Raw genomic sequence first — 41,145 nt, 5'->3', positions numbered from 1 at the left:
GGGCGAGGCGCTGCGCTGCGGGCTGGAAAGCCGCCTCGTGGCCGGCTTCCGCCGCGGCGACGACCCCGCCCAGGCTGGCCGTCCGCGCCCGGCCGAGGCCTGGCTCGCGGTGCTGGGCCCGGGCTTGCCGCCCTTGCCGCTGCGCGTCGAATTCCCCTCGACCTTCCTCGGCGCCTTCCGGCTGGACCTGGTGCGCGCCGGGGCGGTGGTGCCCGTGCCGGTGCCCGACCGGGTCAGCGCGCCAGCGCGGCCATGAGGGCGGGCAGGTCGGCGGGCGCGGCCGCGACGGGCGCGCCTTCGGCCATGTGGACCGGGCCATAGCCCCAGCCGGCGAAGATGCAGGGCACGCCGCAGCCTGCCGCGGCCCGCACGTCGTTGTGGTGGTCGCCGATCATCACCGCGCGCTCTGGCGTGCTGCCGGCGGCCGACAGGGTGGCGCGCAGGTGGCCGGGATCGGGCTTGCGGACGGGGAAGGAATCGCCGCCGCCAAGGGCGGTGAAGCGCCCCGACAGGCCGAGCGCCTCCAGCAGCCGGCGCGCCGCCACCTCGGGCTTGTTGGTGCAGACCGCCATGCGCCAGCCATCCGCCGCCAGGGTGTCGAGCACGGCGGGAATGCCCTCGAAGGGGCGGGTCAGGACGGCGGCCTTGGTTTCGTAATCGGCCATGAAGGCGTCGAGCGCGGCCTCCTCGAAGGGCAGGCCGCGCGCGGCCAGGGCGCGGGTGACCAGTACCCGCACCCCGTCGCCGACCATGCCAATCACCTCGGGCCGGGCGAAGCCGGGCAGGCCGCGCCCGGCCATCAGCCGGTCCAGCGCGGCGTGGATGTCGGCGGCGCTGTCCACCAGCGTGCCATCGAGGTCGAACACGGCGATCTTCGTCATGGCCCGGGCGTAGCGCCAAATCGGGCCCGGGGGAACCGCCCCGACACATCCGGCAAAGCATGGTGAGCGCCGTCGCGCTGGACGCGGCGCGGTCCGACGCGTTACGGCAGGGGCATGTCCGCCGCCGCCATCATCCTCGCCGCGGGTCTCGGGACCCGGATGCGCTCCAGCAAGCCCAAGGTCATGCACCCGCTGGGCGGACGGCCGATGATCCGCCACCTGCTTGCGGCGGTGGAGGCGCGCTTCGGGCGCGTCGTGGTCGTCGTCGGCCCCGACATGCCCGAGCTCGAGGCCGCGGTGGCGCCCCATGCCGTGGCAGTGCAGCGCGAGCGCCTGGGCACCGGGCATGCCGCGTTGCAGGCCATGCCGCAGCTTGGCGGGCATGATGGCGACGTCGCCGTGCTCTACGGCGACAACCCGCTCGTCAGCGAAGCCACGCTCGGCCGCCTGCTGGCGGCGCGGGCGGAGGCCGACCTGGTGCTGCTGGCGATGCGCCCGGCCGATCCGGGGCGCTATGGCCGCGTCGTCACCGCCGCGGACGGCATGGTGGAACGCATCGTCGAATGGGCCGATGCGACCGAGGCCGAGCGCGCCATCGGGCTTTGCAATGCCGGCGTGGTCTGCGCGGCCTCGGCCGACCTCGCGCGGTGGCTGGCGGCGGTCGGCAACGCCAATGCCAAGGGCGAATACTACCTGACCGACGTGGTGGCGCTGGCCCGCGCCGAGGGCAGGCGCGTGCGCGCGGTCGAAGCCCCCGAGGCCGAGCTGCGCGGCATCAACAGCCGCGCCGAACTCGCCGCCGCCGAGGCGACGCTGCAGGCCGGGCTTCGCGCCGCGGCGATGGAGGCCGGCGTGACCATGCTGGCGCCCGAGACCGTGTTCCTTGCGCACGACACCCGCTTCGGCCCGGACGTGACGCTCGAACCGCATATCGTCTTCGGCCCTGGCGTGAGCATCGAGGAAGGGGCGGTGATCCGCGCCTTCAGCCACCTGGAAGGCTGCACGGTAAAGCGCCACGCCATCATCGGCCCCTATGCGCGTCTGCGCCCGGGCACGGTGGTCGAAGCCCGCGCGCATGTCGGCAATTTCGTGGAACTCAAGGCGACGACGCTGGGCGAGGGGGCAAAGGCGAACCACCTGGCCTATCTGGGCGATGCGACGATCGGCGCGGGAGCGAACATCGGCGCCGGCACCATCACCTGCAACTACGACGGCGTGAACAAGCACCGCACCGAAATCGGCGAGGGCGCCTTCATCGGATCCGACACCGCGCTGGTGGCTCCCGTGAAGGTCGGCGCGCGGGCGCTGGTCGGTGCAGGCAGCGTCATCACCGCGAACGTGCCCGACGATGCGCTGGCGATCGCGCGCGGGCGGCAGACGGTCTTCGCCGGGCGCGGCTTCAAGGGCAAGGGGACATAGGGCAATGTGCGGTATCGTCGGCGTCGTCGGGCGCGAGGCAGCGGCACCGCGCATCCTGGAGGCATTGCGGCGGCTGGAATACCGCGGCTATGACAGCGCCGGCATCGCCACGCTGGTGAACGGCCACATCGATCGCCGCCGCGCCGAAGGCAAGCTCACCAACCTCGCCGCCGTGCTGGAGGCGAAGCCGTTGGCGGGGACGACCGGCATCGGCCACACGCGCTGGGCGACGCATGGCGCGCCGGTCGAGCGCAATGCGCACCCCCACGGCACCGCGCGCGTGAGCGTGGTGCACAACGGCATCATCGAGAACCACGCCGAACTGCGCGACGAGCTGGAAGCCAAGGGCCAGGTCTTCGAGACCGAGACCGACACCGAGACCTTCGCCCGCCTGGTGGACTGGCACCTCCAGCAGGGTGCCGGCCCCGAGGAAGCCGCCGCCGCAGCGCTGGCGCGCGTGCACGGGGCCTTCGCGCTCGCCATGGTCTTCGCCGGGCATCCGCGCAAGCTGATCTGCGCGCGCCAGGGTGCGCCGCTCGCGGTCGGCTTCGGCGAGGGGGAGATGTTCGTCGGATCGGATGCGCTGGCCCTCGCGCCGCTCACGCGCCGCATCGCCTATCTCGAGGAAGGCGACTGGGCGGTGGTGAGCGACACCGACGCGGTGTTCCACGATGCCGGCGGCGCGGTGGTGCAGCGCGAGGTGAAGCTCACCGCGGTCTCGGGGGCCGCGGTCGGCAAGGGCAACTATCGCCACTTCATGGAGAAGGAGCTGCACGAGCACCCCGTCGTGCTCGGTGACACGCTGCAACAGTATCTCGAGCCCGCCACGCGATCCGTCACGCTGCCGGCGCTGCCCTTCGACGCGGCGCGCGTGCCGCGCCTGACCATCACCGCCTGTGGCAGCGCCTTCCTGGCCGGCATGGTCGGGCGCTACTGGATCGAGCAGGTGGCGCGCATTCCGGTCGACGCCGATGTCGCGAGCGAGTTGCGCTACCGCGACCCGCCGCTGCCCGAGGGTGGTGCGGCCATCCTGATCAGCCAGAGCGGCGAGACCGCCGACAACCTGGCGGCGATGAAGATGCTGCGCGAGCGCGGGCAGAAGATCCTGTCCATCGTGAACGTCCCCGAGAGCAGCATGGCGCGCGAGAGCGACGCCACGGTGCTGACGGTCGCGGGGCCGGAGATCTCGGTCGCCTCGACCAAGGCGATCACGGCGCAGCTCGCGGTGCTGGCCTGCCTCGCGATCGGGCTGGGGCGCGCGCGCGGGACGCTATCCGCTACGGTCGAGGCCGAGCTCACGGCCGAATTGCTGGAAGTCCCAGGCAAGGCGGCTGCGGTGCTGGAGCGCGACGCCGAGATCCGCGCCATGGCGGTGGAGGTGGCGAAGGCGCGCGACGTGCTGTTCCTCGGGCGCGGGCCGCTGTTTCCGATCGCCCTGGAAGGTGCGCTGAAGCTCAAGGAGATCAGCTATATCCACGCCGAGGGCTATGCCGCCGGCGAGATGAAGCACGGCCCCATCGCGTTGATCGACAAGGACGTGCCGGTGATCGCGCTGTGCCCCTCCGGTCCGCTGTTCGAGAAGACCGCATCGAACCTGCAGGAAGCCGCCGCCCGCGGCGGGCGCGTGATGGCCTTCACCGACGAGGCCGGCGCGCCTGCGCTGGCGCGCTTCGCCGAGCGCGTGGTGACGCTGCCCCATGCCGGCACCTTTGCCGCGCCGATCCTGCACGCCATCCCGGTGCAGCTGCTGGCCTATCACGTGGCGGTGCTGAAGGGCACCGACGTGGACCAGCCGCGCAACCTGGCCAAGAGCGTGACGGTGGAATAGCGGCGCGCGCTATTCCGGCTGCACGCCGAGCTCGCGCAGGATGCGGCCATAGGCCTCGTATTCGCTGCGGACCATGGCGGTGAATTCGGCGCGCGACATGAAGTTCACCGGTACGCGACGCGCGGCGGCGATTCGGCGGAAGCCTTCGTCCTCGGTGCCGGTGCGGCAGGACTCCTCGAGCCGGGCGAGCACGGGCTCCGGCGTGCCGGCGGGGGCGTAGAGGCCCACCTGGCTGAGCTGCTGCGCGTCGATTCCCTGTTCGCGTGCAGTCGGCACGTTCGGGTAGTCCGGGTGGCGCCGCGCGGAGAAGACCGCGACGAGCCGCAGCCGGTCGCCGTCGATCAGGCCGCTCGCCGAGGCGACGACCGTGGCCGAGAAGTCGAGCCGCCCGGCCAGCACCTCGTTCAGGTGGGGCGGGTCGCCGCGGAAGGGGATGTGGCTGAACTCGACGCCGGTGGCGCGCGTGACGCGCACCATGGCGAGCTGCGGCAGGGAATTCGGCCCCGGGCTGCCGAAGGTGAGCATCCGCCGCCGGCCTTCCGCGACCAGGCCGGGCAGGTCCCGGATCGGGCTGTCGGCGCGCACCACCGCGCCGATGACGTTCTCGTTGGTGCCGCAGACCGGCGCGAAGCTGTCCGGCCCGATGCCGAGGTTGCGCACCATGTGCGGCTGCACGACCACCGGCGTGACCGGCGTGAGGCCGAGCGTATGGCCATCTGGCGTCGATTGCGCGACGAAGCGCATGCCCACCACGCCCGAGGCGCCGTCGCGGTTGGTCAGCACGACCGGCTGGCCCATGAGGCGCGTGAAATGCTCGCCGAGCGCGCGGCCATAGGCGTCCGACGCGCTGCCCGGCGCATAGGGCAGCACGATGGTGATCGGCCGGTCGGGGAAGCCCTGCGCCGTCGCCGCGACCGGCGCGAGCAGCGCGAGGGCGAGAAGCGCGCGGCGCATCGCGCTCACGCCTCGAAGATCGCGACGGCGCGCGTCCAGCCGGCCGAGCCGCGATGCACCTTCACCGGGAAGCAGGCGATCATGAAGCCGTCGGCGGGCAGCGATTCGAGATTGCTGAGCTTCTCCATGTGGCAATAGCCGATCTCGCGTCCCGCGCGGTGGCCCTCCCAGATCAGGGACGCATCGCCGGTCTCGGCCACCTTCTTCTTCGTCAGCGAGAAGGGGGCATCCCAGGACCAGCCATCCGTGCCGGTCACGCGCACGCCCTGTTCCAGCAGCCACAGCGTCGCGGCCTTGCCGACACCGCAGCCCGAATGGATGTAGTCGTCCTGCCCGTAGCGGCTGCCCGCGCGGGTGTTCACCACCACGATCTCGAGCGGCTTGAGCACATGCCCGATGCGCGCGAGTTCCTTCTGCACGTCCTCGGGTGTGGCCACGTAGCCATCGGGCAGGTGACGAAAGTCGAGCTTCACGCCGGGCTGGAAGCACCAGTCGAGCGGCACCTCGTCGATGCGCCAGGACGGCTCGCCGCTGGGCACCGTGCGTTCGTTCATGCGCGAGAAGAAGTGGTAGGGCGCATCCAGGTGCGTGCCGTTGTGGGTGCTGATCGCCACGCGTTCCACCGCGGCATACTGCCCTTCGGGCAGCGCATCGACCGGGATGTCGAATTCCTTCGCCATGGCCGGCGCGCTCATGTGGTGGTCGATGTAGTCGATCTGCGGGAGCATATGCGGCGGGTCGGATGCGATGCCGGCCTTGAGTGCGACGGAGATGTCGACGATGCGACGGGGCATGGGCGTTTCCTTGTTTCCTTGAATCAGGCGGGCCAGGCGATGGAGGGGTCCAGCACGCCGCGGCATTCGCCGAAGCCGATCGGCACGGCGCCGGGCGCCTCGGCGCGGGCGCGGAAGACGATCTCGTCGCCATCCTGGATCCAGCGGCGCGTCTCGCCGTTCGGCAGCGTGACCGGGCCGGTCAGGCCGATCTCGGCGAGGCAGGCGCGCGCACTCTCCTCGGGGCCGGAGACGGTGCCGCTGCCGAGCAGGTCGCCCGCCATCAGGTTGCAGCCGTTCGAGGCGTGATGCGCGACCATGGTCGCGGCGGTCCAGTACATGCCGGCGAATTGCGTGTCGGTCAGGATGAAGGGCGCGGCGCCCTCCGCGCGCATCCGCGGCGTCAGGATCGCGGCCGTCATGCGCACGGAAAGCGCGCCGTTCGTGCGGTTCCAGGCGCTGTCGAGATAGGGCAGGGCGGGCGGGTCCTGCACCGGTGCGGGCACCTCGAAGGGCACCAAGGCCTCGGCGGTCACGATCCAGGGCGAGACGGATGTCGACACGCTCTTGCCCAGGAAGGGGCCGAGCGGTGGCATCTCCCAGCGCTGCACGTCGCGCACCGACCAGTCGTTGAGCAGCCCGTAGCCGAAGATGCGATCGGGCGCGCGGGACATCGGCACCGGTTCGCCGATCGCGTTGTCCCCGGCGATCCAGATGGCCATTTCCAATTCGTAGTCCATCGCCTCGGTCGGGCCGAAATGCATCGTCCCGTCCTGGCGCTGCCACTGGCCGTGCGGGCGGATCACCGCCTCGCCGCTGACGCGTACGGAGGAGGCGCGCGAGTGGTAGGCGACCGGCAGCTGCCGGAAGGCCTGCGGCAGCGGGTTCTTTGGGTCGCGGCGCACGCCGAGCCGGGCGCAATGGTCGTAGGAGGCCATGAAGTCGGAGAAGTTCCGCACCGTCGTGGGCAGGTGCATCCGCGCGGCAGCCATCGGCACCAGCAGGTCGGGGCGCGGAGGCGCGCCCTCGCTCAGCAGGGCCGATACCTCGGCGCGCAGCGCGGCGGAGGCGCCGCGCCCGGCCGCCATCAGCGGCGCAAGGCTGTCCGACGCCGCGGCTGCCTCCCGCACCACCCCTGCCGCATGCGCCGCGCGCAGGTCGAGCACCATGTCCCCGATCGCCACCCCGCAGCGCGGGCCGGCGCCGGCCGTGCTGAACACGCCGAGCGGCAGGTTCTGGATCGGGAAATCGGTCCCCGGCGCCTGCGCCGAGGCCACCCAGCTGCGCAGCAAGGGATCATGTGTCGCGTCGCGACCTGCCATGGGCGTTTCCTCCTGACCTCCGGGGATCATGCCCGCGCCGCCGCATGGCGCAAGGCGCCGAGGCTGACAGGCGCCGCCCCCGGGCGTATCGTCCGGGCCAACACAAGGAGGGCCAGCCATGCTCGACGCCGTCGCCAAGATCCCGCTGAAGGACTCCGACCTTTTCCGTCAGGCGAACCACATCGCCGGCGCCTGGGTGCAGGCCGACAGCGGCAAGACCATCGCCGTGCGCAACCCGGCCTCGGGCGAGGTGATCGGCAATGTTCCCGCCATGGGCCGGGCCGAGACGCACCGCGCCATCGAGGCCGCGAACGCCGCCTACCCCGCGTGGCGCGCCATGCTGGCGAAGGACCGCGCCGTCATCCTGCACCGCCTCGCGCGGCTGATGCACGAGAACGCCGACGACCTGGCCGCCATCATGACGGCCGAGCAGGGCAAGCCGCTCGCGGAGGCGAAGGGCGAGGTCGTCTACTCGGCCTCCTTCATCGAATGGTTCGCCGATGAGGGCCGGCGCGTCTATGGCGAGACCATCCCGCAGAACGCCAAGGGGCGCCGTATCCTCGTCACCAAGGAACCGATCGGAGTCTTCGCCGCCATCACGCCGTGGAACTTCCCTTCCGCCATGATCACCCGCAAGGCCGGCCCGGGCTGGGCCGCGGGCTGCACGGGCGTGATCCGCCCGGCCTCGCAGACGCCCTTCTCCGCGCTGGCGATCGCCGTGCTGGCCGAACGCGCGGGCATGCCGGCCGGCGTGTGCAACGTGATCACCGGGCCGTCAGGCGAGACGGGCCGCGAGCTCACCGCCAACCCGATCGTGCGCAAGCTCTCCTTCACCGGGTCCACGGAAGTCGGCCGCGCGCTGCTCGCGCAATGCGCCGAGACGGTCAAGAAGACGTCCATGGAGCTTGGCGGCAATGCGCCCTTCATCGTCTTCGACGACGCCGACCTCGACGCCGCGGTGCAGGGCGCGATGGCCTCGAAGTACCGCAACACCGGGCAGACCTGTGTGTGCGCCAACCGGCTGCTGGTGCAGGATGGCGTCTACGACGCCTTCGCGGCGAAGCTGAAGGAGGCGGTGGAAGGGCTGAAGGTTGGGCCCGGGATGGAGCCGGGCGTGACGCAGGGCCCGCTTATCAACGCCGACGCGGTGGCGAAGGTCGAGGAGCACATCGCCGATGCGCTGGCGCTGGGGGCGAGCATCGTCACCGGCGGCAAGCGCCACGCCCGCGGCGGGAATTTCTTCGAACCCACCGTGCTGGCCAACGTGCCGCGCGGGGCGAAGATCTTCGGTGAGGAGACCTTCGGCCCCGTCGCGCCGCTGTTCCGCTTCAAGACCGAGGACGAAGCCATCCAGCTCGCCAACGACACCGAGTTCGGCCTGGCGGCGTATTTCTACGCGCGCGACGTGGGGCGGATCTTCCGCGTCGCGGAGGCGCTGGAATACGGCATCATCGGCATCAACGAGGGCATCATCTCGACCGCGGAGGCGCCCTTCGGCGGCTTCAAGCAGTCGGGCCTGGGGCGCGAGGGCAGCAGCCACGGCATCGAGGAATACCTCGAGATGAAGTACCTCGCGCTGGGCGGCATCGGCACGTGAAGGAACCCCTCTTCCTCGAGGACCTGACCCCGGGCCGGCGCTTCGCCGCCGGCCCGGTGACGGTCACCGAGGAGGAGATCGTCGCCTTCGCCAGCCGCTACGATCCGCAGCCCTTCCATACCGACCCGGTCGCGGCGGCCGGGCACCCGCTGTTCAAGGGCCTGGCCGCGAGCGGCTGGCACACCGCGGCGTTGACCATGCGCATGATCGTCGACGCCGTGGGCCATATCCATGGCGGCGCGATCGGCGGCGGCGGCGAGTTGCAGTGGCCGCGGCCGACGCGGCCCGGCGATGTGCTGCGCCTCGAGGTCGAGGTGCTGGAAGCGACGCCGTCGCGCTCCCGCCCGGAGCGCGGGTCGGCGCTGATCCGCTACCGCACGCTGAACCAGGCAGGAGAGGAGGTGCAGGTCTTCACCGCCCGGGCGGTCGTGCCGCGCAGGCCGGGGGGCTGACCGGCGCCGCGGCGCCCCATATCCTGCGCCGGACCGAACGGAACAATCCCATGCCCTACGACTTCGACCTGTTTGTCATCGGCGGCGGCTCGGCCGGCGTGCGCTGCGGGCGCATCGCCGCGGGGCACGGGGCGCGCGTGGCCGTGGCGGAGGAGCGCTTCTGGGGCGGCACCTGCGTCAATGTCGGCTGCGTGCCCAAGAAGATCATGGTCAATGCCGCCGAATACGGCGCCTGGATGGAGGATGCCGCGGCCTTCGGCTGGCCCCATCACCGCCACCAGCATCATGACTGGGCGAAGCTCGCCGCCGCGCGGGACGCCGAGGTCACGCGCCTGTCGGGCATCTACGGCAAGCTGCTGGCCGGCGCCGGCGTCACCTCCTTCGATGCGCGCGCGACCTTCCTCGATCCGCATACGCTCGATGTCGGCGGCCAGCGCGTCACGGCGGAGCGCATCGTCATCGCCACCGGCGGCACGCCCATGCGGCTCGACATTCCCGGTGCCGAACTCGGCCTGGTCTCGGACGACCTCTTCACGCTGAAGGCGTTGCCGAGGCGCGCGGTGGTGATCGGCGGGGGCTACATCGCGGTGGAATTCGCCACCATCCTGCAGGGCCTGGGGGCGGAGGTGGACCTGATGTACCGCGCACCCCTGCCGCTGCGCGGCTTCGACGAGGATATCCGCGGCGCCGCGGCCGAGGCGCTGGCCGCGCAGGGCATCCGCCTCAACCCTGATGTCCGCCCGACCCGCATCACCGCCCTGCCGGACGGGCTGATGGTGGCGATGTCGAACAACTTCATGCGCGAGGCGGATGCGGTGTTCTTCTGCACCGGCCGGGCGCCGAACACCGCGGGACTCGGGCTCGAGAAGGCGGGCATCGCGCCGCTCGCCGGCGGCGCCATCCCGGTGAACGACGACCACCAGACGGTGCAGCCGCACATCTACGCCTTAGGCGACGTGATCGACCGGGTGAACCTGACCCCGATGGCGACCGCCGTCGGACACGCGCTGGCGGACACGCTGTTCGGCAGCAATCCGCGCCGCGCCTCCTACGACAACGTCGCGACCGCGGTCTTCATGTCGCCCCCCATCGCGACCGTCGGCCTGACGGAGACCGAGGCCGCCGCGCGCGGCCCTGTCGATGTCTACGTCACGCGCTTCACGCCCATGCGCCACACCATCAGCAAGCGGGAAGGGCGCAAGACCCTCATGAAGCTCGTGGTCTGCCAGGCGACGCAGAAGGTGCTCGGCGCGCACATGCTGGGCGAGGATGCGGCCGAGATCATGCAGGGCATCGGCATCGCCATCGGCATGGGTGCCACCAAGCAGGATTTCGACCGCACCATCGGCATCCACCCCACGGCCGCCGAGGAATTCGTCACGCTGCGCACGCGCACCCGCGTGGCCGGCGTCGCGGCCGCGGCGCAGTAGCGCGTGCCGCCCGCCGCGCGCCTGCCGGTCCTCTTCGCCGCGGCGGGGCATTTCCTGCATCACGTGCTGGCCGGGCTGTTCCTCACGCTCGCCGTCGTGCTCGAGCGCGTGTGGGAGAAGCCCTATGCCGAGATCATCGCGCTTTGGACCATCGGCGCGGCGCTGATCGGGCTCGGCGCGCCGGCGGCGGGCTGGCTCGCAGACCGCTTCGGCCGTGCGCGGATGATGGCGGTCTTCTTCCTGGGCATCGGCGCGGCCTCGGTGGTGGCGGGGCTGGTCACGGGCCCGGCCGGTATGGCGGCGGCGCTGGCTGGGATCGGGCTGTTCGGCGCGCTGTATCATCCGGTGGCGCTGGCCTGGGTCTCGATGGCCGCACCGGCCGCGATCCGGGGGCGGGTGATGGGCTGGGTGGGCATCGCGGGGTCGATCGGCGTGGCGCTCTCGGCGGTGATCGCGGGCGGGCTCGCGGCGGTCGCGGGCTGGCGCACGGCGATGATCCTGCCGGGCGTGGTGACCATGGCCGGCGGGATCGCGCTGGTGATGGCGATACTGGCCGGGCGGATCGCGCCGGTCGCACCCGCGGTGCCGGCCGCAGGCGTGGCGCCGAGGGAAACCCGCGCGCCCTTCGGCGTGCTGGTGGTGCTGGTCGTGACCTTCACCCTCGGCTCGGTCGCCTATACCGCCTTCAGCACGGCGCTGCCGAAATGGCTCAGCGAATCCCTCGCCCTCGACGCGAGCGACGCGGCGCGCCTCGGCCTGGTGGTGGGCGCGACGCTGCTGATGGGCAGCGTCGGGCAGCTCATCGGCGGGCGCCTGGCCGACCGGCTGCCGTTCAAGTGGCTCTATGTCGCGACCTTCACGCTGAAATTCGTGCCGCTGGCGTTGGCGGCGCTGCTTGGCGGACCGGTCGCGGTGCTGCTGGCGGCGGTGATCGGCCTGACCTTCGACATGTCGGCGCCGGTCGAGAACCTGCTGCTCGCGCGCTATTCCTCGGGTCGCCGGCGGGGCCTGGCCTTCGGGATGAAGTTCGCGATCGGCTTTGCCGCCGCACCGATCGGGGTGAACATGGTGGCCTGGGCCTATGGCGAGGGCGCCGGCGGCGCCCCCGCGTTGTTTGCGATCCTGGCGGCGATGACGGCGGTGATGGTCGCCGCCGCCTTGCTGCTGCCATGCGAGGCCGCGCCGCCGCCGCGCATCCTGGCCCCGGCGGAGTAGCGACTCACGCCACGCCGTTCATCCGAGCCTCGAAGCCGCGGAACAGGGAGACGGCCTTCGCGTCGAAGAAGGGCAGGATCTGGGTCAGGAACACCCCCGCCGTGCCCCGCCCGTGATCGATCCAGTAGTAGGTGTTGCCCAGCCCCGCCCAGGCCAGCCCGCCGGCCGAACGCCCCTGCGGCGTGGGCGCGCGGTTGACCAGGAAGGACAGGCCCCAGCCGCAGGACAGGCCGGGGAAGAGATCGGCGTCGTTGGTGGCGGCGGGCACGGCGCTGATCATGGGGCGCACCGAGAGCGGCGCGATCTGGTCGCGCGCCATCTCGGCGACGGTCGTGGCCTTGAGCAGCCGCTCGCGCCCATGCCGCCCGCCGTTCAGGATCATGCGGGCGAAGGCCATGTAGTCGGCCGCGGTGGAATAGAGGCCGCCGCCGCCCATCTCGAATTCCGGGTCCTGCTCGACCTCGAAGGGAATTGCGGCCAGCGCGCCATCGGCGCCGCGCGCATGCATCCCCGCGAGCCGCGCGCGCATGTCCGGGCGCAGCCGGAAGGCGGTGTCCGCCATGCCGAGCGGGCCGAAGATGGTCTCGGCCAGGTGCGCGCCGAGGCGCCGGCCGGTGACGGCCTCCACCATCTTGCCGGCCCAGTCGATGCCGATGCCGTAGGACCAGCCCTCGCCGGGGTCGAACAGCAGGGGCAGGTCTAGCGCGGCGTTGCGGCAGGTGGTGATCGCCGGGGTGCCGGTCACGCGGCGGTACTGCGCAATGGCAGGGCTCCACATGTCGTAGGCGAAGCCGGAGGTATGCGTCAGCAGGTGCCGCAGCGTGACCGGCCGTTTCGGCGCGCGCAGCCTCGGCTGGCCGGCGTCGTCGAACCCCACCAGCACCTGCACCCGGCCCAGGGCGGGCAGCACCTCGGCCGCGGGGGCATAGAGCGAGAGCCGCCCCGCCTCGACCAGGCGCATCGCTGCCGTGGCGGTGATCGCCTTGGTCATGGAGGCGATCCAGACCACCGTGTCCGGCGCCATGGGCTCGGGCGCGCCAAGGCGGCGCACCCCGTAGCCGGCGACGAAGCCGGCCTCCTCGCGCCCGCCGGCGGCCACCACCAGGCCCGGCACCTCGCCGGCCTGGACCGCGCCCTGCATCAGGATCGCGACGTCGTCATTCAGGTCCATGGCGTCCTCTCATGTCGGCCCTGCGAGCCTCGCACGGAAGCCGCCCTTCCCCCATCCCCGGCCGCGCGGCTAAGGTGGCCGACTTTCCAGTGGGAGAATGCCAGACAATGACCGCGCGTGGCTGGAGCCCCGATTCATGGCGGGCGATGCCGATCCGGCAGGTGCCGGACTACCCTGACCAGGCGGCGCTTGCCGCGATGGAAGGGAAGATCGCGCGATTTCCCCCGCTGGTTTTTGCAGGCGAGGCCCGGCGCCTCCGGTCAGCACTCGCACGCGCCGGCGATGGCCAGGCCTTCGTGCTGCAGGGCGGGGACTGCGCCGAGAGCTTCGGCGACTTCACCGCCAACGTCATCCGCGACACCTTCCGCGTGCTGCTGCAGATGGCGGTGGTGCTGACCTTCGGCGGGTCGGTGCCGGTGGTGAAGCTCGGGCGCATGGCGGGGCAGTTCGCCAAGCCGCGGTCGTCGGACAGCGAGACGGTCAATGGCGTGACGCTGCCATCCTATCGCGGGGACATCATCAACGGCCCGGACTTCACGCCCGAGGCGCGCATCCCCGATCCGGCGCGCATGGAATTCGCCTACATGCAGTCGGCCGGGACGATGAACCTGCTGCGCGCCTTCGCCACCGGTGGCTATGCGGACCTGCACCATGTCCATCGCTGGAACCTCGGCTTCGTCGAGCGCAGCCCGCTCGCCAGCCGCTATACCGACCTGGCCACGCGCATCGACCAGACGCTGAGCTTCATGCAGGCCTGCGGCATGTCCGACCTGCCCCAGGTGCGCGAGACGGATTTCTACACCAGCCACGAAAGCCTGCTGCTGCCCTATGAGCAGGCGCTGACGCGCATCGATTCCACCACCGGCGATGCCTATGCCTGCTCGGCGCACTTCCTGTGGATCGGCGACCGCACGCGCCAGCCCGACGGCGCGCATGTGGAGTTCCTGCGCGGGGTGAAGAACCCGATCGGCATGAAGGTCGGCCCGTCGATGGATGCGGACGAGCTCGTGCGCCTGACCGAGATCCTTAACCCGGCGAACGAGAAGGGGCGTCTCACCCTCATCTCCCGCATGGGGGCCGACAAGGTGGGCGCGAAGCTGCCGCCGCTGCTGCGCGCCGTGCAGAGGGCCGGGCGCAACGTGGTCTGGCTGTGCGACCCGATGCACGGCAACACCACCACCGTCGCTGGCTACAAGACCCGCGCCTTTGACGCCATCCTGGCCGAGGTGCGCGCCTTCTTCGACGCGCACGAGGCGGAGGGCACCATCGCCGGCGGCGTGCATGTCGAGATGACGGGCTCGGACGTCACGGAATGCCTCGGCGGCGCGCATCGCCTGTCCGAGACGGACCTCTCGGCCAATTACGCGACCTCCTGCGACCCGCGGCTCAATGCCGAGCAGTCTCTGGAGCTGGCCTTCCTCATCGCTGAGGAGCTGAAGGCCCGCCGCGCCGCGGGACAGGCCGCGCCGGCCCAGGCGGCGCAGTGAACAAGCCGCCGCCCCTCGGCGGCACCACGCTTGGTGCCGCCCTGGCGACCGGGGTTCCGCGGCGGGCGGCGCCGGAGGCTCCGGCTGCCGATACCTCGGATGCGGTGATCGCCGCGCGCACCGATTCCTACTTCAACCGCACCAAGGCCATCGTGCAGCGCTTCGGCGATGCGCGCGTGACCTATGCGGTGTTCCTGCGCCGGCCGGTGGTCTCCGCGCCACGGCTGATGCTGGACTGGCTGCGCGCCGTGGCGACGGCGCGCGGTGTGGCGATCGACATCGAGCTGATGCACGAGGAAGGGCAGTGGGTGGGGGCGGGCGATCCGCTGCTCTACGTCACCGGGTCCTTCGTCGCGCTGGCGGACCTCGAGACCATCCTGCTGCAGAAGCTCGGCGCAGCCTGCGTCGCTGCGCACAACGCCTACCAGATGTGCCTCGAGCTGCCCGGCGTGGCCTTCCTGGCGATGGAGGCGCGGCACTGCGCCGGCGCCGAGATGCAGGAGATGATGGCCTATGCCGCCGCGGTCGGCAGTCGCGCCGCGCAGAAGGAAGGGGCGAGGGGCTTCATCGGCAACGCCAACGACGCGACCGCGCATTGGTTCGGCCAGGATGCCGGGCGCGGCACCATGCCGCATGCGCTGATCGGCTACGCCGGCAGCACCGTGCGTGCCGCCGAGATGTTCCACGAGGCCTTCCCCGCCGAGGCCCTGACCGTTCTGGTCGATTACTTCGGGCGGGAGGTGACGGACGGGCTGGCGGTCGCCCGCCGCTTCCCGGAACTCGCTGCAGAGGGCCGGCTCGCGATGCGGCTCGACACCCATGGCGGTCGCTTCCTCGAAGGGCTGGACCCCGCGGAATCCTATGCCGTGCTGGAACGCCACGCGCCGGGCGCGATCCGCCGCTATCGCAGCGAGACGGAGCTGCGCCACCTGGTCGGCACCGGCGTTTCCGCCGCCGCCGTGTGGCGCATGCGCGAAGCGCTCGACGAGGCCGGCTTCCCCAGGGTGCGAATCGTCGTCTCCTCCGGCTTCGGCGTGGGCAAGTGCCGCGTCATGCACGAGGCGAAGGCACCCATCGACGTGGTCGGCACCGGGTCCTTCATTCCCGATGTCTGGAGCGAGACCTACGCCACCGCAGACATCGTCGACTACGACGGAGCGGCGCGGGTGAAGGTCGGGCGCGAATTCCTGCTGCGGCATGGCGAGGCGCGCCGGAAGAACGGCGCCCCCGCATGAGGATCGCCCGACGCGTCGTGCTGGGGCTGCTCCCGGGCCTGGCCCTCGCGCAGGGGGCGCATCCGCTCGCCCCGGGTGGGCGCATGCGCGTGGGCGTGGGCATCGCCCCGGTGTCCTCCGCCTTCTGGGCCAGCCGCGACGCGGGCGGGGAACCGCGCGGCGTGACCGTCACGCTGGCACGTGCGCTCGCGGCGGATGCGGGCGCCACGCTCGACCTCGTGGCGCTGAACTCCTCTTCCGAAGTGGTCGACGGCATCGCCGAGAGCCGGCTCGATGTCTCCTTCGTGCCGATGGATGCCGAACGCGCGCGCCGGGTCGGCGTCGGGCCGAACTACTACCTTTCGGTCTCGACGCTGGCGGTGATGCCGGGTGTCGCGATCACCCGCGTGCAGGATGCCGACACGCCGGAGCTCACCATCGTAGGCGTGCGTGGCACCACCACGCTGCGCAGCGCCGAGCGCGCCTTCCCGCGTGCCCGCTTCATGGCGGCGGTAGGCGTGCCCGAGGCGCTGGGATGGATGCGCGAGGGCCGGGCGCAGGCCGTCGCCCTCGGCATGGAATCCCTGGTCACGCTGCTGCCGCAGGTGCCGGGGCTGCGCATCCTGGACGGGCATTTCCACGCGCTCGGTACCGCTATCATCGTCCCGCCCGGCCGGCCGGAGGCGCTCGCCGCGGCCTCCGCCTGGATGGAGCGCGCCAAGGCCGACGGCACCGTGCGCCGCGCGCTGGACGCCGCGGGCATCGACGGTGCCGTCGCGCCCGCCGGCTCCCGTTTCGAGGGCTGAGCCGTCGGCGCGCCGGCACCTGCGGCGACCAGCGCAGCGCGGACGCGCGAACGGCGCATCGGCTTCGCGTGCGCCTTCGGTGTGCTGTTCGTCTGGACCGGCTTCCTGCTGACCGCACGGCTCTCGCCGCACCAGGGCCTCGCACCCATCGACACGCTGATGCTGCGCCATGGCGGGGCCTTCGTCGCCGCGCTTGCGTTGGTGGCGGCCCGCGGCTGGCCGCGCCTGCCGCCGGGGCGCGGGCTGGTGCTCACGGTCTTCGCCGGCTTCGGCTTCCCCTATGCCGCCTACCTGGCCTTCACCTTCGCGCCCGCGGCGCATGGCGGGGTCATGCTGCCGGGGATGCTGCCCTTCCACATCGCGCTGGTCTGGTGGATCGCCTTCGGGGAAGGCTGGACGGCGCGGCGGCTCGTCTCGCTCGCCCTGGTCGCGACCGGCGTGGGCCTGCTCGCCTTCGACACCTTCCGCGACCATCCGGGGGCTTGGCGCGGCGACCTGATCTTCCTCGCCGGCGGCATGTCCTGGGCCGTCTACATGGCCTTCGTGCGCCGCTGGGGGGTCTCGGCGCTCGATGCGACGCTCGCGGTCGCGCTCTGCGCGGCGCCGGTCACTCTGGTGGTGTGGTGGAGCGTGGCGGGCCTGCAAGGCTTCGCGGGCGTCTCCGCCGGCGCGCTGGCCTTCCAGCTTGTGTACCAGGGCGTCTTTGCGGTGCTGGTGGCGGGCTTCCTGTTCACCCGCGCGATGAATGCGCTGGGGGCGGCGACGACCAGTACCATCACCTCCCTGGTGCCGGGCATGACGGCCCTGGCGGCGTGGCCGCTGCTGGGCGAGCCGCTGGGCGCGGCGGGCCTGGCCGGTGTCGCGGTGGTGACGGCGGGGATGGTCTTCGGCGTCGCGGCCTCGCGTTGACCCTGTGGCCCCCCATCCCTAGGTTCCGCCCATCATGGCCGACACGCTGAAGATCGCGCTTGCCCAGATCAACACCACGCATGTCGGCGCGCTGCGCGCCAATGCGGAGCGCATCCGCGCCGCACGGGCGGAGGGCGCGCGCCTTGGCGCCGACCTGGTGGTGACGCCGGAATTCTCGGTCGGCGGCTACCTGCCCGAGGACCTGGTGCGCAAGCCGGCCTATGTCGCCGCCTGCGCCGACGTGATCGCCGCACTCGCCGCCGAGACCGCCGATGGCGGGCCGGGGCTGATCGTGGGTGGCCCCTGGCAGGATGGCGACAAGCTCTACAACGCCGCCTTCCTGCTGGAAGGCGGACGCATCGCCGCCCGCCGCGCAAAGCACGAGTTGCCCAACTACGGCGTGTTTGACGAGAAGCGCGTCTTCGATGCCGGGCCGGTGCCCGGCCCCATCCCCTTCCGCGGCTTCCGCATCGGGCTGATGGTCTGCGAGGATTGGTGGCTGCCCACCGTCGCCGAGACGCTGTGCGAGACCGGCGCGGAGATGCTGCTCTCGATCAACGGCTCCCCCTTCGAGGCCGACAAGCACGAGAAGCAGCGCCTGCCGCTGGCGGTCGCGCGCGTGGTCGAGACCGGGCTGCCCTTCGTCTTCCTGGGCCAGGTGGGCGGGCAGGACGAGATCGTCTTCGACGGCGCCTCCTTCGTGCTGAACCCCGACCGGTCGCTCGCGCAGCTGCTGCCGATGTTCGAGGAACACGTCGTGCTGACCGAATGGCGGCGCGAGGGCGAGCGCCTGGTCTGCACGCCGGGCGAGGTGGCGCGCCTGCCCGATCGTCTCGGCCAGATCTATGGCGCGATGACGCTCGGCCTGCGCGACTACGTGGACAAGAACGGCTTCCCCGGCGTGGTGCTGGGGCTTTCGGGTGGGATCGATTCCGCCATCTCGGCCGCGGTCGCGGTGGATGCCTTGGGCGCAGACCGCGTCCATGCGGTGATGATGCCATCGCCCTACACCAGCGGCGAAAGCCTGGAGGACGCGGCGGCATGCGCGCGCCTGCTCGGCATCCGCTACGACACCATCGGCATCGGCCCGGCGATGGAGGCCTTCGGCGCGATGCTGGCGCCGGCCTTCGGCAACCGCCCGCCTGACATCACCGAGGAGAATATCCAGTCGCGCATCCGCGGCGTCACGCTGATGGCGCTGTCCAACAAGTTCGGCTCGATGCTGCTGACCACCGGCAACAAGTCGGAGATGAGCACCGGCTACGCCACCATCTATGGCGACATGGCCGGCGGCTATTCCGTGCTGAAGGATGTCTACAAGACCATGGTCTTCGCGCTGTGCCGCTGGCGCAACGCGCATCGCCCCGCGGATGCGAAGGGCCCCGATGGGCTGGTCATGCCCGAGCGCGTCATCACCAAGCCGCCGTCCGCCGAGCTGCGCCCCGACCAGAAGGACCAGGACAGCCTGCCGCCGTACGACGTGCTGGACGCCATCCTGGAAGGGCTGATCGAGGGCGAGAAGTCGGTCGATGCGCTGGTCGCCGAAGGCCATGACCGCGCGCTGGTCCTGCGCGTGTGGAAGCTGCTGGACCGCGCCGAATACAAGCGCCGCCAGGCGCCGCCGGGGGTAAAGATCACGCCACGCGCCTTTGGCCGCGACCGGCGCTACCCGATCACCAACGGCTTCACGGCGCTGGTGTCTTGAGCAGCAAAGCCTATACCTTGGAGCAGGCCGCCGCTGTTATCGAGACGGTGGATAGTGCCGGTCTCGCGAGGGTTCGAGATAACGTCCGTAGATATTTCGCCGACAGGCCCGACGAACTCGCTCGCCTAGAGGCCCTTGTCGACGAACGGGCAAGGCCGGCGCGGAAAAGTAAAGCCGGAGGGAGGCGGCGCGAGCGAGTTCATGGTACGGATTTGATGCCACGAAGTCTAGGTCGCACTGACATTCTTCTCGCCATCGACGAATACCTGAAGGATCCTAAAGCGTTCTTCGATCAGGCTAAGGCCAGGGAACCAAAGTGGGTCTACTTGGTTGATGAAGCCGACCAGCGCGAGACGCGTTATCCATTGAAAGCTATCGGTCTGCGTCTTCTTGGCTACGAGGCGCGCGATTGCACAACGAACGATATTGAGCGCCTTATCGATTTCGAGGGGCTTGGTTTCAGAGTGATCAGAACGCTCGCCCGTCCTGTAGAGGATGGAGAAAGCGCGTGAGTCAGGAATTCGAGGCGCAGGTCTTCCCGCAAGGCGACTTCGCCGTGCAGATCATGGACATGTCCGGTGCCAATGGCTCCGAACCGGTCGAGACGGTGACCGGCTTCGAAAGCATCGAGCACGCCAACGCCTTCGCCCGCCGCTACGTGCGCGATTCCGTCGAACGCTGCCGCGCCCCGGGCATGGACGCCAAGGCCGTGCTCGACGCCTGGTTCGCCTATGGTGAGGATGCCGAGGTGCTGGGTGCGGGCGACGATGGCTGGGTCAGCCGCTCGGAACTGAAGGACTTCGCCGATCAGCCTGTGCGCGACGCCGAAGACCGCAACTGGCGCGTGCTCGACCCCCGCCGCGACGCGGATGACGCGGACGAGGAGGAGGCGTGAGCGGCTTCCAGGTGCTTTGCGGCGACTTCGCGCATGACCAGGAACCGGACGAGGAATGGTCCGTGGACGGCTTCGCCAGCGCCGAGGCGGCGGCCGAATACGCCCGCCGCTTCGTGCGCGACCAGGTCGAGGCGCTGCGCGGCGAATACGCGACGTCCGAGGCGTTGCGCGAGGCCTACCTGTCCTTCGGCGAATACGCGATCGCGCCAGCCTTCGAACTGAAGCCCTGGCTCGACCACTGCATCGCCACCCCCGCCACGCGCCGTGCCGACACCGACTACCAGGCGATCGATCCGAACCGATGAAACTCCGCTTCGCCCCTTCGCCGACCGGGCTGCTGCATGTCGGCAATGCCCGCGTGGCGCTCGCCAACTGGCTGCATGCACGCCGGCATGGCGGCGAATTCCTGCTGCGGCTCGACGACACCGACCTCGAACGCTCCAAGCCCGAATTCGCCACGGCGATCGAGGAGGACCTGCGCTGGCTCGGCCTCGACTGGAGCGAGCGGGTCGCGCAGTCGGACCGTCTCGACCGCTACGCCGCCGCGGCCGAGGCGCTGAAGGCCGCGGGCCGGATCTACCCCTGCTTCGAGACCGAGGAGGAACTCGCCTACAAGCGCGAGCGCCGCCGGCGCGAGGGCAAGCCGCCCTTGTACGACCGGGAGGCGCTGCGCATGACGCAGGAGCAGATCGAGCGCGCCATCGCCAATGGCAAGCAGCCCTATTGGCGCTTCATGCTCTCCCCGCGCAGCGTCGCCTGGCACGATCTGGTGCTGGGGGAGCGCAGCGTGAAGCTCTCCGCCATCTCCGACCCCGTGCTGGTGCGCGCGGACGGATCGCCGCTCTACACCTTCACGAGCGTGGTCGACGACCTCGAGATGGGCATCACCCACGTGATCCGCGGCGAGGACCACGTCACCAACACGGGCATCCAGCTCGACCTTTATGCCGCGCTCGGCGGCAACCCGATGCACCTGAACTTCGCGCACCTGCCTCTGCTGACCGACCAGGAGGGTGGGGCGCTGTCCAAGCGCCTGGGCTCGATCTCGCTGCGCCACCTGCGCAAGGACGGCATCGAGCCGGCGGCGCTGGCGGGCTACCTGGCCGCGCTCGGCACCTCGGCCGATCCGGTGCCGGGGCTGCCGCGCGACCTCGCGCCCGCCTGGGACATCGGCCGCGTCTCGCATGCCAGCGCGCGCTTCGACACGCGGCAGATGCTGGCGCTGAACCGCCGCGTGCTGCACGAAGCCCCCTTCGCCGCGGTTACCGACCGCCTGCCCGAGGGCGCGGACGAGGCCTTCTGGCTCGCCGTGCGCGGCAATCTCGACCTGATGCGCGAGGCCCGGCCCTGGTTCGACGTGGTGCGCGGCACGATCGTCCCACCGGTGCAGGAGGGCGAGGCGGATTTCCTCACCGCCGCGCTGGCCGCCCTGCCGCCCGAACCCTGGGACGGCGCGACCTGGGGCGCCTGGACCGGCGCGCTCAAGGCCGCCACGGGCCGCAAAGGCAAGGCGCTGTTCCTGCCCCTGCGCCTGGCCCTGACGGGCGAGGAGCACGGCCCCGACCTCGGCACGCTGCTGCCCCTGATCGGGCAGGACCGGGCGGCGCTGCGCCTCAGGATCTCATCGGGCGCTTGAACCGCGCCGGGCTTCGGCGCACAAAGCAACCCATGTCCGCGTCCAGGCCCCGCGCATCCGCGCTCTGTCGCTGAACCGCCCCTGCGGGGAAGGTCCTTCCCCGCGCGCCTGCGCCACGCCCACGACCTCCGACGCCTGACGGACCGCCATGACAGACCTCTTCCTCCATGACAGCGCCGCGCGCACGAAGCGTCGCTTCGTGCCGATCGATCCGACCCATGTGCGGATGTATGTCTGCGGCCCGACGGTCTACGACCTGGCCCACCTGGGCAATGCCCGGCCGGTCGTGGTGTTCGACGTGCTCGCGCGGCTGCTGCGGCGGATCTACCCGCGCGTGACCTACGTGCGGAACATCACCGACGTGGATGACAAGATCAACGCGCGCGCCCGTGAATCGGGCGAGCCCATCGCCGCCATCACCGCCCGCACCACCGCCGATTTCCACGCCGACATGGCCGCGATCGGCGCCCTGCCGCCGGATGTGGAACCGCGCGCCACCGGCCACATCGCCGAGATGATCGCGCTGATCGAACGCCTGATCGCCAATGGCCACGCCTATGCGGCGGATGGGCATGTGCTGTTCTCAGTGTCCTCCTTCGCCGAGTATGGGAAGCTTTCGGGCCGCACGCCGGATGAGCTGCTGGCCGGCGCGCGCGTCGATGTCGCGCCCTACAAGCGCGATGCCGGGGACTTCGTGCTGTGGAAGCCCTCGGACGAAGCCACGCCCGGCTGGGACAGCCCCTGGGGCCGCGGGCGGCCGGGCTGGCATATCGAATGCTCCGCCATGTCCTGGAAGCATCTCGGCGAGGAGTTCGACATCCATGGAGGCGGCCACGACCTGATCTTCCCGCACCACGAGAACGAGGTCGCGCAATCCGTCTGCGCCTTCCCCGGCCACGCCTTCGCGAACTACTGGCTGCACAACGGCATGCTGCTGGTGGATGGCGAGAAGATGTCGAAGTCGCTCGGTAATTTTTTGACGGTGCGCGATGTGCTCGCCAAGGGATGGCGCTTTGGCGAGGCCTTCCGCCTGCTCCTGTTGCGCACGCAGTACCGCCAGGCGCTCGACTTCACGACTGCCGGCCTCGAGGAGGCAAAGTCCGAACTCGACAGCCTCTACGCCATGCTGGATCGCGCGCCTGAAGTCGCTGATTCCGATACCGTGAGGCGCCTCGCAGAATGGGCGCTGGAGCCGCTGTTGGACGATCTCAACACGCCGCTCGCCCTGGCGCGCCTGCGGGACCTGCGGACCGTCGAGAACGTGCTGACGATCGGTGGCTCGACCAGTGCGGTAATGGACCGCCTGCCGATGCCGCGCGCGCCCATGATCGGTGAGGCCGCCGCGGCGATGCGGCGCGCCGGTGAGGTTCTCGGCATCGGTCAGACCGATCCGCAGCATTGGCTCAAGGCCGCCACCCATAACCTCTGGGCCGAGCCAGGCGCGTTCAGGGTGACCGCCGGCGACGCGACGCTCCGGGTAACGCGTGCCGACGGGACCATGGAACTGGACGTCGAATCCGCCATCGCTGCCCGCCTCGCTGCCCGCAAGGCCAAGGACTGGGCCGAGGCCGACCGCATCCGCGACGAGCTCAAGGCGCGCGGCATCATCCTCGAGGACGGCGCCGGGGGCACCACCTGGCGCCGCGCTTGACCTTCCGACGATGGGAAACCCCAGCCTCCCCGGCGGTCACAACCCGCCGGGAAACACACCCATGAACCGCATTGTCATCACCCTCGCCGCCGCCCTTTTCGCACTGCCCGCCGCCGCGCAGCAGGGCCACCAGGGCCACGGCGCGCCAGCCGCGCGCGGCACGCAGGAGACCGCCTCGACGCGGGAATTCCGCGCCGCCAACGACCGCATGCATCGCGACATGGGCATCCGCTACACCGGCAATGCCGATCGCGACTTCGCCGCCGGGATGATCCCGCACCACCAGGGAGCGATCGACATGGCCAACGTGGTGCTGCGCCACGGCAGCGATCCGGAGATGCGCGCCCTGGCGGAATCCATCATCCGCGCGCAGGAGGCCGAGATCGCGCAGCTGCGCGCCTTCCTCGCGCGCACCCCGCCGCGATGACCGGCGGGCGGAAGGATGGCCGTGCGGCGCTGACGCCGCCCGCCGGCGAGACACCGATCGTCGTCCTGGTCCGCCCGCAGATGGCGCGCAACATCGGCAGTACGGCGCGCGCCATGGCCAATGGCGGGCTGTTCCATCTGCGCATCGTGGCCCCGCGCGATGGCTGGCCGCAGCCCGATGCCTATCCTTCCGCCTCGGGCGCGGATGCCATTCTCGATGCCGCGACGGTCTTCGACAGCGTCCCCGCCGCGGTCGCCGACTGCCACCGCGTGCTCGCCACCTGCCCGCGTCCGCGCCATGTGGTGGTGCCTGTCCGCACCGCGCGCGCCGCGGCCGAGGACCTGCGCGACATCGCCGCCCGCGGCCTGCGCGCCGCCGTGCTGTTCGGCCCGGAACGCGCGGGGCTCGAGAACGAGGACATGGCCTGCGCCGACACGCTGGTCCGCTACCCGCTCAACCCCGAGCACATGTCGCTGAACCTGGCCCAGGCCGTGATGATCCTGGCCTATGAATGGTGGACGGCGGCCGAGGCGACGCCGCCGCGCGTGCTGATGACCAACGAGACGCGCATCGCCACCAAGGGCGAGCTCGAGGGCTTCCTGAACCGCCTGGTGGCCGAGCTCGATGCCACCGGCTTCCTCGACAACCGCGAGAAGCGCCCGGGCATGGTGCGCAACCTCCGTCACTGGTTCGAGCGCGGGGAAGTGACGGAGCAGGAATTGCGCACGCTGCACGGCGTGGTGACGGAACTCTCGCGCGGGCGCATGCGCCGCGGCCGCCCTGAGAAGGACGACGCGCCGCCGCCCTGGCGCAGCTAGAGCTTGCGCGCCAGCTTGCGTGCCAGCAGCAGCCCGAGCCCGCCTGCCACGGGTGCGGCCGGCAGCACCAGCAGCCAGCCCGCATGGGCGCCGTTCACCGCGAGGCCCAGCCCCACGCCCAGCATCAGCCCGCCCACCAGCGAACCCACCACGCCCGCCGTGAGGCCGAGCACCAGGATCTCTTCGCGCGTCACCATGGCGCGGGAGTAGGGGCGGGGCCCGAGGTTTGACAAGCCCGGGGCGCTGCCCCTATCAGGCGCCTCCTTTCCGGGAATGTGGACGGGCCCTTGGGGTCCGCGCCCGCCGAAGCCCCGCCGGGGCCAAGGACTACCGGGACAACAGCCCGTATGGGGCACAGCAAGAAGGCCCGTCCGCGCAACGCGGCGGGATGCAGCGCATGACCAAGCGCGCCGAATCCAAGTACAAGATCAACCGCCGCCTGGGCGTGAACCTCTGGGGTCGCGCGAAGTCGCCGCTCGCCAAGCGCGAGTACGGCCCCGGCCAGCACGGCCAGCGCCGCAAGAACAAGCCGACCGACTTCGGCATCCAGCTGATGGCCAAGCAGAAGCTGAAGGGCTACTACGGCAATATCGGCGAGAAGCAGTTCCGCAAGTACTACGAGGAAGCGGTGCGCCGGAAGGGCGACACCTCGGAGAACCTGATCGAGCTGCTGGAGCGCCGGCTCGACGCCGTCGTCTACCGCATGAAGCTGGCGGTCACGCCGTTCGCCGCGCGCCAGTTCGTCAACCACGGCCATGTCACGGTGAACGGCAAGCGCGTGAACATCCCCTCCTACCTGGTCAAGGACGGCGACCAGATCGAGGTGAAGGAGAAGTCGAAGCAGCTCGTCGCGGTGCTCGACGCGGCGCAGAGCAGCGAGCGCGATGTGCCGGAGTACATCGAGGTCGACCATCGCGCGATGCGCGGCAAGTTCCTGCGCGCGCCGAAGCTTTCGGACGTGCCCTACCCGGTGCAGATGGAACCGAACCTGGTCGTCGAGTTCTACAGCCGCTGATGCAGATCGGCGCGACGCCGCCGGCCCGGCTGCCTGTCGGGCAGTCCGGTCGGGGGCGTCGCGGATGATCGAACTGCAAGACCCGCCGCAGGACAGGCCCGCAGCCCGCCCCCTGCAGGCGGCCATCGACTACTTCGCCACGGGCATGCGCGGGGTCCGCGGCTTCCTGACCCAGGGCAGCTCCTTCGCGCTGCTCACACTGCTCGAAGTCCAGCGCCGGGACGGTATCCGCGGGCCGATCACCGAGATCGGCACCTTCCACGGCAAGGCCTTGATCGGCTTCGGCCTCGCTACCCTACCCGACGAGGCGGTGGTGGGTGTCGACCTCTTCGTGGTGGGCACCGAGGATTTCGAGGCGTCGCTGCGCACGAACTGGGACAGCGTCGGACTGCCGCTGGCGCGGCTGTGCCTGCACCGCGGTTCATCGATGGAACTCGGCACGCAGGCCTGGGCGGCGCTGCTGGCCGCCCCCGCGCGGCTCGTGCATGTGGATGGCGAGCACACGCGCAGCGCCGCCGCGCACGACCTGGCGCTGGCCGCGTCCTTCCTGGCGCCCGGCGGCGTCATCGTGGTCGATGATGTCCTGCATGCCTGGTACCCGGACATAACCCTGGCCGTCGCGGCGTTTCTCGAGGCCAACCCCGATTTCCGCGCGTTCGCCATCATCGATCGCGAGGCCGACCTTATGCGGGGCGGCGCCAAGATGATGATCGCCCGGCGCGAGGATGTGCCCCGTTATGACGAGGCGCTGCGCTTCTGCCTGCCCCGCAGCATCGTGAGACGCACGGCCTTCGCCGGTTCCACCCCGCTGGTCATCGCCTTCGCGCCCGACCACGTGAAGCGCCTGTTGCCTCTCGCCGCACGCTGAATCGCCGCTGCCGCAACGGTAGATGAAGACCCTGCCCAACGCCGGGGTGGCTACGCGCGGCGTCCTATTCGTCCAATAGAGAAGAATCATCCCTCCGATTGGTATCGAATGGGTGAAATTTTCCTCACACTATCATCTTGAAGTTTTTTCCTCTCCTGCGTTAGGCTGCGCCAGCGCTGTAGCATCCCGCGGCAGCGCCGACAGTCTGGTGCCAGGATCGCGCATGAACGTCATCGCCGCCCGCGGCAGCCTCGATGCCATGGTGGCCGGGATATCCGCCGCGCTGCTCGGCAACGCCGGCGATCCCTCGGCCGCGGTGGCCGAGGTCCTGGGGCTCCACGCAGCGGATCCATTGCTGCTGCGTGGCCGCGACTGTCCATGCCGCGCCGAGGGCTACATCCGACACCTGCTGCACGAGGATGCGGCACAAGGCTGGGCAGTCGCCGCCCTTGTCTGGCGCCCGGGCCAGATGTCGCCCATCCATGCCCACAAGGCCTGGTGCGCCGTGGGCGTGCATCGCGGCCTGCTGACCGAGACCTTCTACGCCCCCGGCGACGACCCCGAATACCCGGTCCAGGTCGCGGCCGTGCTGCGCCGGCCTGGCGATACCTCGCACGGGCCGGCGCGCGCGGATGCCATCCATCGCCTGGCGAATCTCGGCACCGAGACCGCGGTCTCGATCCATGCCTATGGGCTGCCGTATTCCCGCTTCTGCACCGACCTGAACCGCGTCTTCGCCGCCTGACGCGCCGCGCCGGGCCGGGCATGGCTGGCCCGCGCGCCGGCGCCGTATCGCGCGGCGGCGCGGCGGGGCAGGGTGGCGGGCGATGAATCCGAAAATCCTGCTTGGACTCGCACTCGGCGTCGGCTCCTCGGTGATCTGGGGCGGGCATGCCGTGGTGGCGCGCCCGGCGCTGGCGGGGCAGGGATTCCACCCGCTCGACCTCGCGGCCTTCCGCTACGCGCCGGCCGCACTCCTGCTCGCACCGCTCGCCTGGCAGGCGCGCGGGGCGCTGGTGCGCATCGGCTGGCGGCGCATCCTGCTGCTGGCCTTGTTCGGCGGCGTGCCCAACCTGATGCTGTTCCTTACCGCGCTGGTCTACGCCCCGGCGGCGCATGGCGGCACCATCGCGCCCATGACGGTGCCGATCGCAGGTGCGCTGTTCGCCATTCCGCTGCTGCGCGAATGGCCGAGCCGCGGGCGCGGCGCCGCGCTCGGCGTGATGGCGGCGGGCGTGCTGATGATCGGATGGGACGGCGTGGCGGGCGCGCACCCGGGCGCCTGGCGGGGCGACCTGCTGCTGCTGGCGGCGGGTGCGACCTGGGCGGTCTTTACCCTGCTGCTGCGGCGCTGGCAGGTGCCGGCGATTCCCGCCACGGCGGCCGTCACGCTGGTCTCGGCTGCGGTGGTCCTGCCGATCTGGCTGCCCTGGCGCGCGGCGGCGGTCGTCGCGCTGCCGCCGGCCTCCATCCTGCTCCACCTCGCGACGCAGGGGCTCGTGCTGGGCGCGCTCGCGATGTTCCTCTACGCGCGGGCGGTGGAGTTGCTTGGCGCGACGCGCGCGGCCACCCTGTCGATCATGGTGCCCGTGACCGCCCTGCTGCTCGCCGCGCTGCTGCTGCACGAGCCGATCTCGCTGCTGCAGGGGCTGGGCGCCTCGCTTGCCGTGGGCGGCATGCTCGCGGCCGTGCTGTTCACCGGAAGGAAGGCGGCATGAGCGCGCCGATGCCCCCGAGCCTCTGGGCCGCGACCGCCCCGCCACCGCCCGCTACGACACCTTTGCTCGGCGATGCCCGTACCTCCGTCGCCGTCGTCGGCGGCGGCTTCACCGGCCTGTCCACCGCGCTGCACTTGGCCGAGGCCGGCGTGCCGGTCACGCTGCTCGAGGCCAACGAGATCGGCTGGGGTGCCTCGGGGCGCAACAACGGCCAGGTGATCCCGACATTGTCGCGCGTCGATCCGGACGAGATCGCCGCCTCCGTCGCCCCCGAACAGGGCGGCCGCGACAAGGGCGAGGCATTCGTCGGCCTGATCCGCGACAGCGCCGCCTTCACCTTTGACCTCATCCGCCGGCACGGCATCGCGGCCGAGGCGGTGCAGAACGGCTGGATCCAGCCGGCGCACCGCGAATCCCGCCTGCGCCTGTCTGAGAAGCGCGCCGAGGCCTGGGGCCGCCGCGGCGCGCCGGTGCGGATGTATTCGCGCGCCGAGATGGCCTCGCTGACCGGCACCGACCACTGGTTCGGCGGCTGGGGCAATGCGACGGGTGGGCGGATCAACCCGCTCGGCCTCGCGCGCGGGTTGGCCAGGGCGGCGATCGGCGCCGGCGCCGTCGTGCATACCGGCAGCCCCGTGACGGGCATCGCGCGCAGCGCCGCCGGATGGGTGGTGACGACCCCGCGCGGCACCGTCACGGCCGAGCGCGTGGTGATCGCCACCCACGCCTATACCGGCGACTTCTGGCCTGCGCTGAAGCGCACCATCGTGCCGGTGCGCTCCTACCAGATGGCCACCTCGGTGCTCTCGGACAACATCCGCAAGACCATCCTGCCCGAGGGCCATGCGCTGTCCGACACGCGCGGCGACCTGTACTTCTACCGCTTCGACGCGAATGGCCGCCTGGTCACCGGCGGCGGGCTGATCGTGCCCTTCGGCTGGGAGGGGCGGATCCGCGCGCGGATCACCGAGCGCGTGCGCAGTGTGTTTCCACAGATCGGCGAGGTGCGCTTCGACTACATCTGGCACGGCTATGTCGCCGGCACGGCGGACAAGCTGCCGCATGTCTACGAACTGGCCCCCGGCGTGCTGTCCTGGACCGGCTGCAACGGGCGCGGTGTCGCACTCGCGACCATCCTCGGGCGCGAATTGGCGAAGGCGAGCAGCGGCACCGCACTGCGCGACATCGCCGCGCCGGTCGAGACGCACCTGCGCACGATTCCCGGCCACGCCTTCCGCGCGCTCGGCATCGCCTGGAACGTCGCCAAGCTGCGGCGCGCGGATGCGCGTGACTGAAGCGGCGCTCGCCACCTCCATCCCGCCGGTGATGCGCCGACCCGGTCCGAGCGGGATCGAGGCCGGGCCGGCCTGGCGCGCCGCCTGCGCAGCCTCCTGGCCCACCCCAGGCTGGCGCGTGATGACGGTGAACCCGGAGGCCGAGCGCGGCCGCCTCGGCGACCTCCCGGCGCAGCTCGAGATCCTGGTGGCGCGGCCCGGCGTGGCGGAAACCTTCGGGCGCCCCGGCGCATGGATCGCCGATGCGCTGGCCTGCGCGGTGGCCACCGGTGCCCCCGTGGTCGGGCTGGTGAACGCGGATATCCTGCTCGAGCTCGATGCGGCGCAGCGCGCGGCGCTGGTCGAGCGCGCCCGGTGCGCCTTGGTCGCCTGCAACCGCACCGATGTGCTGCATCGCCACCAGGGCGAGGGCACCGCCTACCGCTACGGCTACGACCTGGTGCTGATGCCGCGCGCGATGGCCGCGCGGCTCGACCTCTCGGGCTTCGCCTTCGGCGTGCCCTGGTGGGACTACTGGATCGTGCTGGACGCCATGCTGCAGGACCTGCCGGTGATGGCGGTGCAATGCGAGGGCATCCGCCACCTGACCCATGCACAGGCCTGGGACAGGCCAGGCTGGCGCCATGCCCTGGGCGTGCTGATGCGCCACCTGGCGCCACGCCGTGCGGCGCTATCGCGCCTCGCTCCCGGGCCGGTGGCGGAGGCCATGGCCGACCTGCTGCTGGCCGTCGCGCCGGAAGGCGAGTCCGGCTACCCGATCGACGACCTCATGGTCATCTCCGGCACGCGCTTCGGCATCGAGGTGGTGCGCATGGCCGAGCGCAACGCCTGGCGCCTGGAGAAGCCCTGATGGATGCCGGACCCTGGCGGCGCCAGTACGTGCACGACCTGCTCTTCGCCGTCGACGGCAGCGGCTGGCACGAGCCGGAAATGAAGGAATCGATCGGCTATCGCTGGAGCGGCCCGGGCCGCTTCTCGGTGCTGCGCATGGCCGCACCCGCCGGCGCCGGGCGGGGCGAGGCACGGCTGCTGGTGCTGCAGGGCGAGGTCGTACCCGAGGTCGCGGTCTTCCTCAATGGTCACCGGCTTGCGGTCACGTCGCGCCGGCAGGGCATGCTCGGCATCCTCGACTTCGCCTGGGATGCGACCGCCATGGCGGCCGAGCCGCGCGCCGAATTCTGGTTCCATGCCGAGCGCCTGGCGCAGCTGCCGGTGCCGGGCGGGCGCATGCGCGCGGTGGGGTTCCGGCTGTCCACGCTTACGTTGACCGGGGCCGCCGGCGGTCCGGCGCCGGCAGCCGAGGCGCTGGCGCTGATCGTCGGCCGCCGCTTCCTGTTCGAGCGCCTGCCCGTCACCACCGGCCGGCCGCGCTTCGCCTTTCGCAGCTAGGGCGAGGCGCGGGTGCTGGATATTCGGCTCGAGGCGGCGCGGCTCGGTCCGACGGCGCAGCCGCATCTGGTGCTGGCCGTGCAGGCCGCCGGGGGCGGCCTGGACCTGGCCCTGGGCGCGCCGGGGGTCATGCCGGTCGTGGTCCGTGTCGCGTCCGAGGGGCCGATGCCGCTGCCGGGCGCACCCGAGGCGCCGGTCGCCATGTTGCGCGTGTACTGTTCGTGCCCGGGCGTGTCGGCAACGATGAAGGAGCGCCGCGGCGTGGCGAAGAAGCGGTAGGCGACGTCGATGGTGATGCCCTGCTGGCGCTCCGCCTCCAGCCCGTCGACCAGCAGCGCGAGGTCCACGTCCTCGCCGGTCGTGCCGTGCTTGCGGCTGTCACGCGTGATCGCGGCGAGGGTGTCCTCGAAGATCAGCTGGCTGTCGAAGAGCAGGCGGCCGATCAGCGTGGACTTGCCGTCATCGACGGAACCGCAGGTGAGGAAGCGGAGCAGTTCCCGGCTTTCCGGGGCGCGGTGAAGCGTCATCTCAGAAATAGCCCTCGCGCTTCTTCTTCTCCATCGAGGCTTCCTCGTCGGAATCGATCAGCCGGCCCTGGCGCTCGCTGGTCTTGGCCGCGCGCATCTCGGCGATGATGTCGGGCAGGGTCGCGGCCTCGCTCTCGACCGCGCCCGAGAGCGGGTAGCAGCCGAGCGTGCGGAAGCGGACCATGCGCATCCGCGGCGTCTCGCCGGGCTCGAGCGGCAGGCGGTCGTCATCGACCATGATCCAGGTGCCCGCGCGCTTCACCACCGGTCGCGGCTTCGCGAGGTATAGCGGCACCACCGGGATGTCCTCGATCAGGATGTAGTCCCACACGTCGTATTCGGTCCAATTGGACAGCGGGAAGACGCGGATGCTCTCCCCGTCGCGGATGCGCGTGTTGAACAGGTTCCACAATTCCGGACGCTGCGCGCGCGGGTCCCAGGAATGGCCAGGGCCGCGAAAGGAGAAGACGCGTTCCTTGGCGCGGGACTTCTCCTCGTCGCGCCGCGCGCCGCCGAAGGCCGCGTCGAAGCCGTGCATGTCGAGCGCCTGTTTCAGCGCCTCGGTCTTCATAACCTGCGTGTGCAGCGCGGAGCCCGACGCGATCGGGTTGATGCCGCGCGCCAGCCCGTCCTGGTTGGTGTGCACGAGAAGTTCCATGCCCACCTGCCTCGCGATGGCGTCGCGGAAGCTGATCATCTCCCGGAATTTCCAGGTCGTGTCGATGTGCATCAGCGGGAAGGGCGGCTTGCCCGGCGCGAAGGCCTTCAGCGCCAGGTGCAGCATCACGCCGGAATCCTTGCCGATGCTGTAGAGCATCACGGGCTTGCGGAAGGACGCCGCGACCTCGCGGATGATGCCGATCGATTCTGCCTCGAGCCGCGCGAGATGCGGCGTCAAAGCTGCCTTGCGTGTGGTGATGGTCACGGACCCCTCGGGCTCGATATGCGCGTCGGACAAGGGCTTGGCGCCAGGGCGCTGCATTGGGCGGGTCTTCCCATGGCGCCCTCCCCCGCGCAAGTTCCGCGCAGGGACCGGGCTGGAGCCGCGCTGATGATGACAGACACGCCACTGCGCAGCCGCCTGGCTGAATGCTTCGCCGTGATCGCGCAGGAGGCAGGCGCGCGCATCATGGCCTTCTACGGCGCCGCCCAGGTTCAGGCGAAGGACGACGGCAGCCCGCTGACCCAGGCGGATCTCGCGGCGCACGACGTCATCCTCGCGGGCCTCGCCGCGGCCTGCCCAGAGTTGCCCGTCGTCTCCGAGGAGGATGCCGCACGCGCCGGGCGCGCGCCCGAAGGCCCCTTCATCCTGGTCGATCCGCTGGATGGCACGCGGGAGTTCATATCCGGCAATGGCGAATTCACCGTGAACATCGCGCTGGTCGATGGCGGCGTGCCCGTGGCCGGGGTCGTCCACGCGCCGGCGCTCGGGCGGCTCTGGATCGGGGCGCTGGGCGCAGGTGCCGAGGCAACCGGGCCGGATGGCGCGGCGCGGCGCCCGATCGCCGTGCGCGCGCCTGCCGCCGCCGGCCTGGTTGCGGTGGCCAGCCGGTCGCACCGTGATGCGCAGACCGAGGCCTTCCTCGCCGGGCTGCCGATATCCGGGCTGCGTTCGGTCGGTTCCTCGCTGAAGTTCTGCCTGGTCGCGGAAGGCGAGGCCGATGTCTATCCCCGCTTCGGCCCGACCATGGAGTGGGACACGGCCGCCGGGCAGGCGGTGCTCGAGGCCGCCGGCGGGCGCGTGGTCTGCCCGGACGGTGCGCCCTTCCGCTATGGCAAGGCGGGGGCTGACTGGCGCAATGGCGGCTTCATTGCCTGGGGCAGCGAGGCCTGAGGGAGCGCTTGGGACGGCCGATGCCGGCCGTTCCCCCACCCGGGCGTCCAACGACAGCATCATGATCGGGTGGCCGAGCGGCCCGATGCCGGGCTGCAACAGGCACCATCCGGCGGATGCCAACGCCGCTGCCGGGGCGCCGTCAGGCGCGCGGCGCCACCGCGGCCCAGCTTGTCGTCACATGCGCGGCGGTCTCGCTGCTGCCCTCCCCGCGCATCAGCACCTCGCCCACGATGATGCGCCCGCGCTTGAGCACCCGCGCCTCGGCGATCACCGGGCCCGGCGGCAGCCGGCGCAGGAAGTGGATGGTGAGGCTGGTGGTCAGGCTCTCGTCGCGCCCGCCCGTGAGACCAAGCAGCGCCGCCCACATCGCCACGTCCGCCAGGCCCATCAACGCCGGGCCGGACACCGTTCCACCCGGACGCAGCAGCGCCTCCTGCCAGGGCAGACGGCAGGTGGCGGTGCCGCCGCGCGCCTGCAGCACCTCGACCCCCCAGGCCGCGGCGAGCGGTACGCCGCGGTGGACAACCGCCTGTATGGCGGCGGGGGCAAGGTCGTCGTCGGTCATCGGCAGGGTCCGGGTCCGTTGCGCGGCAGGCTGCCCGAAGCGGCGTGGCGGCGCCATGCATCGTGATGCGGACCGGGCGACGGCGCCGCAGGCCCCGACGGCCCGCGACCCGTTGCCGCGGCCTGCGCGATGCGCGAACAAGGCGTCATGGATCAGGGGGGCAGGGTCATGACATTCTTGGCGGGGCAGGTTGCGATCGTCACCGGCGGCAGCCGCGGCATCGGGGGCGCGATCGTGCGCGCCTTCGCCCGCGCGGGTGCCGATGTCGCCTTCTGCCACCTCGATGACGCCGAAGGCGCCGCGGAGACGACAGCCGCCCTCGCCGCGCTCGGCCGGCGCAGCCACGCGGAATCCTTCGATGTCGCCGACAGCGACCGGCTCCGCGCCTTCATCGCCGCCGCCGAATCGTCGCTCGGCCCCGCCGACATCCTGGTGGCGAATGCCGGCATGAATCTGCGCGGCCCGCTCGAGACACTGCCGGAGGCGACCTTCCGCCGCATCCTCGACGTCCACTTCATGCACACCGTCGTCGCCGCGCAGGCGGTCTATCCGGGCATGGTGGCGCGCGGGCGCGGGCGGATCATCACGCTCTCCTCGCAGCTGGCCTTCAAGGGCGCGGCGAACCTCACGCCCTACACCGCGGCCAAGGGCGCCATACTGTCCTTCACCCGGTCCTTTGCGCTGGAGGCCGCGCCGCGCGGCGTGCGGGTGAACAGCATCGCGCCGGGACCGGTCGACACCGCGCTGACGCAGTCGCGCGGCGCCGAATGGCGCGCAGCGATCGAGGCGGCGCTGCCCGCCGGCCGCCTCGGCCGCCCGGAGGAGATCGCCGAGACCGCCCTGCTGCTGGCCGGCCCCGGCGGTGACTTCTACGTGGGCGCCTGCCTCTCGCCCAATGGCGGGGACGTGATGCATTGAGCAGCGTGACCATCCGCAGCATGCGACGCGAGGAGCTCGACCTCGCGCTCGACTGGGCGGCGGCGGAGGGCTGGAACCCTGGCCTGGCCGATGCCGACTGCTTCCTGGCAGCAGATCCCTCGGGCTTCCTGCTGGCCGAGGTCGCGGGCGAGCCGGTCGGCTGCGTCTCCGCCGTGCGCTACGGCGCCGGCTTCGGCTTCCTCGGCTTCTACATCGTGCGGCCGGGCCATCGCGGGCGCGGCCATGGCCTCGCCTTGTGGCGGGCGGCGATGGCGCGCCTCGCCCCGGGCACGGTCGGGCTGGACGGCGTGGTGGCGCAGCAGGCGAACTACCGGCGCTCGGGCTTCGCGCTGCTGCACCGGAACATCCGCTATGGCGCGGCGCGACCGGTCGCCCCGGCGGTCCCGCAGGCACCGCGGATTTGCCCGGCCGGGGAGGTGCCCTTCGAGACCCTCGCCGCTTTCGACCGCCGCTTCTTCCCGGCCGCGCGCGGGTCCTTCCTGCGCACCTGGATCGCCGCCCCGGGCCATGTCGCGCGCGTCGCGACGGCGCCGGGCGGCCTGCTGGGCTTCGCGGCGCTGCGCCCCTGCCGCGAGGGATCGAAGATCGGCCCGCTCTTCGCGCAGGACGGCGCGACGGCGCGCGCGCTCTTCGCGGCGCTGCTGGCCGAGGCGCCGCCCGGCCCGGTGTTTATCGACCTGCCTGAGCCGAACGCGGACGCCATTGCCCTCGCGCGCGAAGCCGGCATGGCGCCGGCCTTCGAGACCGCGCGCATGTATGCCGGCCCGGCGCCCGCCCTGCCGATCGACGGGACCTACGGCATCACGAGTTTCGAGCTCGGCTGACAGGTGCCGCGCCTTCGCGATTGACCGGCCGGACCGGCAGGGTCTAGCGCTGGATCCTCCCCGATCGGAACGGAGCGGAACGAATGACGCAGCGCCACGGCACGCCTGGCCGAATCGGCCCGCAGCTGGCGACGCCCATGCTGCCGGTCATGGTGCTCGCGGCGACGCTCGCGGCCGGTGGGGCGCTCGCGCAGCGCGCCAACATCGCGCCTGAAATCGGGCGTGGCCTGCCGGCGCTGCTGCAGCCCGTCCAGGGCTGGGGGTTGCCGGGGGGCACGCCGCTGCCGCTCGACCTCGCCGCGGCCGCCGCGGCCCCGGCGCTCGCGGTCGGCGGCACGGTCAAGATCGACCTCGGACGCGGCCAATCCGCCTTCTTTCGCCTCCCTGAGGGCCTCGATCTCGAGGCTGTGACCCGTAGCCTGGGTCGCGGGACCGACACCGTGATGGCGTTGCTGGACCGGCAGGGCAGGCTGCTGGCGGAGGATGACGATGGCGGCGAGGAAAGCCTCGCCTCCCGCATCGAGGTCGCCGCCGACCAGGGCGGCCCGCTCTTTCTGCGCGTCGGCGTGTTGGAGCAGGCGGGCGGGCAGTTCGAACTGGTGCTGCGCCAGGCGCCGCCCGCCGACCCCACCGGCGCCCCCCGCAGCCTGACCGAGGCCGCTGGCCAGCACGCCCTGACCGTCGGACAGGTCGTGCCGATCCGCCTGCGCGGTCGGGACGAGGCCTATTTCCGCCTGCCCCCCGGCGGGCAGGACCTGGTGGTGCTGACGCGGCGGCTCACGACCGGCACCGACACCACGCTCGCGCTGCTCGACGCGAATGGCCGCGAGATCTCCGAGGATGACGATGGCGGCGACGAGCAGCTCGCCTCGCGCATCGAAGTGCCGGCCGGGCAGCGCCGGCCGCTCTATGTGCGCGCGCGCGTGCTCGGCACCGGGGGCGCCTTCGAACTGGTGGTGACGCCCGACACCGCGCCACCCGCGCCGCCCTTCCCGGCCAGCCTGCGGGAGGCTGCGGCCGCCCCGGCGCTGACGATCGGCGGGACGGTGCCGCTGCGCCTGCGCCGCGGGCAGAGCGCTGTCTTTCGCCTGCCGGAGGGCGACATCGCGGTGCTGACGCGCGCGCTGCGGCGCGGGACCGACACTGTGCTGGCGCTGCTCGATGCCGATGGCAACGTGCTGGCCGAGGATGATGACGGCGGCGGCGGCCTGGCGTCGCGGCTGGAAGTCGCGGGTGCGGAGCCGCGGCCGCTCTTCGTGCGCGCGAGCCTGCTCGGCGATGGCGCGGGCGAATTCGAACTGGTGGTCGAGGCCGACACCCACGGACCTGCCGATTTCCCGACCTCGCTCGCGGCCGCGGCCGCGGCGCCGCCGATCGAGCCGGGCAGGAGCGTGCCGATCCGTCTGCGCCGCGGGCAATCCGCCTTCTTCCGGCTGCCGCCTGGTGCGCTGGTGGTGCAGACGCAGGCGCTGCGCGATGGCACCGACACGATCCTCGAGATCCTCGACGAATCCGGGCAGGTGCTGGCCGAGGATGACGACGGCGGCGGCGGGCTGACCTCCCGCCTCACCGTCGATGCGGCGCGCAAGGGGGAGGTCTTCGTGCGCGCCGGCGTCCTTGGGACCGGGCCGGGGAGCTTCGAGATCGTGGTGGCGCCGGCCCGCCGGCGATAGGGGGGGCGCGCGCCGCGCGAGCCGCGCATCAGCGGCCCCGTCGTCGAGCGATGCGAGGGGACGTAGCTGCGGCCCGCCCGCCGATCTCCGGGATGTCAGGTGCCGCCGGGTGTTTGCACCGTGCGCTGCAGCCGTGCGGTGTCGAAGCCTTCGCGCCGCGCGATCTCGACCGCCGCGTCGAGATCCGCCGCCGTCATCCGTGGCGTGCGCGACAGGACCCAGAGGTAGTCGCGCCCCGGCGCGCCCACCACGGCCCATCGATAGTCGGGGTCGAGCCCGATCACCCAGTAGTCGCCGTAGAAGGGCCAGAAGAAGCTGACCCGCAGCCGGTCATTGCCCGGCGAGGCACTGCGCGCCACGCCTTCCGCCACGCGCTCCGCGCCGCCGTCCAGCGCGTTGCGGCAGCGGTTCACCACGCTGATCCTGCCGTCGGGCCGGGGCGCGTAGGTCGCGCTGACATCCTCGCAGCGCACCCTTGCGCTGTCCTGGAAGGAGGTCGGGAAGCGCGCCACCTCGAACCAGGTGCCGGCGTAGCGCGCGAGGTCCACGGTGCCGACCGTGCGTGGCGCGCCCGGCCCCGGTTCGGTGACACAGGCCGCGGTCAGCAGCGCGAGGGTGATCAGGGCACGACGCATCTCATTCTCCCGGTATGGTGCCGGGCGGCAGCGACAGGACATGGTCCAGCACGCCGCCCGCGGTGGTGATCCAGACGACGCCGCGCTTCGCCGCGACATGCGCGAGCGCGCGCCGCAGGTGCCGAAGCCTGTAGGGCTGCCCGACCAGGTAGGGATGCAGCGCGATGCCCATCACTTGCGGCAGCCCGTCGCGGACCTGCAGCAGGCGTTCCTCGAAGTCGTCCACGACCATGTCGGCGAACTGCTCGGCGCCGTCCTTGCGGCCGACGATGGAGGGAATGTCGTTCACCTCCTGCGGATAGGGGATGGCGAGCAGCCGACCGGCGCGCGTGCGCATCCAGATCGGCGCGTCGTCGGCGCACCAGTTCAGCGTGTAGGCGTAGCCGGCCTCGGCCAGCAGGTCGGGCGTGGCGCGGCTCTCGGCGATCCAGGGCGAGAGCCAGCCGCGCGGCGATGCGCCCTCGTGGCGCGCGATCGCGGCCGTGCTCTCGGCGATCAGGGCGCGCTCCTCGGCTTCGGGCAGCACCGACTGGCGCTCGGAGTTGGTGCGGCCATGGCCGGCGATCTCGTCGCCGCGGGCACGATGCGCGGCCACCAGGGCGGGCGCGTAGTCGTACATCGCGCTGTTCAGCAGCACGGTGGCCGGCAGCGCGACCTCCTCCAGCAGCGCGAGCAGCCGCCATGCGCCGACCCGGTTGCCGTAGTCGCGCCAGGCGAAATTCAGCACGTCGGGCTGCGGCCCGCCTGGCGCGAGCTCCGCTCCTAGCCCCTCGCCGAAGGCGAAATGCTCGAGGTTGACGCCCAGATACACTGCAAGCCGCGCCTCGCTGGGCCAGGCATAGGCCCGGCGCGTCGGCCAGGCATGGTAGTCGTAGCGCCCGTGGGTCGGCAGCATCGCGGTCCTCCTGTCCACCCCCTGATGGGGCCGGTCCGTCAGGGCCGCAAGACACCCCCCGTGGCGGTCGCCGGCGCGATGGCCTAATCTGCGCGGATGGCTTCCCTTCCGGCGGGCGCGGAGGTCGGTGCTGCCGCGCTGCTGAAGCGGGAGGCACGGTCTGAACGCGCCCGGCTCCTTTCCCCCATCCTGCTCGGCCTCGGCATCGCGGCCTGCGGTGTGGCGCAGGCGCTGCTGATCGCGCGGCTGCTGGCGACGCTGCTCGGCCGCGCGGAGGCCGGCCTCGGCGAACTCGCTGCCGCCGCCGCGCTGGCCCTGCTGATGGCGGCTCTGGCCATGGCGCAGGAACGCGCGCAGATCGCGGTGGGCGAGGACGCCAAGGCCCGGCTGCGCGCCGCCGCCTTCGCCCGCCTGCTCGCCGCCGGGCCGCAGGACGAACGCGCGGTCGGCGAGAAATCCGCCCTGGTGGTCGAACGGATCGAGGCGCTGGAGGGCTACTTCGCCCGCTGGCTCCCTGCTGCGGCGCTGGCCCTCCTGGCGCCGCTGCTGGTGGCCGGGGCCGCCGCCCTGGCCGATCCGGTGAGCGGGCTGATCCTGCTGGGCGCCGGCGTGCTGGTGCCGGTCGCGCAGGCCATCAGCGGCATCGGCGCCGGCGTGGCGAGCCGGCGGCAATTCGCGGCCCTGCAGCGGCTCTCGGGACGCTTCCTCGACCGCATGCGCGGGCTGCCGGTGCTGGTGCTGCTGAACCAGCAGCAGGCCGAGGCGTCGCGGCTCGGCGCCGCGGCCGAGGAATTGCGCATGCGCACCATGCGCGTGCTGCGCGTCGCCTTCGTCTCGACCGGGGCGATGGAGCTGATCGTGGGCATCGCGCTGGCCTCCCTGGCCTATCGCCACGGGCCCCTGGTGGCCGGGACGCACCCGGCACCGGTCACCGCGCTGTTCACATTGCTGCTGGTCCCGGTCTTCTTCGCCCCGCTGCGCGCCTTTGCAGGCGCCTATCACGAGCAGCTCGCCGCCCGCGGCGCGGCGGCGGACCTTGCCCCGCTGCTGGATGCGCCGGAGCCCGAGGGTCTGCTGCTCGAGGAAGTGCCGCCCAAGGTGACGGTCACCTTCCAGGACGTGCACCTGTCCTACGACCCGTCGCGGCCGCCGGCCCTTGATGGCGTGTCGTTCCGCGTGCTGCCCGGGGAGACGCTGCTGCTCACCGGCGAATCGGGGTCGGGCAAGACCAGCATCCTGCGCATCCTGATGGGTTTCCGCCGCCCCGATGCCGGGCGCGTGGCGATCAACGGGCACGACATCACGCTGCTGCGCCCGGCCGAACTGCGCCGCCTGTGCTCCTATGTCGGCCAGCGTGCGCACATCTTCCGCGGCACCATCCGCGAGAATATCGCCTTCGCCCGCCCCGAGGCCGACGCCACGGCCATCGACGCCGCGGCGCGCGCCGCCCAGGTGATGGAATTCGCGGCCGACCTGCCGCTGGGCCTTGATACTCCGGTGGGTGAGGGCGGCTTCGGCCTGTCCGGCGGCCAGGCGCAGCGCGTCGCGGTGGCGCGGGCCTTCCTCCGCGACACACCGCTGGTGCTGCTCGACGAACCCACCACGCATCTCGATCCGGGGACGGAGGCGGTGGTGCTGGACGCGCTGCGGCGGCTCTGCGTTGGGCGCACCGCGATCGTGGCCACGCATGCGCGCGCGGCGCGCGGCTATTTCGGCAAGGTGCTGCAGCTTTCGGCCGGGCGCGAGGCGGGCGACCGCATGGCGGGGAATTGATGCTCGGCGACCTGATCCGCGTTCTCGGGCTCTGGCGCGGCCGAGGCTGGTGGCTGCTGGCGGGCGCCCTTGCGGCAGTGCTCTCGACCTTGGGAGGCGTGGCGCTGCTGGTGCTCGCCGGGCGCGTGGTGGCGGGTGCCGTCGCGGGGGGGCAGGCCGGCGGTGTCGCGGTCGCGGGGCTCGGTCTCGCGGCGCTGCTGTGGCTGCGCCCGGTCATGCTGTTCCGCCCTGTCGCGCGCTACCTCGAGCGCCTGGTGACGCACGAGGCGACCTTCCGCGCCCTGGCCGACATGCGAGTGTGGTTCTTCAGCCGACTCGCGGCGCGCCTGCCGCGCGGCATCGGGATGCGACAGGCGGGCGACCTGCTCGGGCGGCTGGTCGCCGACGTCGAATCGCTCGATGGCCTGTATCTGCGGGTGCTGGTGCCGGCGGTCTCCGCGCTGGCCGTGGTGGTCGCGATCGCGGTGGTGGTGGGCGGGGCCGATCCCGTCCTGGCGGCGGTGCTCGCGCTGCCGCTCTGCGCCGCCCTGCTGCTGCCGCTGCTGCTGGCGCCGGCGGCGGCGCGCGCGGGCGAGTCGGTGGCGCGCGCCCAGGGCGGGCTG

The 41,145-nt window shown here is 71.7% G+C and carries 41 protein-coding genes and 2 pseudogenes; 32 read left to right on the top strand and 11 right to left on the bottom strand.

Annotated elements, in window-relative coordinates; genetic code table 11:
- Positions 1-256: pseudogene (locus HW578_RS03485) on the top strand (DUF3108 domain-containing protein); the annotation flags it as partial.
- Here the strand turns inward: HW578_RS03485 and HW578_RS03480 are convergent.
- On the bottom strand, positions 234-881 hold the full coding sequence (locus tag HW578_RS03480) for an HAD-IA family hydrolase (RefSeq protein WP_198369135.1): 648 nt from the start codon (positions 879-881) through the stop codon (positions 234-236). The pseudogene HW578_RS03485 and the gene HW578_RS03480 overlap by 23 nt on opposite strands.
- Before the next feature lie 114 nt (positions 882-995).
- Here HW578_RS03480 and glmU point away from each other — a divergent pair, with 114 nt between their 5' ends.
- A complete protein-coding gene (gene glmU, locus HW578_RS03475) occupies positions 996-2,300 on the top strand; it encodes a bifunctional UDP-N-acetylglucosamine diphosphorylase/glucosamine-1-phosphate N-acetyltransferase GlmU (protein ID WP_198369134.1) in 1,305 nt (434 codons plus the stop codon).
- A 4-nt stretch (positions 2,301-2,304) separates the two neighbouring features.
- Entirely contained in the window at positions 2,305-4,128 is a 1,824-nt protein-coding gene (glmS, locus tag HW578_RS03470) for a glutamine--fructose-6-phosphate transaminase (isomerizing) (protein ID WP_198369133.1), read from the top strand.
- A 9-nt stretch (positions 4,129-4,137) separates the two neighbouring features.
- Here glmS and HW578_RS03465 read toward each other — a convergent pair whose 3' ends face one another.
- The 3 genes from HW578_RS03465 to fahA are packed head-to-tail and all read right to left on the bottom strand — an operon-like array spanning position 4,138 to position 7,177.
- The gene (locus HW578_RS03465; protein WP_198369132.1) at positions 4,138-5,082 is read right to left on the bottom strand and encodes a tripartite tricarboxylate transporter substrate binding protein; all 945 of its coding nucleotides are present in this window, start codon (positions 5,080-5,082) and stop codon (positions 4,138-4,140) included.
- 5 nt (positions 5,083-5,087) lie between these two features.
- Entirely contained in the window at positions 5,088-5,876 is a 789-nt protein-coding gene (locus tag HW578_RS03460; RefSeq protein ID WP_198369131.1) for a cyclase family protein, read from the bottom strand.
- 23 nt (positions 5,877-5,899) lie between these two features.
- Complete coding sequence (fahA, locus tag HW578_RS03455) at positions 5,900-7,177, bottom strand: fumarylacetoacetase (RefSeq protein WP_198369130.1); 1,278 nt, start codon at positions 7,175-7,177, stop codon at positions 5,900-5,902.
- A 118-nt stretch (positions 7,178-7,295) separates the two neighbouring features.
- Between fahA and HW578_RS03450 the strand changes: the two genes are divergently transcribed.
- The 4 genes from HW578_RS03450 to HW578_RS03435 are packed head-to-tail and all read left to right on the top strand — an operon-like array spanning position 7,296 to position 11,871.
- Positions 7,296-8,774 carry an NAD-dependent succinate-semialdehyde dehydrogenase gene (locus HW578_RS03450; RefSeq protein WP_232478579.1) on the top strand — a complete coding sequence of 493 codons (1,479 nt, stop codon included), beginning with the start codon at positions 7,296-7,298 and terminating at the stop codon, positions 8,772-8,774.
- Positions 8,771-9,226, top strand: a complete 456-nt coding sequence (locus HW578_RS03445; RefSeq protein ID WP_198369129.1) for a MaoC family dehydratase — start codon at positions 8,771-8,773, stop codon at positions 9,224-9,226. The genes HW578_RS03450 and HW578_RS03445 overlap by 4 nt, the downstream gene beginning before the upstream one ends.
- Before the next feature lie 50 nt (positions 9,227-9,276).
- Entirely contained in the window at positions 9,277-10,656 is a 1,380-nt protein-coding gene (gorA, locus tag HW578_RS03440) for a glutathione-disulfide reductase (RefSeq protein WP_198369128.1), read from the top strand.
- Positions 10,657-10,659: 3 nt separating this feature from the next.
- On the top strand, positions 10,660-11,871 hold the full coding sequence (locus tag HW578_RS03435) for an MFS transporter (protein WP_198369127.1): 1,212 nt from the start codon (positions 10,660-10,662) through the stop codon (positions 11,869-11,871).
- Positions 11,872-11,875: 4 nt separating this feature from the next.
- On the opposite strand, the gene HW578_RS03430 is transcribed toward HW578_RS03435, so the two are convergent.
- Entirely contained in the window at positions 11,876-13,042 is a 1,167-nt protein-coding gene (locus HW578_RS03430) for a serine hydrolase domain-containing protein (RefSeq protein WP_198369126.1), read from the bottom strand.
- A 107-nt stretch (positions 13,043-13,149) separates the two neighbouring features.
- Between HW578_RS03430 and HW578_RS03425 the strand changes: the two genes are divergently transcribed.
- The 12 genes from HW578_RS03425 to HW578_RS03370 all read left to right on the top strand — a co-directional run bounded on the left by HW578_RS03425 (position 13,150) and on the right by HW578_RS03370 (position 24,590).
- Entirely contained in the window at positions 13,150-14,529 is a 1,380-nt protein-coding gene (locus tag HW578_RS03425; protein WP_198369125.1) for a class II 3-deoxy-7-phosphoheptulonate synthase, read from the top strand.
- Between the two features lie 104 nt (positions 14,530-14,633).
- The gene (locus HW578_RS03420; protein ID WP_198369141.1) at positions 14,634-15,764 is read left to right on the top strand and encodes a beta/alpha barrel domain-containing protein; all 1,131 of its coding nucleotides are present in this window, start codon (positions 14,634-14,636) and stop codon (positions 15,762-15,764) included.
- Positions 15,761-16,549 (top strand): transporter substrate-binding domain-containing protein, encoded by a 789-nt coding sequence (locus HW578_RS03415; RefSeq protein ID WP_198369124.1) that lies wholly within the window; start codon positions 15,761-15,763, stop codon positions 16,547-16,549. Before HW578_RS03420 ends, HW578_RS03415 begins: the two co-directional genes overlap by 4 nt.
- Before the next feature lie 81 nt (positions 16,550-16,630).
- Positions 16,631-17,458, top strand: coding sequence for a DMT family transporter (locus HW578_RS03410; RefSeq protein WP_369407808.1), 828 nt, complete (start codon positions 16,631-16,633; stop codon positions 17,456-17,458).
- Between the two features lie 34 nt (positions 17,459-17,492).
- Positions 17,493-19,163 (top strand): NAD+ synthase, encoded by a 1,671-nt coding sequence (locus tag HW578_RS03405; protein WP_198369123.1) that lies wholly within the window; start codon positions 17,493-17,495, stop codon positions 19,161-19,163.
- The gene (locus HW578_RS03400; RefSeq protein WP_198369122.1) at positions 19,160-19,675 is read left to right on the top strand and encodes a hypothetical protein; all 516 of its coding nucleotides are present in this window, start codon (positions 19,160-19,162) and stop codon (positions 19,673-19,675) included. Before HW578_RS03405 ends, HW578_RS03400 begins: the two co-directional genes overlap by 4 nt.
- Positions 19,672-20,058 carry a hypothetical protein gene (locus tag HW578_RS03395; RefSeq protein ID WP_369407807.1) on the top strand — a complete coding sequence of 129 codons (387 nt, stop codon included), beginning with the start codon at positions 19,672-19,674 and terminating at the stop codon, positions 20,056-20,058. The genes HW578_RS03400 and HW578_RS03395 overlap by 4 nt, the downstream gene beginning before the upstream one ends.
- On the top strand, positions 20,055-20,363 hold the full coding sequence (locus tag HW578_RS03390) for a hypothetical protein (protein WP_198369121.1): 309 nt from the start codon (positions 20,055-20,057) through the stop codon (positions 20,361-20,363). Before HW578_RS03395 ends, HW578_RS03390 begins: the two co-directional genes overlap by 4 nt.
- On the top strand, positions 20,360-21,694 hold the full coding sequence (gene gltX, locus HW578_RS03385) for a glutamate--tRNA ligase (protein ID WP_198369120.1): 1,335 nt from the start codon (positions 20,360-20,362) through the stop codon (positions 21,692-21,694). Before HW578_RS03390 ends, gltX begins: the two co-directional genes overlap by 4 nt.
- Before the next feature lie 148 nt (positions 21,695-21,842).
- Complete coding sequence (gene cysS, locus HW578_RS03380) at positions 21,843-23,345, top strand: cysteine--tRNA ligase (RefSeq protein WP_198369119.1); 1,503 nt, start codon at positions 21,843-21,845, stop codon at positions 23,343-23,345.
- Between the two features lie 61 nt (positions 23,346-23,406).
- On the top strand, positions 23,407-23,772 hold the full coding sequence (gene copM / locus HW578_RS03375; protein WP_198369118.1) for a CopM family metallochaperone: 366 nt from the start codon (positions 23,407-23,409) through the stop codon (positions 23,770-23,772).
- Entirely contained in the window at positions 23,769-24,590 is an 822-nt protein-coding gene (locus tag HW578_RS03370; RefSeq protein WP_198369117.1) for an RNA methyltransferase, read from the top strand. Before copM ends, HW578_RS03370 begins: the two co-directional genes overlap by 4 nt.
- Here HW578_RS03370 and HW578_RS03365 read toward each other — a convergent pair.
- On the bottom strand, positions 24,587-24,787 hold the full coding sequence (locus tag HW578_RS03365) for a hypothetical protein (RefSeq protein WP_198369116.1): 201 nt from the start codon (positions 24,785-24,787) through the stop codon (positions 24,587-24,589). The two genes, HW578_RS03370 and HW578_RS03365, sit on opposite strands and share 4 nt — an antisense overlap.
- A 200-nt stretch (positions 24,788-24,987) precedes the next feature.
- Between HW578_RS03365 and rpsD the strand changes: the two genes are divergently transcribed.
- The 7 genes from rpsD to HW578_RS03330 all read left to right on the top strand — a co-directional run bounded on the left by rpsD (position 24,988) and on the right by HW578_RS03330 (position 30,875).
- Positions 24,988-25,605, top strand: a complete 618-nt coding sequence (rpsD, locus tag HW578_RS03360; protein ID WP_198369115.1) for a 30S ribosomal protein S4 — start codon at positions 24,988-24,990, stop codon at positions 25,603-25,605.
- 64 nt (positions 25,606-25,669) lie between these two features.
- Positions 25,670-26,473 (top strand): class I SAM-dependent methyltransferase, encoded by an 804-nt coding sequence (locus HW578_RS03355; RefSeq protein ID WP_198369114.1) that lies wholly within the window; start codon positions 25,670-25,672, stop codon positions 26,471-26,473.
- A 223-nt stretch (positions 26,474-26,696) separates the two neighbouring features.
- Positions 26,697-27,218, top strand: coding sequence for a cysteine dioxygenase family protein (locus HW578_RS03350; protein ID WP_198369113.1), 522 nt, complete (start codon positions 26,697-26,699; stop codon positions 27,216-27,218).
- A gap of 82 nt (positions 27,219-27,300) precedes the next feature.
- Positions 27,301-28,191 carry a DMT family transporter gene (locus HW578_RS03345; RefSeq protein WP_198369112.1) on the top strand — a complete coding sequence of 297 codons (891 nt, stop codon included), beginning with the start codon at positions 27,301-27,303 and terminating at the stop codon, positions 28,189-28,191.
- The gene (locus HW578_RS03340; protein ID WP_198369111.1) at positions 28,188-29,486 is read left to right on the top strand and encodes an NAD(P)/FAD-dependent oxidoreductase; all 1,299 of its coding nucleotides are present in this window, start codon (positions 28,188-28,190) and stop codon (positions 29,484-29,486) included. Before HW578_RS03345 ends, HW578_RS03340 begins: the two co-directional genes overlap by 4 nt.
- Positions 29,479-30,336 (top strand): hypothetical protein, encoded by an 858-nt coding sequence (locus HW578_RS03335; RefSeq protein ID WP_198369110.1) that lies wholly within the window; start codon positions 29,479-29,481, stop codon positions 30,334-30,336. The genes HW578_RS03340 and HW578_RS03335 overlap by 8 nt, the downstream gene beginning before the upstream one ends.
- On the top strand, positions 30,336-30,875 hold the full coding sequence (locus tag HW578_RS03330; RefSeq protein WP_198369109.1) for a hypothetical protein: 540 nt from the start codon (positions 30,336-30,338) through the stop codon (positions 30,873-30,875). The genes HW578_RS03335 and HW578_RS03330 overlap by 1 nt, the downstream gene beginning before the upstream one ends.
- Here the strand turns inward: HW578_RS03330 and HW578_RS28620 are convergent.
- The gene (locus tag HW578_RS28620) at positions 30,872-31,402 is read right to left on the bottom strand and encodes a GTP-binding protein (protein WP_198369108.1); all 531 of its coding nucleotides are present in this window, start codon (positions 31,400-31,402) and stop codon (positions 30,872-30,874) included. The two genes, HW578_RS03330 and HW578_RS28620, sit on opposite strands and share 4 nt — an antisense overlap.
- A gap of 1 nt (position 31,403) precedes the next feature.
- Positions 31,404-32,384 carry a sulfate adenylyltransferase subunit CysD gene (gene cysD / locus HW578_RS03320; protein WP_198369107.1) on the bottom strand — a complete coding sequence of 327 codons (981 nt, stop codon included), beginning with the start codon at positions 32,382-32,384 and terminating at the stop codon, positions 31,404-31,406.
- 69 nt (positions 32,385-32,453) lie between these two features.
- Here cysD and cysQ point away from each other — a divergent pair, with 69 nt between their 5' ends.
- A complete protein-coding gene (cysQ, locus tag HW578_RS03315; RefSeq protein WP_232478577.1) occupies positions 32,454-33,236 on the top strand; it encodes a 3'(2'),5'-bisphosphate nucleotidase CysQ in 783 nt (260 codons plus the stop codon).
- Between the two features lie 142 nt (positions 33,237-33,378).
- Here cysQ and HW578_RS03310 read toward each other — a convergent pair whose 3' ends face one another.
- Positions 33,379-33,804 (bottom strand): PaaI family thioesterase, encoded by a 426-nt coding sequence (locus HW578_RS03310; protein ID WP_198369106.1) that lies wholly within the window; start codon positions 33,802-33,804, stop codon positions 33,379-33,381.
- Between the two features lie 168 nt (positions 33,805-33,972).
- Between HW578_RS03310 and HW578_RS03305 the strand changes: the two genes are divergently transcribed.
- From HW578_RS03305 to HW578_RS03295, 3 genes are all read left to right on the top strand, one after another.
- Complete coding sequence (locus HW578_RS03305) at positions 33,973-34,722, top strand: SDR family NAD(P)-dependent oxidoreductase (protein ID WP_198369105.1); 750 nt, start codon at positions 33,973-33,975, stop codon at positions 34,720-34,722.
- A 5-nt stretch (positions 34,723-34,727) separates the two neighbouring features.
- Positions 34,728-35,567, top strand: a complete 840-nt coding sequence (locus HW578_RS03300) for a GNAT family N-acetyltransferase (RefSeq protein ID WP_369407806.1) — start codon at positions 34,728-34,730, stop codon at positions 35,565-35,567.
- Positions 35,568-35,650: 83 nt separating this feature from the next.
- On the top strand, positions 35,651-37,240 hold the full coding sequence (locus tag HW578_RS03295; protein WP_198369104.1) for a hypothetical protein: 1,590 nt from the start codon (positions 35,651-35,653) through the stop codon (positions 37,238-37,240).
- Positions 37,241-37,335: 95 nt separating this feature from the next.
- Here the strand turns inward: HW578_RS03295 and HW578_RS03290 are convergent, their stop codons facing one another.
- The gene (locus HW578_RS03290; RefSeq protein ID WP_198369103.1) at positions 37,336-37,875 is read right to left on the bottom strand and encodes a lipocalin family protein; all 540 of its coding nucleotides are present in this window, start codon (positions 37,873-37,875) and stop codon (positions 37,336-37,338) included.
- A gap of 1 nt (position 37,876) precedes the next feature.
- A complete protein-coding gene (locus tag HW578_RS03285; protein ID WP_198369102.1) occupies positions 37,877-38,770 on the bottom strand; it encodes a polysaccharide deacetylase family protein in 894 nt (297 codons plus the stop codon).
- Between the two features lie 96 nt (positions 38,771-38,866).
- Here HW578_RS03285 and cydD point away from each other — a divergent pair, with 96 nt between their 5' ends.
- Both cydD and HW578_RS03275 read left to right on the top strand, forming a co-directional pair.
- Complete coding sequence (gene cydD, locus HW578_RS03280) at positions 38,867-40,543, top strand: thiol reductant ABC exporter subunit CydD (RefSeq protein WP_198369101.1); 1,677 nt, start codon at positions 38,867-38,869, stop codon at positions 40,541-40,543.
- A pseudogene (locus HW578_RS03275) lies at positions 40,543-41,145 on the top strand (thiol reductant ABC exporter subunit CydC); the annotation flags it as partial. The gene cydD and the pseudogene HW578_RS03275, both read left to right, overlap by 1 nt.

It is taken from the genome of Roseomonas rosulenta, from assembly GCF_016106005.1.
GTDB classification, from domain to species: domain Bacteria; phylum Pseudomonadota; class Alphaproteobacteria; order Acetobacterales; family Acetobacteraceae; genus Neoroseomonas; species Neoroseomonas rosulenta.
This window is presented reverse-complemented; position numbering and strand designations above follow the sequence as displayed.

Excerpts from the sequence above, each read along its gene's own strand:
- HW578_RS03480 (WP_198369135.1), bottom strand. The coding sequence starts at position 881 with ATGACGAAGATCGCCGTGTTCGACCTCGATGGCACGCTGGTGGACAGC.
- glmU (WP_198369134.1), top strand. The coding sequence starts at position 996 with ATGTCCGCCGCCGCCATCATCCTCGCCGCGGGTCTCGGGACCCGGATG.
- glmS (WP_198369133.1), top strand. The coding sequence starts at position 2,305 with ATGTGCGGTATCGTCGGCGTCGTCGGGCGCGAGGCAGCGGCACCGCGC.
- HW578_RS03465 (WP_198369132.1), bottom strand. The coding sequence starts at position 5,082 with ATGCGCCGCGCGCTTCTCGCCCTCGCGCTGCTCGCGCCGGTCGCGGCG.
- HW578_RS03460 (WP_198369131.1), bottom strand. The coding sequence starts at position 5,876 with ATGCCCCGTCGCATCGTCGACATCTCCGTCGCACTCAAGGCCGGCATC.
- fahA (WP_198369130.1), bottom strand. The coding sequence starts at position 7,177 with ATGGCAGGTCGCGACGCGACACATGATCCCTTGCTGCGCAGCTGGGTG.
- HW578_RS03450 (WP_232478579.1), top strand. The coding sequence starts at position 7,296 with ATGCTCGACGCCGTCGCCAAGATCCCGCTGAAGGACTCCGACCTTTTC.
- gorA (WP_198369128.1), top strand. The coding sequence starts at position 9,277 with ATGCCCTACGACTTCGACCTGTTTGTCATCGGCGGCGGCTCGGCCGGC.
- HW578_RS03430 (WP_198369126.1), bottom strand. The coding sequence starts at position 13,042 with ATGGACCTGAATGACGACGTCGCGATCCTGATGCAGGGCGCGGTCCAG.
- HW578_RS03425 (WP_198369125.1), top strand. The coding sequence starts at position 13,150 with ATGACCGCGCGTGGCTGGAGCCCCGATTCATGGCGGGCGATGCCGATC.
- HW578_RS03415 (WP_198369124.1), top strand. The coding sequence starts at position 15,761 with ATGAGGATCGCCCGACGCGTCGTGCTGGGGCTGCTCCCGGGCCTGGCC.
- HW578_RS03405 (WP_198369123.1), top strand. The coding sequence starts at position 17,493 with ATGGCCGACACGCTGAAGATCGCGCTTGCCCAGATCAACACCACGCAT.
- gltX (WP_198369120.1), top strand. The coding sequence starts at position 20,360 with ATGAAACTCCGCTTCGCCCCTTCGCCGACCGGGCTGCTGCATGTCGGC.
- cysS (WP_198369119.1), top strand. The coding sequence starts at position 21,843 with ATGACAGACCTCTTCCTCCATGACAGCGCCGCGCGCACGAAGCGTCGC.
- copM (WP_198369118.1), top strand. The coding sequence starts at position 23,407 with ATGAACCGCATTGTCATCACCCTCGCCGCCGCCCTTTTCGCACTGCCC.
- HW578_RS03370 (WP_198369117.1), top strand. The coding sequence starts at position 23,769 with ATGACCGGCGGGCGGAAGGATGGCCGTGCGGCGCTGACGCCGCCCGCC.
- HW578_RS03365 (WP_198369116.1), bottom strand. The coding sequence starts at position 24,787 with ATGGTGACGCGCGAAGAGATCCTGGTGCTCGGCCTCACGGCGGGCGTG.
- rpsD (WP_198369115.1), top strand. The coding sequence starts at position 24,988 with ATGACCAAGCGCGCCGAATCCAAGTACAAGATCAACCGCCGCCTGGGC.
- HW578_RS03355 (WP_198369114.1), top strand. The coding sequence starts at position 25,670 with ATGATCGAACTGCAAGACCCGCCGCAGGACAGGCCCGCAGCCCGCCCC.
- HW578_RS03350 (WP_198369113.1), top strand. The coding sequence starts at position 26,697 with ATGAACGTCATCGCCGCCCGCGGCAGCCTCGATGCCATGGTGGCCGGG.
- HW578_RS03345 (WP_198369112.1), top strand. The coding sequence starts at position 27,301 with ATGAATCCGAAAATCCTGCTTGGACTCGCACTCGGCGTCGGCTCCTCG.
- HW578_RS03340 (WP_198369111.1), top strand. The coding sequence starts at position 28,188 with ATGAGCGCGCCGATGCCCCCGAGCCTCTGGGCCGCGACCGCCCCGCCA.
- HW578_RS03330 (WP_198369109.1), top strand. The coding sequence starts at position 30,336 with ATGGATGCCGGACCCTGGCGGCGCCAGTACGTGCACGACCTGCTCTTC.
- HW578_RS28620 (WP_198369108.1), bottom strand. The coding sequence starts at position 31,402 with ATGACGCTTCACCGCGCCCCGGAAAGCCGGGAACTGCTCCGCTTCCTC.
- cysD (WP_198369107.1), bottom strand. The coding sequence starts at position 32,384 with ATGCAGCGCCCTGGCGCCAAGCCCTTGTCCGACGCGCATATCGAGCCC.
- cysQ (WP_232478577.1), top strand. The coding sequence starts at position 32,454 with ATGATGACAGACACGCCACTGCGCAGCCGCCTGGCTGAATGCTTCGCC.
- HW578_RS03310 (WP_198369106.1), bottom strand. The coding sequence starts at position 33,804 with ATGACCGACGACGACCTTGCCCCCGCCGCCATACAGGCGGTTGTCCAC.
- HW578_RS03305 (WP_198369105.1), top strand. The coding sequence starts at position 33,973 with ATGACATTCTTGGCGGGGCAGGTTGCGATCGTCACCGGCGGCAGCCGC.
- HW578_RS03295 (WP_198369104.1), top strand. The coding sequence starts at position 35,651 with ATGACGCAGCGCCACGGCACGCCTGGCCGAATCGGCCCGCAGCTGGCG.
- HW578_RS03290 (WP_198369103.1), bottom strand. The coding sequence starts at position 37,875 with ATGCGTCGTGCCCTGATCACCCTCGCGCTGCTGACCGCGGCCTGTGTC.
- HW578_RS03285 (WP_198369102.1), bottom strand. The coding sequence starts at position 38,770 with ATGCTGCCGACCCACGGGCGCTACGACTACCATGCCTGGCCGACGCGC.
- cydD (WP_198369101.1), top strand. The coding sequence starts at position 38,867 with ATGGCTTCCCTTCCGGCGGGCGCGGAGGTCGGTGCTGCCGCGCTGCTG.